Raw genomic sequence first — 56,453 nt, 5'->3', positions numbered from 1 at the left:
CCTCGTCCTTTCTCGCCGTCGCTGTCACCTGGTTGCTTCTTGGATCGGATCCCCATCCGCGCCTATCGTCCTGCCCGCCTGGCTCCGGGGAAGGTGAGCCAGGTTGGCCGGCTGATGGGCCGGCTGGAGATCCCAACCAAGAAACTGTCCGCTGCCCTTCCGGTCACAAAATGCCCGGAATTGGGTCATCGGTTTCAGAGAAGGCAGTTTCCTTCTCTGCGAGGTATTCATTCCAGGCCTGGGCGTCCCAGATCTCGGCGCGGGTTCCGGCGCCGATGACGGCCAGTTCCCTCCCGAGTCCTGCGTACTCCCGGAGCGCCGGCGGAATAGTCACGCGCCCCTGCTTGTCAGGTACCTCGTCCGAGGCTCCAGAGAGAAAGACGCGGATATAGTCCCGCGCCTGTTTTGAGGAGATTGGCGCCTCCCGCATTTGCTCGTGGACCCGGGCAAATTCCTTCTCGCTGAAGACGTAGATGCAACGCTCCTGGCCCCTGGTAAGGACCAGTCCGCTGGCAAGTTCCTCCCGGAACTTCGCTGGGAGAATGATCCGCCCCTTTTCATCCAGACGTGGCGAATGCGTGCCCAGAAACACTGGCCCACCGCCTGTCCGATGTCAGGAACTGCACATCCCCTATGTTGCAACCACCCTCTTATGTCCTCCACATTACTCCACTTTCCCCCACAGTCAACGCGGATCCCGCTCTGCGGCCCTCAATATTTGGGAAAGGAGGCCCGAAATGGCGCGGAAATGTGCCGGTGGTGGGAAGTGGAGGACTTTCCCTGCATCAGCTCCTGGAATGAGCCAAGGGCACCCTTGTATTCGGGACTGATTTTCCGCAGGCACCAGGTTTGGCCATTAAACGAGGCCTTAAACGCAAAAAGACCCGCCGAAGCGGGTCGATTTGGTGCTGTCCCCCACGCGGGGGAGCAAAGTGGAGAACGAGGTGGTGGCTCCGGCTTCGCCGGGTGAGCGGCCTAGGGTTCGCCCCTTCGCCTCTCGTCCCAACGTTCCTCAAGGCTGCTCATAAACGAACTGCGCTGCTTACCGCCCTTGCCTGTTCCTGACTTCGCGCCCTTGGCGCCCGAACTGCTGCGCATGGTGGCGAAGTACACGCCTCCGCCCATGACAACAAAGCCGAGGACACCGACGAAGATGTTCTGGAGGGTGACGCCGACGAGTAACAGGAAGACGCCGGCCAGGGCGCAGAGCACGCCGATCACGACGTGTCTCGTCGACCACGAACGCCCGGGGTCCGACCCCATGGAATTCGCGAACTTTGGATCATCCTCGTGAAGCTGCTTCTCCAGCTGCTCAAGCAGCTTCTGTTCGTGCTCCGACAGCGGCATCACGACCTCCTTTTGTAGGCCAACGTCCGGGCTGGTCCCAGCCACTACTTCTGTTCCAAATAACGTCTGGTATGCCCTGGTGGTTCCCGTACCCGCCGGCTGTGGCGGTAAACGTAAACCAAGGCACGCAGACCCGGAGCGGGAGCATGTCCAAGAGAGCCCGGCGGTAAGTCCAGTCACTCAAAAACTTTGTATTTATAAGGATAGTTTGTTGAGGGCCGTTCTGAAAGACGGCAATGACTTTCGCGGGCCCTCCGGAGGGCCCAATTTGGGGCATCCAGCGGCCCTTTGGCCAGCCCCCTAGTCACTGCCGCTGCCCGGCTCGAGAAGCCGGGCAGGAAGCACGGATTTAGTGCCGAATTTGCGCGCCACCTGGTCCAGGGCCTGCTCGGCCGCCCGCCAGTTGTCGTCACGCCGGTCGATGCTGAGCTGAAGGGACGTGGTGGCGGCGTCTTCGAGCTGTTCGGCGCGCACGCCCACCAGCCGGACCGTCATTGGCCGGTCCACTGACTCCAGGAGCTGCAGCGCAACCCCATAGATGAGCTGGGCACTGTCCACGGGCGTCTGGACCGTCCGGCTGCGGGTAATCGTGGAGAAATCAGCAAAGCGCAGCTTCAAGGCGATGGTACGGGCCACCATTCCTGCACTCCGCAGGCGCCCGGCCGTCCGGTGCGAGAGGCGGAGCAGTTCCCGGTGGAGGAGGTCGTCGTCGGCTGTATCAACGGCAAACGTTTCCTCGGCACCGATGCTCTTTTCAAGCCGGACCGGCGTTACGGGACGCGGATCCTGCCCCCAGGCGAGCTGGTGCACGTGGACACCTGTGGCTCCCAGCATCTTCCGGAGCGAGGAAACGGGCGTGGCGGCCACATCCGCGACGGTCCTGATGCCCATCCTTGCCAGGACCTCCGCCGTCTTGGCGCCGATGCCCCAGAGTGCTCCAACCGGCAGGCTGTGAAGGTAGGGCACCGTCTCGTCGGGCCCGATGAGCAGCAGCCCGTCCGGCTTGCAGCGGGTGGAGGCGATTTTAGCCACAAACTTCGTCTCGGCGATCCCCACCGACGCGGTAATGCCCAGCTCCGCCGCAACCCTGCTGCGGATGAGTTCACCAATGCCCCGGGGCGGACCCAGCCGGCGAATGGCACCGGTCACATCCAGGAATGCCTCGTCCACGCTGAGCGGCTCCACGAGTTCAGTCACGGATTCGAAGATCGCCATCAGCTGTGCGGAGACTTCGTAGTAGACCTTGTGGCGCGGCTCGATGATGACCGACTGGGGGCACATCCGGCGTGCCACAGCCATGGGCATGGCTGATTTCACGCCAAATGCCCTCGCCTCATAGGAGGCCGACAAGACCACTGAGCGTTCCGCTGGAAAGCCGACGATGACGGGCTTACCCTGAAGTTCGGGCCGGGTGCGCAGTTCCACGGAGACGAAAAAGGCGTCCATATCCACATGCATGATGCACTTGCGCCTGCGGGCCTGGAAGCCCGCTGCGGCCGGCTCATTCGTCCCAACAGGTCCCACGGCTGCAATCCTATCGCTTTGTACTGTCTAAACTGGAGGCTGAATCCGGCATCAACACCAGGAGGAAAGTCCCTGTGACGGTCATTGGAAACCTCAAGCCAGCAGCCCTGGCCGCTTTCGCTGCCGCGGCAGTATTGGCCCTCGCTGGCTGCAGCCCAACACCGTCAGGAACTCCTGGTCCTACCGCTTCCGCTTCCGCCCCGGAAACGGCGCAATCACCCGTCACAGCCTCCCCCAGCCCCTCCGCTTCGCCCAACACGTCGGCCACGGTAGGGGCCGTCGTCGAAGGTTTCCCGAACCAGCTCCTGCCCCTCATGCCAGGCGCAAGCGTGGTATCGAGCAGCTTCGACAAGGCCTCAACGCCTGCCACCGCCGCCCTGGTAGCCACCGTTACCTCCCCCACTGCCTCAGTCCTTGATTTCTACACCAAGGAGCTGGAAGCACGGGGATTCAAAGCGGTTCCAGGTGAGGCCGTGGGGGCTGTGGCTTCCAAGGATTTTGTCCGGGGAGACAACGAGACGGTCAACCTGTCCGCGGTGGAAGCAGCGGGCGTTGTCACTTTCACCATCGGCGCCAACGTGGCAGCTGAGTCAGCCAAGTGACGGACGCGGAGCAGCTAAGGAACGAACAGGCTGCCTTTGTGGCGGCCGTAGCCGGTGAACTGACAGAATTCCTTACCTCCCGGCAAGCCATCATGTCCGCCATCTCCCCGGACATCGAACCCATCATGGGTTCCATCTCCAACCTGGTCACGGGAGGCAAGCGCCTGAGGGCACTGATGTGCTATTGGGGCTGGCGCGGCGCCGGGGGCGGGTCCGGCGCACAGCAGGTGGTGACCGCGGGAGCCGCCCTGGAACTGTTCCAGGCGGCGGCGCTGATCCACGACGACATCATCGACCGCTCCGACACCCGGAGGGGCGGCCCCAGCGTCCACCGCCGCTTCAGTGAGCTGCACGGTATACACGGCTGGGCGCTGGACAGTGAGCGCTTCGGGCAGGCGGCGGCAATCCTCGCGGGAGACCTCTGCCTGTCGTTCAGTGAGGAGGCGTTCACGGACATCGGCGAACGTGCCGCAGCGGGCAGCCGCGCACGGCTGATCTTCAACCTCATGCGCGCCGAGGTCATGGCAGGGCAATACCTGGACATACTGGAAGAGGTTGCAGGGCCGGTCCGGGACCGTGCCGGCGCGGTCAGCAGGGCCCAGTCCATCATCAGATTCAAGTCCGCCAAGTACTCCACCGAGCACCCGCTGGCGTTGGGCGGCGCCCTCGCCGGAGCCTCAAACGAACTGCTCCGCGGCTATTCGGCGTTTGCCCTGCCCCTGGGCGAAGCCTTCCAGCTCCGCGACGACGTGCTGGGCGTCTTCGGTGACCCGCTCACAACCGGCAAACCTGCCGGCGACGACCTGAGGGAGGGCAAGCGCACTGTATTGGTGGCGCTGGCCCTGGACCAGGCATCGGCGACCGAATCCACTTTCATCGACGCCCGCCTTGGCAGCCCGGACCTCACGGATGAGGACATTCATGAGATCCGCCGGATTATCCAGGATTCAGGCGCACTGCAGGCCACCGAGGTCCTGATCAGCGAATTCGGCGAGGCGGCATTCGACGCCCTGGAGACCCTTCCCCTGGATGACCTGCCTAAAACCGCGCTGCGGAGGCTGGCCGAGGCGACCGTCAGCCGGGCCTCCTGATTCCGGGCCTCTTGATTCCGGGTCCGGACTCCCGGTCCGGACCCGGCAGTTACCAGGCCAGGGTTTGCGCCCTGCGCCTGATTTCGGTTTTGCGGCCTTCCCGCAAAGCGTCGATGGGACGTCCCCGCAGTGATTCGTCCGGTGTGAAAAGCCAAACGATGAGGTCTTCGTCGGAATAGCCTGCGTCCGCGAGGACAACAATGGTGCCTTTGAGGCTGTCCACTACCTGGCCGTCCTGAATGAATGCAGCCGGGACCGAACGGATCTTTCGCTCCCCCACGCGCAAAGCCGCAAGCGCCCGGTCTTCAAGGAGGCTGTGGACTCTGGTGATGGAAACGTCCAATAAACGGGCGACGTCGGGCAGGGGCAACCATTCGCCCACGAGGGTTTCAACACTATTCACGCATCAAGGTTGCCACGGCGCCTGCCGTGGCGCCTAGTCGGCAAAAAGGCCGGTCGCTTCTGACCTGCGGACACTCCGGAAAAACAGCTATCCCGGAAATGCAGCGATTCTTGTGCTAATTGCAAATTCGTGAGAGATTCACATACATCACATTCGTAACAGGAATAACAGCAGTAACAGTAGTATCGGAATGAGCGGCACCCCCGTCCGCGCCCGCAGTTGAGAAGAGGATTCCTTCCCATGACGATGTCCCGCTCGCCAAAGCAGCCCCCGAAGCCGAGCCTGCCCATGATCGCCGCCACCACGGCGGCGCTGCCAGCGGTTGTATTGTCGTCCCTAGCCCTCGCACAGCCTGCCGAGGCCCAGCAGCCGGCTCGTGCCGTCCCGGCCACCCTGGCAGCGGCGATGAAGGCCCAGGCAGCGCAGGCGACGGCAGCCGTCATACCGGCGTCGTCGGTTTCCACCACTATCCCTTCCGCCTTCAAACCTGCACAGCCGGCCCCTCCGGCCGAGTACACCGTTGCCAGGGGTGACACCATCAGTGCCATCGCGGGCAGGTTCGGGCTGAACACGGGCGAGATCCTGAAGCTGAACAACCTCCAGGCCAACACGCTCATTTACCCCGGACAGAAGATCAAGCTCTCGGGTTCCGCGGCGGCTCCCGCTGCCGAGCCGGCTCCTGCCGCCCCGTCGAGTGCCGGCGCGGGCGCAACGTACACCGTGAAGCCCGGCGACACCCTGGGGGCTATCGCGGCAAAGCATAATGTGAGCCTCTCGGACGTGTTCGCCTGGAACAACCTGTCCATGCGTTCCATCATCTACCCCGGACAGAAAGTCAAAGTTGGCGCAGGCGACGCTGCTCCTGCTGCTCCGGCTCCGGCTGCGCCGGCCCAGGCGCTGGCCAACGCCTCTGCCGCCCCTGCCAGCCCCGCCGCCCCGGCGCCGGCTTCGGGTTCCTACACTGTCAAGGCCGGTGACACCCTGTCCGCCATCGCTTCCCGCCACGGTGTGAAGCTTTCGGAGCTCCTGTCCGCCAACCAGCTCAGCCTCACCTCGGTGATCTACCCGGGCAACAAGCTGGCTATCCCGGGCGCTGCGGGCCAGGCGGCACCGCAACCGGCGGCATCCGTAACGCCATTGGTTCCCAGTTCCTTCCTCGGGTTCAGCTACCCGGCAGCCGTGGTGAGCTCGGCCAACGAAAACAAGGCGCTCCTGAATGCCTCCCCCGTCCCCACGCGGGAACAGATGCGAGCCATTGTGGCGGACACTGCGCGGGCCATGGGGGTGGAACCCTCACTTGCCCTTGCCTTCGCACAGCAGGAATCAGGGTTCAACCAGCGCGCGGTTTCCCCCGCCAACGCGATCGGAACCATGCAGGTCATTCCCAGTTCCGGCCAGTGGGCCTCGGACCTGGTGGGCCGCAAGCTTAACCTCCTGGACCCCAACGACAATGCAACCGCCGGTGTGGCGATCATCCGCCAGCTCCTGGCCACCAGCAAAGACCGGGACACGGCCATCGCCGGTTACTACCAGGGCCAGTACTCGGTGAGCAAGTACGGCATGTACGACGACACCAAAGCGTACGTCGAGGCCATCAAGGCACACCAGAAGAACTTCGGCTAGGCCCCACGGCCGCCCGCTGCGAATCCGGGCGCGAGGGGGGACGTGCACGGGTCCGGACCGATTTTGGTTCGGACCCGTTTCATTGCTGGATTACGATCGTAGGGTGCAGGAACACGTGTCAGACCCGCTGGTAGGAACCCTGGTGGACAACCGGTACGCCGTCCGGTCCAGGCTGGCCCGCGGCGGGATGTCCACTGTTTACGTGGCCACGGACCAGCGCCTGGAGCGGGACGTGGCCCTCAAAGTGCTGCACCCGCATCTGTCCGCGGACGAAAGCTTCCTGGGCAGGCTGGGCCGTGAAGCGAAGGCCGCAGCCAGGCTCTCACACCCGCACGTTGTGGGAGTGCTGGACCAGGGCACGGACAACCACACCGCGTACCTGGTGATGGAGTACATCAAGGGCCACACACTGCGGGACGTCATCCGCGCCAAAGGTGCACTTCCGCCCAGGCTTGCGCTGGCGCTGATCGATCCGGTGGTGGAAGGCCTCGGCGCGGCCCACGCCGCCGGGTTCATCCATCGTGACGTCAAACCCGAAAATGTCCTGATAGCGGACGACGGCAGGATCAAGATCGGCGACTTCGGACTCGCGCGGGCGGTCACGACGTCCACCAGCACCGGTACACTGCTCGGAACCGTCGCCTACCTTTCCCCCGAACTTGTCCTGGGTAAGCCCGCCGACGCGCGCAGTGATGTGTACTCAGTGGGCATCATGCTGTATGAAATGCTCACCGGCCAGCAGCCGTTCGTAGGCGACGTCCCCATCCAGGTGGCTTATCAGCACGTCAACGCGACAGTCGGCCCGCCATCGGCCCTGGTGCCCGGCCTCGCGGCGGAAGTGGACGAACTGGTGCAATGGTGCACCGCCAATGATCCCGAGAACCGGCCGATCGACGGGAACGCCCTGCTTCAGGAACTGCGGCATATCAGGACCAACCTCAGTGACCGGGAACTTGACGTGCTGCCGCCGGCGGCCGCAGGAACGGAATCCCAAAACCACACAGAAGTCATAGCCCGCACGAACAATCCCACGAGCGTTATGCCTTTTGGACGCCCCCCGGCACCCCCTTCCAGTCCCCGTCCTGGCGACGGCCTCCCGGCGGGTCCCGCAGCCGCTGGCACACGGCACAACCTCACCCCCCGGGACGCTGACGAGGACCAAGTGTGGGCTCCGCCGCCGGTGCCGCTGAGCAAACGGGCGCAGCGGAAGGCCGGGAAGGAAGACGAGAAAGCCCGCGCCCGGGCCGCCGCCGTCCCGGCACGGAGTCTCCGCGAGGGCAGCGCACGGCGCCGCGGAGTCCTGTGGGTGGTGGTCCTGGTTATTGCCGCGCTCCTGGCCACCGGCGCCGGCTGGTTCTTTGGCATGGGTCCCGGATCTGCCGCGACCATCCCCGCGGTTGCCAATAAGACAGTGGCGGAGGCGCAGGAACTCCTCAGCAAAGCGGGGTTCCAGTCCGCGCCCAGCGATGTCTTCGACGATGACGTGCCCAGTGGCCTCGTAGTCGGTACAGAGCCGCCGGCCGGTTCGGAAATCAGGAAATTCCAGCCAGTCTCCGTCATTGTCTCCAAGGGACCGCAACTGTTCCCCCTGCCGGACCTGGCCGGAGGGACCCTGGACGAAGCCAAGACCGGCCTTAACGCAGCAGAGATGGCGTTGGGGAACCTCACGGAGCAGTTCAGCGAAACGGCGGCGGCAGGCGTGGTCCTTTCCCAGGATCCCGCTCCCGGAACGCCCGCGCGGCACGGCACACCTGTCAACCTCGTGGTGTCCAAAGGGCCCGAGCCCATCCCCGTACCCAACGTTGTAGGCCGGGATGAGGACGAAGCCGTGAACGCCATCAAGGCAGCCGGGCTCAAGGCTGAGGTGGCGCGCGAGGAGGTCTTCGACAAGAACGTTCCCAAGGGCGCGGTGGTAAGCCAGTCGCCCGCGAGCGGGACCCTCACGCGCGGGGCCACCGTAACCCTGACCATCTCAAAGGGCCCTCGGATGGTGAAAGTGCCGAGCTTCATCGGCAAACAGGCGGCCGATGCCAGGAAGTCCCTCGAAAGCCTTGGCTTCCAGGTCAAGGTGAACAACATCCTGGGTGGCTTCTTCGGCACAGTACGGGACCAGGATCCCGTAAATACTGAGGTACCTGAAGGCTCCGTTATTACCCTGACGGTGGTGTAGGCGGGACCAGCCGCCCACACCACTGCTCGGTACTTCAGTGCTTGGCGAGGGCTCCCGCCACCAGGAAAGCCATCTCCAGGGATTGCATGTGGTTCAGGCGCGGATCGCAGACTGACTCGTAGCGGTCCAGGAAAGCTTCCTGGTCGATCGGGTCAGCGCCGCCGAGGCATTCAGCAACGTCATCACCCGTCATTTCGACGTGCAGGCCGCCCGGAACCGTGCCGAGGGAGTGGTGCACCTCGAAGAAGCCGCGGACTTCGTCGATGACGTCATCGAAGTTGCGGGTCTTGTAGCCGTTGGGGGACGTGACGGTGTTGCCGTGCATGGGATCGGTAACCCAGAGCACCTGGGCACCGGAGGCTGTGACCTTCTCGACCACGGCGGGCAGCTTCTCGCGGATGTTGCCGGCACCCATGCGCGTGATGAAGGTCAGGCGGCCCGGCTCGCGCTCGGGGTCCAGCCTGTCGATCAGGCGGAGGGCGTCGTCTCCGGTGGTTGACGGGCCAAGCTTCACACCGATCGGGTTCCGGACGCGTGACAGGAAATCGACGTGGGCGTGGTCCAGTTCCCGGGTCCGCTCCCCGATCCAGAGGAAGTGCGCCGATGTGTCGTACGGGAAGCCGGTGCGGGAATCGATACGGGTGAGGGCACGCTCGTAGTCCAGCAGCAAGGCCTCGTGGCTGGCGAAGAATTCAACGCGCTTGAGGGCTTCGAAGTCGGCGCCGCAGGAGTCCATGAACTTGATGGCCCTGTCGATGTCCCGTGCCAGGGATTCGTAGCGCGCGTGTGCCGGATTCTCCGTGAAGCCCTTGTTCCACTGGTGTACCGAGCGCAGGTCCGCGAAGCCGCCCTGGGTGAAAGCCCGGATGAGGTTGAGGGTGGAAGCTGACGTGTGGTAGGCCCGGAGCATGCGGGCGGCGTCATGGCCGCGGGACTCGGGGGTGAAGTCGTACCCGTTGACGATGTCGCCGCGGTAGGCGGGAAGCGTCACGCCATCACGGGTTTCATCATTGGACGAGCGCGGCTTGGCGAACTGCCCGGCCATCCGGCCCATCTTGATGACGGGCATCGCGGCGCCGTAGGTCAGGACCACGGCCATCTGGAGGATGGTTTTGACGCGGGCGCTGATCTTGTCCGCGGTGGCCGCTTCGAAGGTCTCGGCGCAGTCCCCGCCCTGGAGCAGGAAGGCCTTCCCCTGGGCAGCTGCGGCCAGCCGTTCGCGCAGCACATCCACTTCACCGGCGAACACCAGCGGCGGGAGGACGGAGAGTTCCTTCACCGAGGCATCAAACACGTCCTGGTCCTGCCAGCTGGGTTGCTGGGAAATGGGAAGGTCCCGCCAGTCATCGAGTCCGGGATAGTTGGCCGCTCCGCTCTGGGCGGTACTGGACAGCGAGAAGGCAGGTTTTGCAGATAGCTCAGTCACCCTCTAAGACTAACGGCAGCGAGGGGCGGCGGGACACCGCAGCGTCACGCGTGCTGGGCAGGCCGTCACAGACATCCGGCCGTGGTCAGCCCGCCGCGGCAGCACCGCCGTCGTCCTGCTGCTCAGTGGTGTTCCGGCCTGGTTCGAGGCCTCCATCATGAGGCAGCCCGTCCTGGGCCCCCTCAAAGGGCAGCGGGGATGCGGGCGGTTCAGCGGCTGCACCAGGGCCGGCGGGCTTCCCCGCCAGCCGGAGCTTCACCACGGCAGCGTATTCGTCCACGTACTCCTGCCCCGAGAGGCGCATCAGCTGGAACATGATCTCGTCCGTGACCTGCCTCTGCACCATCCGGTCCTCTGCCTGGTCCCGGTACCTGGTGAAGTCCAGCGGTTCACCGAAGATCATGCCGATCCTGCGGATATTCGGCAGCCGTTTTCCAATCGGCTGCACTTTGTCGGTTCCGATCATTGCCACCGGAATCACTGGTACCCCGGCCTTCAGGGCAAGCCTGGCAACGCCCACCTTTCCCCGGTAAAGGCGCGAATCCGGGCTCCTGGTGCCCTCCGGGTAGATGCCCAGCAACCCGCCGTGGGAGAGGACCTCCATCCCGGCACTCAGTGATGCCTCCGACGCCGCGCCCCCGGACCGGTCCATGGGCAGCTGGTTGGTGAGCCGGAAGAACATCGCAGTCAACCTGCCCTTGATCCCGGTGCCGGTGAAGTACTCGGACTTGGCCAGGAAGACCACAGGGCGCCGGACCATCAACGGCATAAAGATCGAGTCGGAAAACGAGAGGTGGTTGGAAGCGATGATCGCCGCGCCCTCGGCGGGAATGTTATCCAGTCCCTTGACCCAAGGACGGAAAAGCGTCTTCAACACCGGACCGAGGAAGATCCTTTTCATGACCCAATAAAACACGTGCGAAACCTCTCCCGACGGCGGCCTGCACGCACGGCATGGGGCCTGGCGGGCAGTTCACTGCAACCCTACTCTAGTGAGATTTGACTGGAACAGTGACACGATGGAGGCATGAGCGAAAGCAGCATTCCGTCCCCTCCTGCCGCTTTCAGCTATCCCGGCCACGGAGCGAACGCGCGGATCGGCGTGGCCATCTGCCATGGGTTTACCGGCAGCCCGCTGAGCGTATTGCCCTGGGCGCAGGACCTGGCCTCCCAGGGGTATGCGGTGACCGTGCCCCTGCTGCCCGGCCACGGCACAGACTGGCGCCAGCTTGCCCGGACCCGCTGGGACGATTGGTACGGCAGCTTCGAAGAAAGCTACCTCGACCTTGCCGGACGCACCGAAACCAGTTTTGTTGCCGGGCTGTCCATGGGCGGAGCCATCGCGCTGCTGGCTGCCTCCCGGCATCCCGTGGCTGGCGTCTGCGTGGTCAACCCCGGCCTCAGCTTCTATGACCGGCGCATACGGGTGATCGGCGTGCTCAAGTATTTCCAGAAAACCACCATGCCCATCCAGGAGGAGCAGGCTACGGCAGCGGTTACTGAGGATGGGGACTATTCACGGACTCCCCTTTCTGCCGTGCACGAACTGAAGAAACTCTTCGGCGCAGCCATCCGGGGCCTTCCCCGCATTACAGCTCCGGTCCAGGTGTTCAAGTCGCGTACGGACGACGTAGTTCCGCCCACCTCGCTGGCCATGCTCCGAAACCGCCTGGGCGCGCGCCTTACCGAGGTGGTCACTCTCGCCAGCAGCGGCCATGTAGCTACCCTGGACGTGGACGCGCCGGAGATCTTCGCCAGGTCCAGCGCCTTTTTCCACACCTATGCCCGTCAAACCACGTCAATGGAGACCCCATGACCTCCAGCCCGGACCACAGTCCCTTCAGCAGTCCGTCCAGCAGCGATGGGCCCCGGATCGGCGTGGTCCTCTCGCATGGATTTACCGGGAGCCCCCACGGACTGCGTTCGTGGGCCCAAGCCTTGGCTGACGCGGGTTTTGCTGTCCGGATGCCCCTGTTGCCCGGGCACGGCACCAGCTGGCAGGACCTCGCACGGACCCGCTGGCAGCAATGGCACGGCGCCCTTGACGATGCGTACCGTGAGCTGGACGTGGACTGCGACCACGTCTTCTCCGCCGGGCTGAGCATGGGCGGGGCACTCGCCCTGCGGGTCGCCGCAACCCGCCCGGTAGCCGGAGTGGTGCTCGTGAACCCCGCGCTGGTGGTTGACGATCCCCGCGCACCGCTCGCCGGGATCCTGAAGCTGGTGATGAAAAGCACCCCGGCCATTGCCAACGACATCCTCAAGGAAGGCATGGACGAGGGAGCTTATCCCCGTACCCCCGTGGCCGCCGCCCACGAGCTGAACAAGATGTTCAAGGACACCATCCGGATCCTGCCCAAAGTCACGGCGCCCGTCCAGGTCTATCGGTCCACGATCGATCACGTGGTATCCGATTCCAGCATTGCGGCCCTTCGCCGCGGGCTGACGCACGCTCCCCTGGAGCTCGTCCGGCTCGAGAACAGCTACCACGTGGCCACCATGGACAACGACGCTGAACAGATCTTCCACGGTTCGGTTGACTTTATCCGCGGCCTCGTCTCCGCTGCCGGTACTGCATCATCCGGTTCTCCCGTACCATCCGGCCAGGAGGCTTCCCATGAACAGGCCTGACCCCGGTTCACCGGACCAGGGCGCCAACCAGGATGACGCCGTCTGGCTTGACCTCGTGGCCCGGCTCGAGGGGAATTCCCCCGCCGGACCCGGCGAAGGGGCAACCGGCCCGTTGCCCGACGCATCTGGTGGTACGCCTGCCGCGCCGGGACGGGCGGCAACTTTCCGGGACTTCGACCCCCTGGGCCTTGCCGGAGCTGCCCCCAGCGAGCTGTCGGCCGCGGAACGCCAGCAAGCCTCCGCAGCGGGCCCGAATGCCGCCGCCGGCCGGGATGCCGATCCCGCTGCCGAAGCCGGGCACCCCGCGGGGCCGCGCGATTATGAGGCGCCGGAGGACGGGGGCGAGTTTATCCCGGAGGAACCGCCCAGCCTCGCCGGGACTGATCCGCTCACCATGCTGGCGTGGCTTGCGGCAGTGGGCGGACCCATAGCCCTGCTGTTGTCCGCCATGTTCTGGCGCTCTGCGCCGCTGCTGGCCGTAGTGGGAATTGTGGCCGTGTTTGTCCTCGGGGCGGTCTATCTGATCATGAAGCTTCCGCAGGAAAAAGATGATAACGACGACGGCGCGCGGGTTTAGCGCGGTCGTCGTTCTTCGGTTCAGCCCCGCAGCCTGCTGCTGACCCGCGAGAGGTCCGCCGCGCCGATCAGGCCGGCGTTCGGTCCCAGTGCGGCCAATTCGATGCCGGCGGCCGGCCGGAAGCCACGGCCGGTCAGGTTGCGCGCAAACGCCTTCCGGGCAGGCTCCACCAAGAGGTCCCCGGCGGAACAGAGTCCGCCGCCGATGACGAACAGGCCGGGGTCGAGCGCCGCCGCGAGGTTGGCAAGCCCCAGCCCGAGCCACTCGCCCACCTCGTCCAGAAGTTCACGTGAGGCTGCATCGCCGGCCAGGGCCAGTTCGGTGACGACCGCGCCGGTGATCGTCTCGGAATGCCCGCCGACGGCTGCCAGCAGCTCCTGGGCCACCGGCGAGTTTGCCCGCGCCAGGATGCGCGCTTCCCTTCCCAGCGCGTTACCCGAGGCGTACTGCTCCCAGCACCCCCGGTTGCCGCACTCGCACCGGTGTCCGCCGGGCATGATGATCTGGTGGCCGAACTCACCGGCGACGCCAAACCTGCCGCGCTCCACCCGGCCGTCCATCACCATGGCCCCGCCGATTCCCGTGCCCAGGGTGATGCACACCAGCCGGTCCTCGCCCTGCCCGGCACCGAACCGCCATTCCGCCCAGGCTGCCGCGTCGGCGTCGTTCGCCAGCAGGACGGGACGACGCAGTAGTTTTTGCAGGTTTTCCCGCAGGGGCTCGTTCCGCCAGGCCAGGTGCGGGCTGAAAAGCACTGTGCCGCCGTCGAGGTCCATCCACCCGGCTGCACCAATCCCCACGGACCAGATCCGGTGCCCGCGGCCCAGCTCTTCGACGAGTTCGACGATGACCTGTTCCACTGCACGCGGGTCGGTCCCGGGCGTTGAACGGCGGGCCTCGCTGAGGATCCTGCCCTCGGCGTCCACCACGCCTGCAGCGACCTTGGTTCCGCCGATGTCGATGCCGATGGCCAGGCCCCTGCGCCCCAGGCGCAGGTGCTCGCGGAAGCTTTCGCCGTGCCGCATCCGTGCCTGGCCGGTGGTGGGCCGCCGCCTCCATGGGGCTGGTCGTCGCAGGGGGCCGGCCTGTTCGCCGGGAGGCGGTGCATACATAGTCAACCATTCTAGGCGGGCGCCTTACAGGCAGGCGGCTGCGGGGCCAGCATGTCCCCGCCACCGGCATTGACGGCTAAGTTACCGGCCAGTAGGTTTAGTTACTGCACGGCCCGGTACAGGCGTACTAGTCTTTAGGCATACCCCGCCCCGGGTCTTCGGATATCAAAGGAGCTATAGTGCGCGAATTCAGTGTTCCGCCTCTTGTTGTTGTCCCGCCGGAAACCAACATCACGGACCTGGTACTGCGGCAGGCCGCCAAGCCCAGCAACCCCTCACTGTTTTCGCGACTGGACTCCGCCGGATCCTGGCAGGACGTTTCCGCCACGGATTTCCTCGCCGATGTCAGGGCCCTCGCCAAGGGGTTGATGGCCAGCGGCGTGGCCGCGGGCGACCGCGTGGGGATCATGTCCCGGACCCGTTACGAATGGGCCCTGGTGGACTTTGCCATCTGGTTTGCCGGAGCGGTGTCGGTTCCCATCTACGAGACGTCCTCCCCTTCCCAGGTGGCCTGGAACCTCGGGGATTCCGGCGCAGTGGCAGCGTTCGGTGAATCCGCCCACCACGAGAACGTGATCCGCCAGGCGGTGAATGCCGAGGACCTCACCGCCCTGCAGCATGTTTGGCAGCTCGAAGGCCAGGGGCTGGATGCCCTCCGCGAAACCGGCCGCGGTGTGGGGGACGCCGAACTGGAGGCACGGCGCAGCTCAGCCAGCCTGGACGATATCGCCACCATCATCTACACCTCCGGCACCACGGGACGGCCCAAGGGCTGCGAGCTCACGCATGGAAACTTCGTCGAACTCTCGGAGAACGCCCTAGCCATCATCGGCGAGATCGTCCACGAGAACGCCAAGACCATCATGTTCCTGCCGTTGGCCCACGTTTTCGCGCGTTTCATCTCCGTCCTGGCCATGGCCGCCGGGACCACCGTGGCCCACACGCCGGACATCAAGAACCTGCTCTCCGATCTGCAGAGCTACGAGCCCACCTTCATCCTCGCAGTGCCCCGGGTGTTCGAAAAGGTCTACAACTCGGCACTGACCAAGGCCGAGGACGGCGGCAAGGGAGCCATCTTCCACCGCGCCGCCGATACCGCCATCGCCTTCTCAAAAGCACGCCAGAACGGGCGGGTGGGCCTGGGGCTGAAGCTGCGCCACGCCGTCTTCGACAAACTCGTGTATGGCAAGCTGCGGGCTGCGATGGGCGGCCACGTTGCCCACGCGGTTTCCGGCGGGGGGCCGCTGGGTGAACGACTGGGACACTTCTTCCAGGGCATCGGCCTGCAGGTTCTGGAGGGTTACGGCCTTACCGAGACCACGGCCCCCATTTCGGTCAACACCCCATCGCTGATCAAGATCGGGTCCGTGGGCAAACCGCTGCCGGGCAACGCGGTCAGGATCGCCGGGGACGGCGAGATCCTGGCCAAGGGAATCTGCGTAATGCGGGGCTACTACAAGCGCGAAGACCTCACCAGTGAGACGTTCGACGACGGCTGGTTCCGTACCGGCGACGTCGGCCGCATCGACGAGGACGGCTTCGTCTGGATCACCGGCCGCAAGAAGGAGATCATTGTCACCGCCGGCGGCAAGAACGTGATCCCCGCGCTGCTGGAGGACCAGATCCGCGCCGACGCGCTGGTCTCCCAGGTGCTGGTGGTGGGAGACAACAGGCCCTTTATCGGAGCCCTCGTCACCCTGGACCAGGAAGCCCTGCCCGGCTGGCTGCAGCGCCACGGCCTGCCCGCCACCACGTCCTTGGACGAGGCGGCCAACAATTCCCTGGTCAAGGCAGCGGTGCAGGACCTGATCACCGCGGCCAACACGTCAGTGTCGCAAGCAGAAGCGATCAAGTCGTTCCGGATCGTGCCGGCCGACTTTACCGAAGCATCCGGGCACCTGACCCCGTCCATGAAGGTCAAGCGCGCCCAGGTCATGAAGGACTTCGAAAACGTCATCGAGGAGATGTACTCAGCACCCCGCTCGTAACGCCCGCGGGCGAGGCGGTCCAGCGGCAACACCTTCGAAGCCAAGCACCAATATCAGGCAGGCCTGGTCCGGCAGCGTGTCGGCCTCCCCGTGTGGGACAGGCACCGGTCCGGCAGCGTGCGTAAAAGGGGCCCCGTGCCCCTGCTCGCCGCGAAGCGGCCTTAGCAGGGCGCGGGGAATAGCACGCAGAGGACTGGGGCCTGTCCCTGCCGAAGCCCGATTTATAAGGCGACACCGAAAGGGCCCTCCCGCTGAACTTCAGCGGGAGGGCCCTTTCGTTTTCGTGACGGCTGGTTACTGCTCCACTACCAGCAGCAGGTCACCACCCTGGACCTGCTCTACCGCGGAGATGGCGAGCCGGGAAACCTTGCCGGCTACCGGCGTCGTGATGGACGCCTCCATCTTCATCGCCTCGATGGTTGCTACGGTGTCGCCCGCCTTGACCTCGTCGCCGGGCTTGGCGGTGACCGTGACGGCACCAGCGAACGGGGCTGCCACGTGACCGGGCTGGGCTGGATCCGCCTTTTCGGCTGCCTTGACGTTGCTGACCACGGAACGGTCACGGACCACCACCGGGCGGGACTGCCCGTTCAAGGTGCACATGACGGTGCGCATGCCCTTTTCGTCCGGCTCGGACACGGCTTCGAGGGACGCGATCAGCCGCACACCCTTCTCCAGCTGGATTTCGTGCTCCTGGCCGCGCTGGAGGCCGTAGAGGTAGTCACGCGTGTCCAGGACCGAAATGTTGCCGTAGGTCTCCACGCTCTTCAGGTAGTCCTTGGTGGGGCCGTCGAAGAGCAGCCTGTTCAGCGTGTGCTGGCGGGTCTTGGAATCGGACTTCAGCGCAGCGCTGTCTTCCGCGCTGAGCTCCACGTCCCGGACCTTCACGCTCCGGCCCTGGAGGGCCTTGGTGCGGAAAGGCTCGGGCCAGCCGCCCGGAGGATCGCCGAGTTCGCCGGACAGGAATCCGATGACCGAGTCCGGGATGTCGTAGTTCTGCGGGTTCTCGTTGAAGTCCGCCGGGTCTGCGTTCAGGCCTACCAGGTGCAGGGCGAGGTCTCCCACCACCTTCGAGGACGGAGTGACCTTGACCAGGTGGCCCAGGATCCGGTCCGCGGCGGTGTACATGTCCTCGATCGCTTCGAAACGCTCCCCCAGGCCCAGGGCCATTGCCTGCTGGCGGAGGTTCGAGAGCTGGCCGCCAGGGATCTCGTGCTGGTACACGCGGCCTGTGGGGCCCGGAAGGCCTGACTCAAACGGCGCGTAGACGCGGCGTACAGCTTCCCAGTACGGCTCCAGCGAGCTCACGGCTTCAAGGCTGAGGCCGGTCTCCCGCGGGGTGTGTGCCAGTGCCGCCACCAGGGCCGAGGCGGACGGCTGGCTGGTTGTTCCGGCCAGCGACGCCGAGGCGACATCCACGGCGTCGACACCGGCATCCACGGCAGCCAGCAGGGTGGCCAGCTGGCCTCCCGCCGTGTCATGGGTGTGCAGGTGAACCGGTAGGTCGAAGCGTTCCCGCAGCGCCGAGACGAGTTTCGCCGCCGCAGCCGGGCGGAGCAGGCCGGCCATGTCCTTGATCGCCAGGATGTGGGCTCCGGCGTCAACGATCCTCTGTGCGAGCTCCAGGTAGTAGTCCAGGGTGTAGAGCTTCTCGTTGGGGTCCAGCATGTCGCCGGTGTAGCAGAGCGCCACCTCCGCGACGGCGGTGCCGGTTGCCCGGACAGCACGGATGGCGGGCGCCATCTGGCTGACATCGTTCAAGGCGTCGAAGATCCGGAAGATATCGATGCCCGTCGCGGCGGCCTCGTTAACGAAGGCCTCGGTGACCTCTTCGGGGTAAGGGGTGTATCCCACCGTGTTGCGGCCGCGCAGGAGCATCTGCAGGCAGACGTTCGGAAGCGCCTGGCGCAGCGCAGCGAGCCGGTCCCACGGATCCTCGCCCAGGAACCGCAGGGCAACGTCATAGGTAGCCCCGCCCCAGGCCTCAACGGACAGCAGTTCCGGCAGGAGGGCGGTGACGGCGGGGCCGGCCGCCACAAGGTCCCGGGTGCGGACGCGGGTGGCCAGCAGCGACTGGTGTGCGTCGCGGAAAGTGGTGTCCGTGACGGCCACCGCATTCTGCTCACGCAGCGCTCTTGCGAAGCCTTCCGGTCCCAGCTCCAGGAGTTTCTGCCGGGAGCCCGGCACCGGCTGCTTGTCCTTGACGGACGGGAGCTTGGCGGCTGGGTTCGAGTGGACGGTCAGCTCGCCGTTGGGCTTGTTGACGGTGACATCCGCCAGCCAGGTGAGGAGCTTGGTGCCACGGTCGGCAGAGACGCGGGCCTTAAGCAGTTCGGGGCGCTCGTCGATGAAGGACGTGGCCACATCACCGGCGATGAAGTCGGGATCGTCGAGCACGGCCTGCAGGAAGGAGATGTTGGTGGAAACGCCGCGGATACGGAATTCCGCCAGGGCGCGGCGTGCGCGGGCGACGGCGGCCGGGTAGTCCCTGCCGCGGCAGGTGAGCTTGACCAGCATGGAGTCGAAGTGCGGGCTGATTTCGGCACCCGAGTAGACAGTGCCGCCGTCGAGCCGTACCCCGGCACCGCCGGCCGAGCGGTAGCCGGTGATCTTTCCGACGTCGGGGCGGAAGCCGTTGGCCGGGTCTTCCGTGGTGATGCGGCTCTGCAGGGCGGCGCCGCGCAGCCTCACGGTGTCCTGGGACAGGCCAAGATCCGCCAGGGTCTCCCCGGCGGCGATGCGCATCTGCGCCTGGACGAGGTCAACGTCGGTGACTTCCTCCGTAACGGTGTGTTCCACCTGGATGCGGGGGTTCATTTCGATGAAGACGTGCTGGCCGGCGCGCTCCCCAACGGTGTCCACCAGGAACTCAACCGTACCGGCGTTGACGTAGTTCAATGCCTTGGCAAACTTGACGGCGTCTCGGTAGAGCGCCTGCCTGATGCCCTCGTCCAGGTTGGGCGCGGGAGCAATCTCGATGACTTTCTGGTGGCGCCGCTGGATGGAGCAGTCCCGTTCGAAGAGGTGCATGACGTTGCCCTGCGCATCGGCCAGGATCTGGACCTCGATGTGCCGGGGGCGCAGAACTGCCTGCTCCAGGAACATAGTGGGATCGCCGAAGGCGGCGTCGGCCTCGCGCATGGCGGACTGCAAGGCCTCGGGCAGGGCTTCGCGGGTGTCCACCCGGCGCATGCCGCGTCCGCCGCCGCCGGCAACGGCCTTGGCAAAAATGGGGAAGCCGATTTCATCGGCAGCCGCAATGAGCTCGTCCAGGTCCTTCGACGGCTCACTGGACTTAAGGACCGGCACTCCGGCGTCCCGGGCTGCCTTCAGTGCCGCCACTTTGTTGCCTGCGAGTTCCAGCACTTCGGCCGGGGGGCCAACAAAGGTGATGCCCGCGTCCTTGGCCGCGCGGGCCAGGTCCGGGTTTTCGGAGAGGAACCCGTAGCCGGGGTAGATGGCGTCCGCACCGGACTCCTTGGCAACCCGCACTACTTCGGCAACGTCCAGGTAGGCACGGACGGGATGGCCCTCTTCGCCAATCAGGTAGGCCTCGTCCGCCTTTTGGCGGTGGATCGAGTTCCTGTCCTCTTGGGGGAAAACGGCAACCGTCTTTGCGCCCAGCTCGTAGCCGGCGCGGAAGGCCCTGATCGCGATTTCGCCGCGGTTGGCCACCAGAACTTTGGAAAACATACTTCTCCTGCATCATTGCGGGTGGATCGGTGAGTGGTCACAGTGTCTAGGACCTACAAGGACAAACACAAATCTTTGTGGCCACCATCACAGATTTCACCGTCATGTCCCGCACCCTTTCGCCGGCCTGGGCGGAAACCGCCCGGGCAGCACAGTCGGTGCCATGCCGACGCCCGATAAAGCAGGATTCGCCGACGCATCCACTTATGATGAGTAGGGCGGCAGGACCGTCCGGCTTCGGCGCTGCCGGAGCAAACATTACCCCCAACACGGCATCCGGCGTTAGGTTTTGGTCTCTCAAGTGCAAGTAGTCAGCATCAGCAGCCTCAAGGGTGGAGTCGGCAAGACTTCCGTCACCACAGGATTGGCCTCTGCCGCCCTTGCCGCAGGCGTCCGCACGCTGGTGGTGGATCTTGATCCGCACGCCGACGCGACCACTGCCCTGGGCGTCCAGCCCGGCGACCAGCTGGACATCGGCAGGATGCTCAAGAGCCCCCGCCGCGCCAAGCTGGCAGAAAACGTGGTGGGCAGCAGCTGGACGGCGCGCGCACACTCCAACGGCTCCGGCCCCGCCGTCCTGGACGTGGCAATCGGCTCGGCCTACACCGGAATCTACGACCGGCCGGACCTCAGCCGCCGCGACCTCCGCCGGCTCTCTGCAGTACTGGCCGGCGCGGATGACTACCAGCTGGTCCTGATCGACTGCCCGCCGTCCCTTAATGGCCTCACCCGCATGGCCTGGTCAGCGAGCGACAAGGTGGCCCTGGTTGCCGAGCCGGGTTTGTTCTCGGTGGCCGGTACCGAGCGGACCATGCGGGCCATCCAGCTGTTCCGGCAGGAGTTCGCACCCAACCTTTCGCCTGCGGGCATCATCGCCAACCGTGTGCGGTCAGGCTCCTCCGAGCACAGCTACCGGCTGGCCGAAATGGAATCGATGTTCGGTGAACTCCTGCTGAGCCCGAGGATTCCGGAGCAGGCGAACTGGCAGCAGATCCAGGGCGCCGCCCACCCCGTGCACCACTGGCCGGGAGACTCGGCGAAGTCCGCTGCCGCCCTGTTTGATGAGCTGCTGGCAAACCTCATGGCCGTGGGAAGCACCCTGCGCAGCCGGGCCCGCTAGGCGGCTGCCAGGAGCGGCACGCACCGCAGGCAGCAAAAAGGCCGCCTTCCCACGGGGAGGGCGTCCTTTTTAGTTGGTCAGCTGATCTTGCGGGCAGCGCGGCGCTTGCTCAGTTCGTCGTCGGGAAAGGACTGCTCTGCAGCGTGCTCACTGGGAAGCGACGCCAGGCTGCCTTCCACTTCCCGCCAGACGCGGCCCACCGCGATGCCGAAAACACCCTGGCCGCCCTGCACCAAATCAATGACCTCGTCTGCAGAAGTGCATTCGTACACGCTGGCGCCGTCGCTCATCAACGTGATCTGGGCGAGGTCTTCCACGCCGCGCTCACGCAGGTGCTCTACGGCCGTGCGGATCTGCTGCAGCGAGACGCCGGTGTCCAGCAGGCGTTTGACTACCTTCAGTACCAGGATGTCGCGGAAACCGTAAAGGCGCTGGGAGCCTGAGCCGGCGGCGCCGCGAACGGCGGGTTCAACCAATCCGGTGCGGGCCCAGTAATCCAACTGGCGGTAGGTAATGCCTGCAGCCTTGCAGGCGGTGGGGCCGCGGTATCCGGCGTCCTCGTCCAGGACGGGAAGGTCTTCGGTGAACAGGAGGCCCTGGGCACCGCTCGCCGGCACAGCAACACCAGCCGTGGGCTGCTTCAGCCCGCCTGCTTCGCCTTTGGGACTCACCTGGATCCTCCTTGTCATAAGTCCCCCGTCATTAACTGCAGCGGCAGGAACAGGTACGAAGACCATGCCTGTAATTTCCGCGGGACGCACCTTCCAGTGTGACTTGCGCGGCTGCCGTAAGCAATGGGAACTTGATACTTCGACGTTAGGCCTGCGGGGACTCAAGGTCAAAGACGTTGGCACGTTCGCAGAGGCGTGTCGAAAGATTCATCCTCAACTTTAACCTTAACGTGACCTTAGCCGTCGAAATCCTCGGGCTCAACGTCGTCCAGGAACTCGCGGAAACGGCGCAGTTCGCGCTCTTCGTCAACGGTGGGACCGGGCTCTGCGTCCTCCCCCTCGTCGTGCTCCGTGATCCTGACGCCGGCTTCATCCATGACCGAGTCCGCGCACCAGATGCGGCATTTGGCGCGCAGGGCGATGGCCAGTGCATCCGAGGCGCGCGAGCTGACGGTTGTGCCGTTCTCAAACTGCAGCTGGCCGTAGAAAATGTTGTCCTCCACCGCCACGATGTTCACGCTGACCACGGAATGGCCCAGCGATTCAACGACGTCCACCAGGAGGTCGTGGGTCATGGGCCGGGGCGGGACCACGCCCTGCTGGGCAAGGGCGATGGCGCTTGCTTCCGGGGTGCCGATCCAGATGGGCACGTGCCGTTCACCGTGCATCTCCCGCAGGAGGACCAGCGGCTGGTTGGAGGGCAGTTCGATCCGAACGCCTACGATCTCGACTTCAATCATCAGATGTCCATGCGTGAGATGTGGTCCTGCACCAGAGCCCGGTGCAGGGTGAGGCAGAGGTCGCTGATCTCGCGGGCAGCCTCCGCCGCGCGGGCCTGGGACGCGGCGTCCTTGCGCGAAGCAAGCGGCGCCACAGCACGTTCCACCAGCCCGAACTCCCGTTCGGCAGCGGCCTGGAAAGGACGCAGGTGGCGCGGCTCAAGCCCGTGGCTTTCCAGCTGCACGCATGCCCGGGCCACCTGCAGTGCGTGCTCATCAAACTGTCCATTGGTGTGGCTGATCAGGCCAAAGCTCAACAGGGCCTGGAGCAGCGGGACACTGGCGCCGGATTCCGTGCGCAGCTGCTCCTCAGTGAGCTTTCGCCCCCGGCTCTGCAGTTCGGCCGCCAGTTCGTCGGACACGATTCGAGGGGAAACCACGACGCCGGGCGGCAGGTTTTCCGGACGTTCTCCCCTGTCAATGGCATCGAGGTAGTCCTTGATGACTTTCAGGGGCAGGTACTGGTCCCGCTGCAACGCCAGGACAAAGCGCAGCCGTTCCACGTCGCCGTCGGAATACTGCCGGTACCCCGCAGGTGTGCGCCGGGGATTAATCAGCCCCTTTTCCTCAAGGAACCGGATCTTCGACGCGGTCATACCCGGGAAGTCACCGCTGAGCTGGGCGAGGACTTCGCCGATGTTCAGGACCTGGGGTCCCCGACGTTCCGGTTGTGCCATTGCCACAGGCAGCGGTCCCCGGATCAGCCGCGGCCTGCAGCGCTGGCAGGGCTCAGGTAGAAGGTGAGGCGGAACTTGCCGATCTGGACTTCGCTGCCGGACTTGAGCTCCACGCTGTCCACACGGTCATGGTTGACGTACGTGCCGTTCAGGCTGTTCTTGTCCACCACTTCAAAGCTCCGGGCAGTGCGCCGGAACTCCACATGGCGGCGGGAAACGGTGACGTCGTCGAGGAAGATGTCGGCGTCGGGGTGGCGGCCGGCGGTGGTGACGTCCGAGTCGAGCAGGAAGCGGGCACCGGCGTTCGGGCCGCTGTGCGCAACGAGGAGCGCAGACCCCGGAGGCAGTGCCTCCACTGAGTTGCGCTCTTCGGACGACAGCTTGGGCGCGATGGTGGGTTCATCGGTTACCGGGGTGAGATGGATCGAGGTGGTCTCCGACGCCCTAGCCGCACCATTGCCGTATTCCCCATCGGCAGGGTTGTGTGTGTGGCCAGCCATGGACTCCTCCTCTTCGACGATCCGGCCCTCGGGCCGGCATTCAACGTTTGCCTTCCGGCCTGCCCTGCAGGTCCGGAACCGGACTCCCGATCCGGCCGCTGACGTGCGGAGACGTTCCGCCTGCGCATCCGGCCGAACCGGATGTACCGGTTAGCTTTTAGCCTACCTGTTGTTCGTACTCCGATGCACTGAGCAAAGACTCGACGGCATCCGGTTCGGCCAGTTTGACTTCGATAAGCCAGCCGTCGCCGTAAGGATCGGTGTTGATCAGGGCTGAATCAGTGTCCAGGGAGTCGTTGCGGCCCACCACTTCGCCGCTGACCGGGGCGTAGATGTCGCTGACGCTCTTGGTGGACTCCACTTCGCCCACCACTTCGTTCGCCGTAATCTTTGTGCCTACTTCTGGCATCTGGGCGTAGACAACATCCCCTAGCGCGTCCTGGGCGAAGTCGGTGATGCCCACGCGCACCACGCCGTCGGCATTGGGAGCAGAAACCCACTCGTGTTCGGCGGTGTAGGACAGCTCTTCGGGAATGTTGCTCATCAGGGGCCTTTCATCGGGTCGAACACCAATGTCAACGGGGCCCAAACAGGCCGCCGCTGAAAGTATAGGCATAAGTGCCGGGGCGTTCGCGGGCGGTTCTGACAAGATGGGACGCATGAGCGCACGCACTGTTCCCCCGCCCCGGGAAGCCGCAGGGTAAGCCATGCCCGAACTCCCCGAGGTGGCCGGCCTGGCTGACTTTCTTGACGAGCATCTGCAGGGAACCTCGGTGACCAAGGTGCAGATCGTTTCCTTCGCCGTGCTCAAGACTGCTGATCCGCCATTCAACGCCCTTGAGGGCCGGACGGTGACGGGCGTCCGGCGGTTCGGCAAGTTTGTCAGCATCGACACGGGCGGGATTTCCCTGGTGTTCCACCTGGCCCGGGCGGGGTGGGTGCGCTTTACGGATTCCCCCACCGATGCCCAGCTGCGGATGGGTAAAGGCCACATCGCGGCGCGCTTCACTTTCCAGGGCGCTGACGGCCCGCGCGGCATGGACCTTACAGAAGCCGGAACCAAAAAGAGCCTGGCCGTCTACGTGGTGCGCGATCCGCAGGACGTTCCCGGCATCGCCACCCTGGGTCCGGATCCCTTCACTGAAGCGTTCGACGCCGACATGCTGGCCGAGATCCTCGGCGCCAGTTCGCAGCAGATCAAGGGGCTCCTGAGGAGCCAGAGCGTGATCGCCGGCATCGGGAACGCCTACAGTGACGAGATCCTGCATGCTGCGCGGATTTCGCCCTTCGCCACGGCCAAGTCGCTGGACCGGGAAACCGTCCAGGTGCTTTATGACTGCATCCACAGCGTCCTGGGCGATGCCCTTGCGGAGGCGCGGGGCAAGCCCCCAAAGGACCTGAAGGACGTTAAGCGCAGCCACATGCGGGTCCACGCCCGGACCGGCCTGGCGTGTCCAGTGTGCGGAGACACCGTGCGGGAGGTTTCCTTCGCCGATACCGCACTGCAGTACTGCCCCACGTGCCAGACGAAGGGCAAGATCCTGGCGGACCGCAGGACCTCGAAGTTCCTCAAATGATGGCTCGTTCCCCCAAAGACACCCCCGTCCGGACAAAGCACCCGCGAACGCCAGGGTGTTATGGCCGGAACAGGGGGCGAAGCCAGGACTGACCAAAAGGACCAACAAAAAAAGTGGAAGCACCGGATTTCTCCGGTGCTTCCACTTCTTTGGTCGGGCTGACAGGATTTGAACCTGCGACCCCTTGACCCCCAGTCAAGTGCGCTACCAAGCTGCGCTACAGCCCGTCAGTTCCGCCGTTCTCCGCTGCGCTTCATCCGGGGGCTAACCCCGCGATTTCCACCAGCAGTCCGGCCGAACCACCTAGAAGAGCTTACACGATTCCGGAGGGTGCCAGTGACACTTTCCGGGGTTCGGCCCCTCGGTGTGTCGGAATTAACGCTTCTTGCCGCGCTTTTCCCGGACACGCATGCTGACCTCGATGGGCGTGCCCTCGAAGCCAAACGTTTCCCGCAGCCGGCGGGTGATGAAGCGCCGGTATCCCGGATCCAGGAAGCCGGTGGTGAAGAGCACAAACTTCGGCGGCCGGCTGGAGGCCTGGGTGCCGAAGAGGATGCGCGGCTGCTTGCCGCCCCGGACGGGGTGCGGGTGGGCTGCCACCAGCTCGCCCAGGAAGGCATTCAACCGGCCGGTGGCAATGCGCTTGTCCCAGCTTTCCAGCGCTACGTCCAGGGCAGGAACCAGACGGTCCTTGTGCCACCCGGTTTTCGCCGAGATATTGACCCGCGGAGCCCAGTTCACATGGGCAAGGTCCTGTTCGATTTCACGCTCAAGGTAGCGGCGGCGTTCGTCGTCGAGCAGGTCCCACTTGTTGAACGCGAGCACCAGGGCGCGGCCCGATTCGATGGCGAGCTGCAGGATCCGGACGTCCTGCTCGCTGAGGACCTCGTCCACGGCGAGGAGTACGACGGCGACCTCCGCCTTTTCGAGCGCGCTCTGCGTGCGCAAGGAGGCGTAGAAATCCGCGCCCTGCGCCATGTGCTGGCGGCGGCGGATGCCTGCCGTGTCAACGAACCGCCAGGTCCGGCCGCCCAGTTCGATGAATTCGTCCACGGGGTCACGGGTGGTCCCGGCAGTGTTGTCCACCACTACCCGCTCGGTACCGGCGAGCTTGTTCAGCAGCGAGGACTTGCCCACGTTGGGGCGGCCGATGAGCGCGATGCGGCGGGGGCCGCCGGAGCGCTCCAGGCCTTCGATGGTGGAGAACTCCGGAAGCACATCCATGACATGGTCCAGCAGGTCGGCCACACCGCGGCCGTGCAGGGCGGACACCGGGTAGGGTTCGCCGAAACCGAGGCCCCAGAGCGCAGCGGAGTCGGCTTCCTGTGCGAAGTCGTCAACCTTGTTGGCCACCATGATGACGGGCTTCTTGCTGCGGCGCAGCATCTTCATCACGCCCTCATCGGTGGCGGTGGCGCCTACGGCCGAATCAACGACGAAGAGGACGGCGTCCGCGAGCTCCACGGCCATTTCTGCCTGCTCGGCTACCCGGGCGTGGATGCCGCGGGCGTCGTGTTCCCAGCCGCCGGTGTCCACCAGGGTGAAGTTGCGGCCGTTCCAGTGGGCGGAGTACATCACGCGGTCGCGGGTGACGCCGGGGGTGTCTTCCACCACTGCTTCGCGGCGGCCCAGGATGCGGTTCACCAGGGTGGACTTGCCCACGTTGGGCCGGCCGATGATGGCCAGGACGGGGTCAAGCTTGACCGGGCCGTCATAGTCCTCGTCGCCGAATTCGCCGCTGAGCAGCGCGGCGTCGTCCTCGTCAAGGTCGTAGTCCTCAAGGCCGGCCCGGAGTGACGCCGCGCGGAGCTCCGCTTCGTCGTCGTCGATGGCCGCCAGCCGCTCCGCGACCTGGTCGGTGCCCGTGGGGGTGTATTCGTCGTCGCCGGCGCCTGGGTGGCCGGAGGTTTGGGTGGTGTCGCTCATTGAACTGTCCTTAGTGGTCATCTGCCGGCGTCCCGGCTACTGCTTGAAGTCTTTGTGAATTGGGGTCCGCCGGCAGCGGCTGCCCGGTGAGTTGGATGGAATCCTGCACATGCCCTGACAGTGCGTCCCGGATCTCCAGCGCCGCCCTGTCCATTGAAGCACGGCCGCTTTCCCCGGCCCTGCGGCCCAGGGTCAGCGCGTTCCCGAAGCTGACGTGGAACCGCCTGCCCGGCCGCGGTACGGAATCAAGGTGCTCATCTCCCCTGCGGGTGCCGAGGATCGCAACCGGCACCACCGGAGCCCCGGAGTTCAGCGCCAGCCAGGCAACGCCGCCGTTGATGTCTTCTGCTGCCCCGCTCCCCCGCGTTCCTTCAGGAAGAATCCCCACGCAACGGCCGGCGTCGAGCACTTTCCTGCAAAGCTGCAGGGCTGCGCGGTCTCCCCTGCGGTCCACCGGCACCTGCCCGGAAGCTGTGAGGACCCGGCCCAGGAAACCCTTGAACATTTCCTGCTTGACCAGGATGTGCATGGGCCTCGGCGAGGCACCGAACATGACCGGTCCGTCCAGGAAACTGATGTGGTTGGCGGCAAAAATGACCGGACCACCGGTGGGAACATTCTCCCGTCCGGTGACTGAGGTCCGGTAGACCAGGTGGTTCAGGGCCCAGCCCACCGGCCTGCTCCAGGCCATCGTCCAGCCGGAAGGGAGGTCCGGCCCGGCGCCGGGCACGGCCCGCTCAGTCACGGCCCGCTCAGTCACTGCCGGTTCAGTCACGGTTCAGGACCTTGGTCACTATCACCAGGGCGGCCGCAACGGTCTGGTCGAAGTCGAGGTCCGAGGAGTCCAGGGTGACCACGCCGGAGGCGGCCTGCGTGAAGTTGACCACCGTTGAATCCTTGGCATCGCGGTGGGTCACCTGCGCGGCCAGCTGTTCGGCGTTCTGTGTTCCGCCAAGCTGGATGCCGCGGCGGCGGAGCCGGGCTTCCTCGCTGGCGGTCAGCAGCATCCGGACCTCTGCACCGGGCGCGACGACGGTGGTGATGTCCCTGCCTTCCACCACCATGCGGCGGTGGTGCTTTTCAATCAGGGCCCGCTGCCGCCGGATCAGCTCCGTCCTGGCCCCCAAGGTAGTGGCCACGGCACTGACTGCCGAGGAGATGGCGGGTTCGCGGATGGCGTCGGTCACGTCCACCCCGTCCACCCGGACGTACTCCTCATTGGGGCTGGTGCTCAGTTCCAGGACAAGGTCGCGGGAGGCCTGCTCCACGGATGCGGCGTCTTCGAGGTCAATGCCGTTGGTGACGCAATACCAGGTGAGGGCCCGGTACATGGCACCCGTATCCAGGTAGGCGAGGCGGAGCCGGCGCGCCACTTCCTTGCTGACGCTGGACTTGCCGGAACCGGACGGCCCGTCAATGGCAACCACCAGCGGCCTGCCGACGCGGAGCGCCGGCAGGGTGTCAAGAAGTTCCTGTGTCATTACTGAAGTACCCGCCATCCGCGGTCGTTTAATGCTTCGATCAGGTGGTCATGCTTGTTGGGCAACACAGACAATTCCACCATGCCCACGTTCTGGCCGGATGAATGGTCCAGCCGCAGGTCCTCAACGTTGACCCCAATTTCACCGATTTCGGTGAGGAGCTGGGCGATCTGGCCCGGTTTGTCATCCACCAGGACCGTGAGCCACGAATACGCCTGCGGGGGGCCGCCGTGCTTGCCCGGGATCCTGGCCTGGCCCGCGTTGCCCTCGCTGATCAGCTGTGCGAGATCCAGCCGGGCCCCTGGCGCAGCCGGCTGTTCCAGTGTCCCGATCAACCGGTTGAGGTCCTCGCGCACGCCATAGAGGATTTCCACCACCTTCGCCGCGTTCCCCCCAAGGATCTGCACCCACAGGGTAGGATCGCTGGCCGCAATGCGGGTGACGTCCCGCAGCCCGTTGCCTGCCAGGGACAACGCATGCAGGGGCGTGCCCTGCAGCCGGCTGGCCAACAGCGACGACATCACCTGGGGCAGGTGCGAAACCAAAGCCACGGCTTCATCATGTTCATCAGCCGTGAACTGTGAAACGACTGCCCCCAGGTCTGACGCCAGCGAGCGGGCCACCTGGAGGGCGGCACCGGAAGTCTCATCCGACGGGCAGACCACCCAGGGCATCGACGTGAACAGCTCGCCGCGGGCAGCAACCGGCCCGGACTTCTCCCGTCCCGCCATGGGATGGGTACCCACGTAGCGCGAGAGGTCAACGCCACGGCTGCTCAAGGCCGCAAGGATCCCTGCCTTAACGCTGGCAATGTCCACCACCACTGATTCGGGGTAGTCAGCCAGCGCCTTCGCCACAACATCAGCTGTGACATCCGGCGGGGCGGCAACTACCACCAGCTGGGGCACGGCACCGGCAAGCGCAGCCAGCGGCTGGCCTGCCCCGATGTCCACGGCGACAGCCTGGTTGGTGGGCGACGGATCAGAGAGGTACACCGGCACGCCGCGCCCGCGCAGGCCCAGGCCGATGCTGGTCCCGAGCAGCCCGGTGCCGATGACCACCACCGGACCGTCCAGGTGCCCGCGGCCCTGGCTCTGGAAAGCGGACATGGTCAGAGCCCTACGGATGCCAGCAGATGGCCGACTTCCTGCTTGCCGAGGTTACGGATGCTTCCCTGGCGCTGGTCGCCCAGGCCGATAGGTCCCACTTTGACGCGCACCAGCCGCAGGACCGGGAATCCGACGGCGTCGAACAGGCGGCGCACGATGCGGTTCTTGCCGGAGTGCAGCACAACCTCGATCAGCACGTGCCCCGGTGTGGAGTCCACCAGCCGGAAGGAATCCACGGACGCAAAACCGTCCTCCAGCTCCACCCCCTGCTTCAGCTGGGCACCGATACCCTGCGGGAACGGGCCGCGGACCTGCACCAGGTACGTCTTGGGCACCTCGTAGGAGGGATGGGTCAGGCGGTTGGCAAGCTCGCCGTCGTTGGTCAGCAGGAGCAGCCCCTCGGTGGCCACGTCGAGCCGGCCAACGTGGAAGAGGCGTTCGCCGTGCTGGTTCCGGAGGAAGTCGCTGATGCAGGGCCGGCCCTCGGGATCCTCCATGGTGGAGACAACACCCTTGGGCTTGTTGAACACCATGTAGACCATGTTTTCGTCCAGCTGGATCCGGATGCCGTCCACATGGATGACGGCGGTCTTGGGATCGACGCGGACGCCGAGTTCGGTGACCACCTGGCCGTCCACTTCCACCCGGCCTTCTGCAATCATCTCTTCGCAGACGCGCCGCGAGGCCACCCCGGCGGACGCCATCACCTTTTGCAGGCGCACGCCGTCGGCATCGTGGAGTTCGGACTGGGGGACGTCGCCGCGCGGACCCTTCTTGCGTGACGGCTTGCGGATCGGCCCGAGGTTCTGGCCGAAACGCTCACTGCCGAAAGCCCGGGAAGCGGCCGCTCCCGGAGCTCCGGTACGCGGCTTCTGCTTGGGTGCCCCGGGAGTTCCGGGCGCTTTCTTGGCCCCCGGCTTTCGCACTGCGGGCTTCCGCGAAGAAGGCTTGGCGGACCGTGCTTCCGCCGCCCCGCCGGTCCTGGCCTCCGGAACCTGGTCCGGATCGATAAAACGCTCTTCGCGCGGCTTCGGGGCACGGTGCGGCCGGTCACTGCCGAACCCGCCGGCGCGCTTGGCCGGACCGCCGCGGAAGCCACCGCTGGAATTGCCGCCCTGGGAGGTGTTGCGTCCCGGCGTGTTGTTGTGTCCGGAGCTGTTGCGTCCCGAACTGTTACGTGGTGAACCCTGGCGTCCCGCCTGTGTCATGACCCGTCCTTCGATATATTGACCGGCAAGGTGTCCAAGGACAACCCTAGCCAGCCGTGCAGAAATAATCTGCCCTTGTAGGTACTCGTGCCGCAGCCAGGGCTGGTTCCCTGCCTACGTTCTTTCGGCGTCGTAGAACTCCGCGATCCCGTCCAGTCCTGGAAGATGCGGGGACAGCTGCGGCAGCTCGGCCACTGAACTGATTCCCATCCGTTCCAGGAAGTACGAGGTGGTCCGGTAAAGGATGGCCCCCGATTCGGGATCAGTTCCCGAGTCTTCGATAAGCCCGCGCTGGGCGAGTGTCCGTACGACGGAGTCCACATTGACTCCCCTGATTGCGGACACCCTGGCCCTGGAGACCGGCTGGCGGTAAGCGATCACCGCGAGCGTTTCCAGGGCAGCGTGGGTGAGCCTGGCCGTCTGACCCTCCAGCACATATTTGCCCACGAAGGGGGCGAATTCAGCGCGTGAGTAGATCCGCCAGCCACCGGCGACATTCCGCAATTCAAAACCCCGGGGGCTGGAGCCAAAACCAGCTGGGCTGGCTGAATCCATATCCGGGGCGTTAACAGTATAGCCGTTATACTCCTGCTGAAGTTCAGCCAGCAGGGCGCCGACAACATCCACGGTCAGCTCAAGGCCAGCAGCGAGCTCCTCCTCCGTGGCCGGCTGGTCGATAATCATCAGGACTGCCTCAAGGGCGGCTTTGGCTCCGCCGGGCAGGCTTGCGACGTCCGGCTCCCCCAGGCCTGCGCCATCGGTTGCATGTTCATTCACAGCTGCTCCTCAAATTCCTCGCTCAGGTTCTCCGCGGACCAGGCCCCGCTCCCGGCCGTCCAGTGCACGGCCAGATCCCCCAGCGGCGACAGCTGGTCAAAGGAGACTGCCTTGTCCCGGAACAGTTCCAGCAGGGCAAGGAACCGGGCCACCACCACCAGGGTGGAATCAGCGTCGGCTATCAGGGTCCGGAACGTCAGCGGCGATTCGAGCTGAAGCCGCAGGCCCACGATTTCCGCCTGCTCCTTCACGCTGACCGTCCCGCCGTGAAGGTGGGCGAGGCCCACCTCCGTTGGCTGCGGGGTCTTCGGCCGCAGGGCGGCCTCCGCGAGGCGGGCAAACTGTTCCGGCGTATGTTTCCAGACGAGTTCGGGAAGCATCGCCGCAAAGTGCTCCTCGAGCGCCACCTGCCGCGGGAAGCGCAGGGCTTCCTGGTGAAGGGTCCCGCCCAACAGGCCGGCCACCTGCTTGAAGGCTTTGTACTGAAGCAACCGGGCAAAGAGCAGGTCCCTGGCCTCCAGCAGCGCGATATCCTCGTCATCTTCGACGTCTCCGGCCGGCAGGAGCCGGGCCGCCTTGAGATCCAGCAGAGTTGCAGCGATCACCAGGAACTCGCTGGCTTCATCCAGGGCCCATTCTTCGCCCAGTTTCTGCAGCTTCCGGATGTACTTGATGAACTCATCGGTGACGGTGGCGATGGCCACCTCGGTGATGTCCAGCTGGTGTTTGGCGATCAGCCCCAGGAGGAGGTCGAACGGACCCGTGAAGTTGGCCAGCCGCACCTCGAAGCCGGGCTTGGTTTCGGCCACGGCGTGGCTAGGGTGCGCCGCCGCGCGAAATCAGTTCCTTGGCCAGCCTGCGGTAGGCATCCGCCCCCACATGGTTCGCGGCGTAGCTGGTGATGGGTTCGGCGGCCACGGTGGCGTCGGCGAACTTGATGGAGCGCTTGATGACGGTTTCGAAGACTTTGTCCCCGAAGGCTTCCACCAGGCGGGCGATGACTTCGCGGCTGTGCAGAGTGCGGGCGTCGTACATGGTGGCCAGCACGCCGTCCACCTGCAGGCGGGGGTTGAGCCGGTCCTGGACCTTGTCGATGGTTTCCACCAGCAGGGCCACGGCACGCAGGGCAAAGAACTCGCAGATCAGCGGGATGATGACGCCGTGCGCGGCGGTCAGGGCGTTGACGGTGAGGAGGCCGAGGGAAGGCTGGCAGTCGATGAGGACGACGTCGTAGTCGTCTTCGACTTTCTTGAGCGCCCGGTCCAGCACCTGCTCGCGCGCCACCTCGTTGACCAACTGCACTTCGGCAGCCGAGAGGTCGATGTTGGCGGGCAGCAAATCGACGTTTTCCACGCCCGTCCGGTGGATGGCGTCCCGGATGTCGACTTTGCGGTCCATCAGGACGTTGTAGACAGTAAGGTCCAGTTCGTGGGGGTTGACGCCCAAACCTGCAGACAGGGCGCCCTGGGGATCAAAGTCCACCAGGAGCACCCGGCGGCCGTATTCGGCGAGCGCGGCTGCGAGGTTGATCGTGGAAGTGGTCTTTCCAACGCCGCCTTTTTGGTTAACCATGGCTATGACGCGGGCCGGACCGTGGGAGGACAGCGGCGCGGGTTCCGGGAACTCGCGGTATGGGCGCCCGGTGGGCCCCATCACCGCGTCTTCCAGATCGAATTCCGTGCCCTCCAGAGTTGCTGAACCCTGTTCGCTGCTCACGTATCTATCCACACTTTCGATGACGGTGATTTCCTGCCGCTGGGATGGCCAGCAACGCTCCTGCTTCTTCCCAAGGTTACAGCGCTCGACACGGTATTCGAGGCAACTTGACTTTCCGCGGATGTTGAGCCTTTACCCTCTAGCTGAGGTCGAAGGTTTAGGTTCTGGCAACGTACAGAACCGCCCCCGGCCGGTGCCGGAGGCGGTTCTGAAGGGTACCGAGGACAAGGATCAGGCGGTGGCCGAGACGGCCTTGGCGCCCTCTTCCTTTGGTGCCATTTCGCCGTGGTGGTGGGCCATCATGGTTGCCTCATCGAACGGTTCCTCGCCGGAGAGCACCCGGCCCACCTGTTCGCCGTCAATTTCCTTGACCCAAGTGCCGATCAGGACGGTTGCCACTGCGTTGCCGGTGAAGTTGGTCAGGGCGCGGGCCTCGGACATAAACCGGTCGATGCCCACGATCATGCCCACCCCGCCGAGCAGTTCGGGCTTGTGTGCCTGCAGGCCGGCAGCGAGGGTAGCCAGGCCGGCGCCGGTGACGCCGGCAGCACCCTTGGAAGCGATGATCATGAAGATCAGCAGGGAGATCTGGGCACCGAGGTCCAGCGGAGTGCCCATGGCGTTCGCGACGAACAGGGACGCCATGGTCAGGTAGATCGCCGTGCCGTCGAGGTTGAAGGAGTAGCCGGTAGGAACCGTGACACCGACCACCGGCTTGGAGACGCCGAGGTGTTCCATCTTCGCGATCAGTCGGGGCAGTGCTGCCTCGGAGGATGAGGTGGAGAAGATGAGGAGGTATTCGCGGGCCAGGTACCGCATCAGCTTGAAGATGTTGACTCCGGACACCACCTGGAGCAGGCCGCCGAGAATCACCACGATGAACAGTGCACAAGTGATGTAGAAGGCAAGCATCAGGGTGAACATGCTCACGATGGCCTGGAAGCCGGTGGCGCCGACGACGGCGGCAATGGCACCGAAGGCGCCCACGGGTGCAAGCCACATGATCATGATCAGGATACGGAAGACGAGGGCCTGGCCGTAGCCGATGGCCTTGAGGATCGGGGCACCCTGCGGGCCCATCTTCTGCAGCGCGAAGCCGACGAGGATGGCCGCGAGCAGGGTGGGCAGGACGGGGACGTCACCGGGGATGATTCCGAGCAGGAAGTCAACCGTGCTGTCAGTAGCCGCCTTCTTGTTGGGATCGTAGGGGGCGAGCTTCAGGCCCTCACCGGGGTGGATCAGGTTGCCCACCACCAGGCCGATGGCTAGGGCGAAAGTGGACATAACGATGAAGTAGCCAAGCGCGAGGCCGCCCACCTTGCCCACGGTTGCGGCCTTGGCGATGGAGCCGATGCCGAGGACGATGGTGCAGAAGATGACGGGGGCGATCATCATCTTGATGAGCTTGATGAACCCGTCGCCAAGCGGCTTGAGGGATTTGCCCACCTCGGGGAAGAGCAGGCCGACGACGGCGCCCAGGATGACGGCGGCGATGACGGCGATGTAGAGGTAATGGGATTTATCCAGTCCCTTGCGCGGCGCCTTCACGCTGTCGAGCGACTCTCCTCGTTGAGAAGCCATGATGTGTCTCCTTTGGATAATGTGATAGACGCTGCGGCACATTCTCTGGGCTCAACACGTCCTCCGGTGTGATATCCATCATTGGGCAGGTGGTGACCCAGCTCACCGTTGCGTTCATATTGGTCGCGGCGGAGTTGGTACCGGGTGCAGTTACAGGTCGGGAAGGTACAGATGATCCACCGTTGGAGTATCGCCCGCCGGCTTTTTGTGGCGAACCTGCTGATTGTGGTGGCGTTTATTGCGATCGTGGGCACTGCCACGTTCATCGACGCACGGGACCGCACCTACGAGGAAGCCGGCCGCAGGATGACTGGCGTCGCTGCCGCCATCGCCGTCAATCCCCTGGTCCTCCAGGCTGCGGATACCAGCAATCCATCGGCCCTGCTGCAGCCCTACGCCCTTGACGTCATGGCGGGCTCGGGAGCCGACTTCGTGACCATCATGGCGCCGGACCGGACGCGCTGGACACATCCTCGAAACGAGGAACTGGGCCGGCCCTACATCGGATCCATTGATGCCGCGCTTCGCGGTGAAATGTTCACCGAAGTCACTGCGGGAACCCTGGGGCCCTCTGTACGCACCATTGCCCCCGTGAAGGACGCAGCAGGGAATGTGAAGGCGCTGGTGGCCGCGGGCGTCACCGTCCGCAGCGTGGATGTTGCCCTGTCCGGGCGGCTCCCTGCCCTCGTGGCCATCGGCCTAGCCTTGCTGGTGGGCGGTTCACTGGCTTCATGGCTGTTGGGCCGGTACCTCCGGCGCGTCACCCGGGGCTGGGGTCCGGAACAGCTCGCCCAACTGTTCGCCTATTACGAGTCGGTGCTGCATTCGGTGCGGGAGGGACTGGTCCTGATCGACACCAAGGGCCGTGTGGTGATGTACAACGACCAGGCGGCCGAGCTGCTGGGCCTGGAAGGACCCGGCAGCAAGGACCCCACCCGGCCGCCGTCGCTGTCCGAGCTGCCACTGGATGAGGGGCTCCGGAGCCTGTTCGAGTCCGGCCGCAGCACCAACGACGAGATCGTCCTCACCGGTTCGCGCATCCTGGTAGTCAACCAGGGTCCTGCCAAGGGGCCCGAGGTGTCCGGCAGCCGTGGAAAGTCCCCCGTGTACGGCACGGTGGCGACCCTTCGGGACCGGACGGAGATCGAGGCCCTCGGCAGCGAGCTGGAAACCATGCGTACGCTCTCTGACGCCCTCCGGGCACAGACCCACGAGCACGCCAACCGGCTGCACACCATGGTTTCGCTGCTGGAGCTTGGCCGCACGCAGGAAGCCCTCGCATTCGCCACCAAGGACTTGGAACTCAGCCAGCAGCTCACGGATGACGTGGTCAGTTCAGTGGACGAGCCCGTACTTGGCGCCCTGATTGTGGGCAAGGTGGCTGAAGCCCACGAGCGCGGGGTGCAGCTGGACGTCACAGCCCTGGGCTCGGCAAGCGTGGCGGGGATTGCGGTGCAGGACCTGGTGACCATCCTTGGCAACCTCCTTGACAATGCCATGGATGCAGCTGCGGACGGACCGCCGCCGCGGAAAGTGGAGCTTACGGTCGAGGCCGATGAGGAAGGCCTGGACATCACCGTGCACGATTCCGGCCCGGCCATTGATCCTGCCGCCGCCGAGAACCTGCTCCGGCATGGGTTCAGTACCAAACCGGCGGGACCGGGCGGCCGGGGCATCGGCCTGGCGCTGGTGCGGCAGGCTGTGCGGCGCCTGGGAGGTACGCTGACAATTAACGGCCGGCGCGGTGCCAAGTTCGACGTGTTCCTCCCCGCAGCGGTGTCGGCAGGGAAGGAGCACAAACCGTGAGCAACATCCGGGTCCTCGTGGTGGAGGATGAGGCGATAGCAGCCGCCGCGCACGCGGCCTATGTGGGGCGGCTGGCGGGCTTCGAGCTCGCCGGAACGGCCCCGGACGGCCAGTCCGCCCTGCGCCTGCTCAGCGAGTTCGCGGCGGCGGGAAACCCGGTGGAACTTGTCCTGCTGGACATGAACCTTCCGGACCTGCACGGCCTGGACATCGCCCGCCGCATGCGCGCTTCCGGAATCCTGGCGGACATCATCGCCATCACGGCCGTCCGCGAACTGGCCATCGTGCGCAGTGCGGTGGCCATCGGCGTGGTCCAGTACCTGATCAAGCCGTTCACCTACGCGACCTTCGCGGACAAACTCGAAAGCTACCGCCAGTTCCGGCAGCAGCTGGCCGGTCCGCCGGGGGGTTCCGGAAAGGCGGGAGCTTCCCAGACGGACGTGGACCAGGCGTTCGCCAGCCTGCGTGCACCCTCCGAATTGCCGCTACCGAAAGGCCTCTCGGTGTCCACGCTCACCTCCGTGCAGGAGTTTATGAAAGCGCAGGAGGGTGCCGTGTCCGCCACGGAAGTGATGGACGCACTGGGCATGTCCCGCGTTACCGCCCGCCGCTACCTGGAATACCTGGCGGACGCCGGGACGGTGTCCAGGACGGCCCGCTACGGCACTCCCGGCCGGCCTGAGAACGAATACCGCTGGGCAGCGCGGTGATTGGGCCCGTACCGCCCGGTGATTGAGCCTGTTGCCATCTTAGTTGGGCCCAACTGTATACAAATAGCCCTGTTTCAGTCGATGTTTTTTCCTCCTGCTGCTTTTTCTGCTCGTTGTGTATACACTGGCTGGACCAACGAAGGGACTGCCAGTGCGAGCCAGCGACCGTGCCTATGCTGCACTCCGCGATGACATCGTCCAGTGGCGGCTCCAGCCCGGGGCCCTGCTTGCCGAGGTGGAACAGTCGGAGCGCCTCGGCGTTTCGCGCACGCCGCTGCGGGAGGCGCTGGGCCGGTTGACAGCAGAAGGGCTGACGACGGCGGCAGGCGGCCGCGGCGTCGTCGTCACCGACATCTCGCTGGAGGACATCGACGAACTGTTCGAACTGCGCGAGACACTCGAAGGCAAGGCTGCGGCACTGGCGGCCGAACGCGGCGAAGCCGCGATATTCCGGACCCTTGAGGCGGATTTCCGGGCGGCTCCTGCGCTGATCAGCAGCAGCACGCCCGCGTTGGAGGACTATTACCTGCTGGTGGAACGGCTGGACACTGCCATCGACGGTGCCATCTCGAATTCATACCTGGTACAGGCCATGCGCGGCCTCCGGGTCCACCTGGTCCGCATCCGCCGTTTGGCTGCAGATGACGCCGCCCGGCTGACAGCCGCTGCAGGCGAGCACGCTGCCATCGCTGAAGCCATTGCAGCAGGCAATCCGCGCCTGGCGCATGCGGCCACCACCGTGCATCTGCACCGCAGCCTCTCCCACATCAAAGCAACGCACACCCCCCGCTAAAAGGAGCCCCATGGTCAAGGAACACCACGTCCGCGTCTATAAGAGCGAAGAAAACCTGCCCCGTGAGGAGCAGTTGGCGCACAAGATCGCCAGGGTTGCCGCGGATCCCGTAGAGGTACCGGCAGAAGTGACTGAGATGGTGATCAACCGGGTCATCGACAACGCATCAGTGGCCATCGCCTCGCTGAACCGGGCGCCGATTGTTGCCGCCCGCGCCCAGGCACTGTCCCACGGGCCGAGCACCGGCGGGAAGGGCGCGAAGGTCTTCGGCATCGGCGAACGCGTCTCGCCGGAGTGGGCCGCGTGGGCCAACGGCGTGGCCGTGCGCGAGCTGGATTACCACGACACGTTCCTGGCAGCGGACTACTCCCACCCCGGCGACAACATTCCCCCGATCCTTGCCGTGGCCCAGCACGTGGGTTCCAACGGCCGCGACCTGGTGCGCGCCATCGCCACCGGCTACGAGATCCAGGTCAACCTGGTCAAGGCCATCTGCCTGCACAAGCACAAGATCGATCACGTAGCCCACCTCGGCCCCTCGGCCGCTGCGGGCATCGGCACCCTGCTGGGCCTGGACGTTGAGACGATCTTCCAGTCCGTGGGACAGGCGCTGCACACCACCACCGCCACCCGCCAGTCCCGCAAAGGTGAGATCTCCACCTGGAAGGCCCACGCTCCCGCCTTCGCCGGCAAAATGGCGGTGGAGTCCGCGGACCGGGCGATGCGCGGGCAGACTTCCCCGGTCCCGATTTACGAAGGTGAAGACGGGGTGATCGCGTGGCTGCTGGACGGCCCGGACGCCTCCTACCAGGTCCCTCTGCCGGAGGCAGGCGAGGCCAAGCGGGCCATCCTGGACACCTACACCAAGGAACACTCCGCCGAGTACCAGGCCCAGGCCTGGATCGACCTCGCCCGCAAGCTGCACCGCGAACACCCCGAAGCCACCGACCCCGGCAACGTGAAGTCCGTGCTGATCAAGACCAGCCACCACACCCACTACGTCATCGGCTCGGGTGCCAACGACCCCCAGAAGTACTCCCCCACCGCCTCCCGGGAGACCCTGGACCACTCCATCCCGTACATCTTCACCGTCGCGTTGCAGGACGGTGCCTGGCACCACGTCGACTCCTACTCCCCCGACCGCGCCGCCCGCCCGGACACCGTGGACCTGTGGCAGAAGGTCTCCACCGAGGAAGACCCGGAATGGACCCGCCGCTACCACTCCCTGGACATCAAGGAAAAGGCCTTCGGCGGGTCCGTGGAAATCACCCTCACCGACGGCACAGTCATCACCGATGAGATCGCCGTCGCCGACGCCCACCCCCTCGGCGCCCGGCCCTTCGCCCGGGACCAGTACGTCCACAAGTTCCGCACCCTGGCTGCCGGGCTGGTGGAGGAGGCTGAAATCGAACGGTTCCTCACCGCCGTCGAACGCCTCCCCGAACTCGGCCCCGGGGAACTGGACCAGCTGAACATCACCGCCGCCCCTGGCGTCATCGACCTCAATAACGCACCCAAGGGACTCTTCTGATGCTGTACTCAAAAGTCACCCCGGAGCAGAAACGGATCCGGTTCCGGGAACTGCTCGTGGCCGGCACCATCGCGCGGTTCCCCGGTGCGTTCAACCCGCTCTCGGCCCGGCTCATCGAGGAGAAAGGCTTCGAGGGGGTCTACATCTCCGGCGCCGTCCTGGCCAACGACCTGGGGCTGCCGGACATCGGCCTGACCACCCTCACCGAAGTGGCAACCCGCGCCGGGCAGATCGCCCGGATGACCGACCTGCCGGCCATCGTCGACGCCGACACCGGCTTCGGCGAACCCATGAACGTGGCCCGAACTGTCCAGGAAATCGAAAACGCCGGCCTGGCCGGGCTGCACATCGAGGACCAGTTCAACCCCAAACGCTGCGGCCACCTCGACGGTAAAAACGTGGTGGACCTGGAGACCGCCACCAAACGGATCCGCGCCGCCGCCGACGCACGCCGCGACCCGAACTTCCTCATCATGGCCCGCACCGACATCCGGGCCGTCGACGGACTGCAGGCCGCCCAGGACCGGGCCCGTGCGCTCGTGGACGCCGGCGCGGACGCGATCTTCCCCGAAGCCATGAAGGACCTCACCGAATTCCAGGCCATCCGCGACGCCGTGGACGTGCCCATCCTGGCCAACATGACCGAATTCGGCAAAAGCGACCTCTTCACCACCGAACAGCTCCAGGGCGTCGGCGTGAACATGGTGATCTATCCGGTAACCCTTCTCCGTAGTGCCATGGGCGCTGCCGAGCGTACGCTGGAATCGATTAAGGCTGAGGGCACGCAGGAGGCGCAGGTTGGCAGCATGCTGACCCGCGCACGCTTATACGATCTCGTTGACTACGAAAGCTACAACCGCTTCGACAGCGGAGTGTTCAATTTCCGGGTCCCCGGGGAGTAGGGAAAACCGCGCCGGTACCGCCGGTACCACAGGCGACAGGAACGAAGGAGTTTCAGCATGGCTGAAGAGGACATCAAAAAGGGGCTTGACGGCGTCGTAGTGGACTACACATCCGTCTCGAAGGTCAACCCGGACACCAATTCCCTGCTGTACAGGGGCTACCCCGTCCAGGAACTGGCGGCACGGTGCAGCTTCGAGGAAGTCGCCTACCTGCTCTGGAACGGTGAACTGCCGAGCCAGGAGCAGTTGGCCGGGTTCACTGCGCGTGAGCGTGGCGGCCGCGCCCTGGATCCGGTGGTCAAGCAAGTCATCGATGCGCTGCCCGAAACGTCCCATCCCATGGATGTATGCCGGACGGCCGCCTCCGTGATGGGCGCCAGGCACCCCCTGGCCGAAGATTCTTCGCGCGAGGCCAACATGGCCAAAGCCATCGACCTGTTCGCGGCCATGCCGGCCGTGGTGGCGTACGACCAGCGCCGCCGGCACGGCCAGGATGTCATCGAGCCACGCGATGACCTCGGCTACTCGGCCAATTTCCTCTGGATGACGTTCGGGGAGGAACAGGTACCGGAGGTGGTGGAGGCATTCAACGTCTCGATGATCCTTTATGCCGAACACTCCTTTAACGCCTCCACCTTCACCGCACGCGTCATCACCTCCACCCTCTCGGATCTCCACTCCGCGGTGACCGGCGCGATCGGCGCCTTGAAGGGGCCGCTGCACGGCGGAGCCAACGAGGCCGTGATGCACACCTTCGACGAAATCGGAATCCGCCCGCAGGAATCCCTCGAGGAAGCCGCTGCCCGGGCCAAGTCGTGGATGGAAAACGCGCTGGCCCAGAAGAAGAAAGTCATGGGGTTCGGCCACCGCGTCTACAAGCACGGCGATTCCCGCGTGCCCACCATGAAGGCGGCCCTGGACAAGATGATCGCCCACTATGGCCGGCCCGAGCTCCTCGGACTGTACAACGGCCTCGAACAAGCCATGGACGAGGCCAAGGCCATCAAGCCCAATCTTGACTACCCTGCCGGCCCCACCTACCACCTGATGGGGTTCGACACCGCCACGTTCACACCCCTGTTTGTGGCCAGCCGCATCACCGGATGGACCGCCCATATCATGGAACAGCTGGACGCCAACTCGCTGATCCGCCCGCTGAGCAAATACGTCGGCCCGGAGGAACGGCACGTTTCCTAGGGCAGGTTTTTGGCTGAGACCCGGATTTGCTGAGGGCACGACGGCGGCCGGTCACCACTTCAGGGACCGGCCGCGACGCGGTTACTGCCCCATATGGATCTTCAGAGAGGTGATCATGCGCTTGGCGTTGATGTACTCGGGCGTCAACATGTAAGCACGCGCCTCATCCAGGGTACGGAAGACCTTGATGCCTTCAGTAAGCGTGTCTCCGCGTGAGACCTGGAAGATGTCCGAAAAGGAGTACAACGGGGACTCCGTCGGGCCGTTTACCACGTTGTAGAACATGCAGCTGGTCCCGTCCTTTCCGGCTGCGCTGCTCGTGATCCCGTACGACGCTGTGACCCTGTCCCCGTCGAGCAACGCACGGAAGGCGAACCGTGGAGTGATGATGTTGGGAAAGGAAGAGTTGTAGGGCAAGTCGAGTTCCACGGAATCGAGAACCTTATACGGCACAGGCTCCATGCAGCTTCCACCGATGGTTCCGGAGGCTCCAAAGCGGAAGGAAGCCAAGCGTTTTCCTGCCTGATCCTGCACATTGAGCGCGATGGCCGGAAATTCCGGGTTGTACGGCTCGGCCAGCACGGTCCACTCGCGGAGGTATTCAAAGGAAATTTTGCCGTCGGCGCTTGTGTAACGCTGCCATTCACCCGCAGGCGGTTCAGCAGGTTCGGTTGTGACCGGCGGGACGGCGATGGAGCTGGGCCTCGGCGCCGGGGTGGATGGCGGACTGGCGCTTGAATCAGGCGAAGGATTGGTACTGTAGGTGGCTGCGGGGGCGGGTCCCTCCAGTTTCGGGCCAAGGTTCGTAGAGAGCAGGACACCTGCCGTTACAGCCGCCGCTGCGACTGCAAGGAGTCCAGCGATCTTGCCGCGGCGTTGCCGCCGTTCTGCGAGCGTTGGCACGTGAACGCGTATCCGATCCGTAAAGGCTTCCGGACGGGAAAGTACGTTCTGCAGGATTTTTTCGTTGTTGGGAACGTCGGCGTCCCTTCCGACCGGGTCAGCACCTGAAACGAGGTACTTGATGGCATCCATGATTAGGCCCCCACTTTTTGGTCGATCGAGTCACAAAGACTCGGCAAAAGTCTGCGGAATGCTTCTCTGGCCCTGTAAAGGCGAACCTTTGCCGCAGACTGCGAACATTGGAGAACCGTGGCGATCTCAGTGATGGACAGTCCATCCCAGTAAGCCAGTTGAAGAACGTCGCGGTCCTTTTCACGCAGCGCTATCAGGGCCGACTCCACCAGAAAGTTTTCACTGTCCTGAGCGTTTCCCTCAGATGCGGACGCCTCCAGTTTCCTCTGAAGTTCGCGCTGCCGATCCCGTCCACGGTAAGCATTGCCAATGAGATTGCGGGCAACACCGAATAACCAGGCAGTGTCCGTTTCAAGCAAGCCGTCCCATTTCTGCCAGGCTATGCGGAAAACGTCGGCACTGAGCTCCTGGGCAAGCTCCGGATCGTCAACCCGCCGTTGCACAAACCTGTGGATCCTCGGATAGCTGTCCTTGTACAAGGCGATAAACGCCAACTCGCGCTCTGAAAGCACGGATTCCCCCCGATAATGCGTAGTGTCCTGACTGGCAGGCTAACCGTATTGTTTCCGGTAGCCCTCTTATGGTTACGCCTGTCCGATAAATTCTTCGTCGGGCGCTTCCGGCTCTTGCGACGGAGATGGCTTTAGCTACAGTCTTACGGCAGGAGGCTCACCGTGGAGGCAACGGTTTCGTTGTCGCTGTTCAGGGTAACCACCACGTTGACCCTGCCGCCTTCCAGCACCACGGGCAGCCAATGGTCGGCGTCCTGCCACATGCGCTCCACCGGCAGGGCATCGATCCGAAACCACTCCGGCATGATCTCCTCGCTGTCCGCCGGCTCCCCCACCCATTGCCTGGCAGTGAAGAGCCGCGTGTGCATGTCCCACGCCGGACGGGCAGGGAAGACAAACTGCACCACCCCGGCGTCCGTGAGGTCTTCCTGGCTGATTGTCACGCCGGTTTCCTCTTCCACTTCCCGGACTACGGCTTCGGCGTCGCTCTCCCCCGGTTCGACGTGCCCGCCGATGCCCACGATCTTTCCTGTTCCAAAGCCCGTCCGTTTGAGGCCCAGCAGTACTTCCGCACCGTGGTCTCCGTCGCGGAGCAGGAAGCAGAGGGTAACCCGTGCTGCAGTCATGCGCTCCAGCCTATGGTGTACGCGGGCTGCCCGCGAGGAAGCGCCGCGGCCAGGGAAATATGCCAAGCTCTACGTGTGACTCCCGAAACCGCACCCGGGATACGCCCGGCCCGCATCTCTTCCCTTGACGCGCGCCTGCCGGAGTGGCTGGTGCGCAACCCCTTGTACTGGGGCTGGGCCTGGAGCTGTTTCTGGATGATCCTGATTGTGGTGGATGAGTTCGCCGACCTGGCCGGCTGGACCTGGTACCTGCTGGTGGCCGCGGCCGCCCTGCCCACGATGCTCAGCACCCTGGCTGTACTGCACGTGACGCCCCGGCAGCAGGTGGAGGCTGCCCGGGAATCAGTCCTGGGCCTGTTCTTCGTGCGTTTCCTGGCGCTTATCGCGGCGTTTATGGTGTGGGCCATTTCGGTGGTGCTGAGCGCCTCGATCTCCACCACCATCCAGGCGCTGGCGGGTGATTCCGAGCGGGAGGTGACGGCTCTTGGGTTCAATCTCATGGCGGCCCTGGTTCCGCTGGTGGTCTGGGTCCTCTGGCTGGCCTTCGTAGCCCGGTGCGCCTGGTTCCTGCGGCGCCTGCGCGGCTGGCGGCAGGTTCCGATGGTGTCACGTGTGCCCAAACCGTTCCTGCGTGGCCGCCCGAGGCTTCGCCGTGTGGTGATCGGGCTGGCGCATCCGGGGCTGATGCTGGTGGCGGCGATGGGCACATCGGTACTGGCTTTGCTGCTGGGGCCGGTGGAACTGACTATCGAGGCCCTGCCCTAGCCACTACGCGGGCTGCCGCGCGCAGGTTCAGCCAAGCGCCCGGGGATGCGCTGCTGCGTAGATTTCGCGCAGCGTGTCCGCGGTGACCAGCGTGTACACCTGGGTGGTGGTCACCGAGGCGTGCCCCAGCAGTTCCTGCACAACCCGGACGTCCGCGCCGCCTTCGAGCAGGTGGGTGGCGAAGGAGTGCCGGAGGGTGTGCGGCGAGACGTCCTTGGTGATGTTGGCCTTGTCGGCGGCAGCCTTCAGGATGGTCCACGCACTCTGGCGGCTGATCCGGCCGCCGCGGGCGTTCAGGAACAAGGCCGGCGTCCCTTTGCCTTTGGCCGCCAGGAGCGGACGGCCGCGGACCAGGTAGGCGTCAAGGGCCCGGGCTCCATATGACCCCAGCGGCACCAGCCGTTCCTTGGAGCCCTTGCCGAACAGGCGCACGATCGCCGGCCCGCTTTCTGCCTCCTCGAGGGAGATGTCGTCCACGTCCAGGCCCACCGCTTCGCTGATGCGGGCACCGGTGGAATAGAGGAACTCGAGCAAGGCGCGGTCCCGCAGCCCGGTGGCGGTATCGGTGCCGGCCGCTTCCAGGATCCTGGTGACCTCGTCCACGCTGATGGCCTTTGGGAGCCGTTTGCCTGGCATCGGAGGGTGGACGTCGCTGGCAGGGTCAGTGGGCGTGAAACCTTCCAGGGCCCAAAACTTGTGCAGGCCGCGCACGGCCACCACCGTCCTCGCCGCGGAGCGCACAACCAAGGCGGTACCGCCGTCGGACCCGTCCGCCAAGGCACGGACGTAGCCTGTGACATGCTGCCGGGTGATGTCCTCGGGGCGCGCACAGCCGGCGGCGGCAAGGTAACGGGAATACCGGGCAAGGTCCCTGCGGTACGCCGCGAGTGTATTGGCAGCCAGGCCCCGTTCCACCCCCATGTGCTGGAGGTAGTCGGTGATGCCGCGCTCTATGGCCGTGGGGGGTGCCGGAGGAGAGTACACGGCCTTGGCGGGGAGTGCCGCTTCAGCCGTAGGGCCAGGGGCCATCAGCGCTGGCTGGGGTGCTCGGGCCACGGCGCGTCCGCCGGCCGGAGCCCGGCAAACCCGTCAGCGCGGGCGGCAGCGGCGGCGAGGATCCCGACGACGGCGGACGGGTTGTGCAGGCGGCCGGCCAGCACGGACTCCACGGCGTCGTCCAGGTTGATCCAGTGGAACTCGATCTCGGCCTCTTCGTCCGTCCGCTCGTGGCGCTCGTGGTGCGGAACCTCGGTCAGGTCGCGGGCCAGGTAGATCCTGATGGCCTCACTGGAGGAACCGGGCGAGTTGAAGACGTCGGCCAGGACGTTCCACGTGCCGGCGGCGAGGTCTGCCTCTTCCGCGAGTTCCCGGGCCGCGCCCACCTGGAACTCCTCGCCCTCGACGTCCAGCAGTCCGGCCGGGATCTCCCACAGGTCCATGCCAACGGGGTGCCGGTACTGCCTCAGGAGGAGGATCTCGCCGTCGTTGTTCATCGGCAGGACGGCGACGGCTCCGGGGTGGTCAATGTAGTCCCGGGTGAGGGCCTCGCCGGTATCCTGCAGCTGGAACGTATCGCTGACCACGTCCCAGATCCGGCCTTCGTAGACCTTCTCGGTGGACAAAAGACGGCGCGGACTCGGTGCATCCGAAACCTTCGCTACGTGGGTGGCTTCGTGTGTACCGGGCATCGCGCCGTCCTTTATGTTCGCGGAACTACTTAGCGGCTACCGTACCGGACGGTGCGGCCCCGGCAGCAGCGGCGCCCGGGGCAACGGCCGTGTCGGTGCCCTCCTGGTGGTCCAGTGCCGCCTTCACCAGGCCCGAGAACAGCGGGTGCGGGCGGGTGGGGCGGGAGCTCAGCTCAGGGTGCGCCTGGGTGGCCACGTAGTACGGGTGGACGTCCGCGGGCAGTTCCACGAACTCCACGAGCTTGCCGTCCGGGGACGTGCCGGAGAAGACGAGCCCTTCGGCAGCGATCTGGTCGCGGTACTTGTTGTTCACCTCGTAGCGGTGGCGGTGGCGTTCGCTGACGGTGGTCTTGCCATAGGTTTCGGCGATGACTGAACCGGCGTCGAGCTTGGCTTCGTACAGGCCCAGGCGCATGGTTCCGCCGAGGTCGCCGCGGCCTTCAACGAACTCCAGCTGCTCTTCCATGGTGGCAATGACCGGGTACTTGGAATCGGGCTCGAATTCGCTGGAGGACGCGCCTTCCATCCCCACCACGTTGCGGGCGTATTCGATCACCATGCACTGCAGGCCCAGGCACAGCCCCAGGACCGGGAGCTTGGTTTCGCGGGCGAACTTCAGGGCGCCGAGTTTTCCTTCGAGCCCGCGGATGCCGAAGCCGCCCGGGACACAGATGGCGTTGACGCCGTCCAGGGCCTTGATGGCGCCTTCGCGGGTTTCGCATTCGTCGGACGGGACCCAGCGGATCTTGACCTTGGCGTCGTTAGCGAAACCGCCGGCGCGCAGGGCCTCCGTAACAGACAGGTAGGCGTCGGGCAGGTCGATGTATTTGCCGACGAGCGCGATTTCCACGTGGTGCTTGGGGTTGTGCACTGCTTCGAGGAGCTTGTCCCAGCTGGTCCAGTCCACGTCCTTGAAGGGGAGGTCAAGGGCGCGCACGATGTAGGAGTCCAGCCCCTGGGTGTGCAGGGTTTTGGGGATGTCGTAGATGCTGGGGGCATCGGCGGCGTTCACCACGGCGTCGATGTCGACGTCGCACATGCGGCCAATCTTTTCGCGCATGGCGTCCGGCACTTCGCGGTCCGAACGGATCACGATCGCTTCGGGCTGGATGCCGATGGAGCGCAGTGCGGCAACGGAGTGCTGCGTGGGCTTGGTCTTGAGTTCCTGGGACGGTCCGATGTACGGCACCAGCGAAACGTGCAGGAAGAAAACGTTGGTCCGGCCGATATCCTGCCGTACCTGGCGGGCGGACTCGAGGAATGGCTGCGACTCGATATCGCCCACCGTGCCGCCGATTTCGGTGATGATGACGTCCGGGGCGTTTTTGCCTTCGGCGGGCAGGCGCATGCGGCGCTTGATCTCATCAGTGATGTGCGGGATGACCTGTACGGTATCGCCCAGGTATTCACCGCGGCGTTCCTTGGCAATGACGGTGGAGTACACCTGGCCGGTAGTCACGTTGGCCGAACCCTCGAGGTTTTCGTCGAGGAAGCGCTCGTAGTGTCCGATGTCCAGGTCAGTCTCGGCGCCGTCGTCGGTGACGAAGACTTCACCGTGCTGGAAGGGGTTCATCGTGCCCGGATCCACGTTGAGGTAGGGATCGAGCTTCTGCATTGTTACAGACAGGCCGCGTGCCCGCAGCAGATGACCGAGGCTTGATGCCGTCAGTCCCTTACCGAGCGAGGACGCCACACCACCGGTTACGAAGATGTGTTTGGTCGTCTTGGACGAGCCCGGGAACCGGGAATTTACACGGGAATTTGATCGCTGCACCACGGAATTCGAGCCTATCATCAAATGAGCCTTCCACGGGTCCGGAAACTGTTTCCCCAAATGATCCAGTCTGCGGGTTGGGCCGTCCGGGAAGCAAGGGGTGGCCATGCTTCCCGCATGCCTCAGCACGCCCCGTCAGGCCCGCTGCGGCAGCAGTTTCGCGTCGTCCAGCAGCTCCTGCGCGTGCGCCTGCGCCGACTCCGAGTCCTCCTGGCCGGCCAGCATGCGGGCCAATTCGCGGACCCGTTCCGGGCCGTCGAGGAGGCGGACATCACTTGAGGTGAATCCAGTGGCGGTTTTGCCGTCGGCTCCCCGGACGGACGTCTTGGTGACGGTGATGTGCTGGTCCGCGAAAGCGGCCACCTGCGGCAGGTGCGTGACCACCAGCACCTGCACGTGCCGTGCCAGCATGGCCAGCCGGCGGCCGATCTCGACGGCGGCCCGTCCGCCCACGCCGGCGTCCACCTCGTCGAAGACGAACGTAGGAACGGGGTCGACGGCGGCCAGCACCACCTCGATGGCCAGCATCACCCGGGAAAGTTCACCACCGGAGGCCCCCTTGCCCAGGGGCCGGGCCGGAGCGCCGGAGTGCGGCTGCAGCAGGAAGCTGATCTCGTCCGCGCCGTGCGGCCCCAACTGGCCACTGGGCTCGAGGTTGATCACCAAGGTAGCGTCGGCCATGGCCAGGGCCTTCAGCTCCGCACTGACCCGGGCCGAAAGGTCCTTGGCGGCCTTGGCCCTGATCTTGCTGATGGCAGCCGCCTGCTTTTGCAGGTCCGCCTCTGCCCGGACCACTTCCGCATCCAGGGTTTCGATCCGGGTGGAATCGTCCTGCAGCTCGTCGAAGCGGACGCGGGCCTTTTCCGCCCACTCAAGCACTTCGTCGATGGACGGGGCATACTTGCGGATCAGCTTGGCCAGGACGGCCCGCCGGTCCTCGATTTCCGCAAGCCGCTCCGGTCCCTCGGTGTCCAGGCTGGCCTGGTAGCTGGCGAGGTCGGTGGCGATATCGTTCAGCAGGAAGCCCACTTCGGCAAGGCGGGCTGCCGCGGAGCCGAGTTCGGCGTCGTGCTCAGCCACATGTTCCAGCGTCCGTTTGGCGGCGTCCACCAGCGTGGTGGCGTCACCTGCTTCGCCGAAGTCCTCGGCAATGAGGGCCTGGTGGGCGGTACTCGCGGCGATCCGGAGTTCCTCCACGTTGGCCAGTTTGACTGCTTCTGCCTTGAGGATCTCGTCCTCCCCGGGCTGCGGATCCACCTCGTCGATTTCGGCGAGGGCGGCCTCCAGGGACTCCGCTTCCCGCAGCCGGTCCCGGGCAGCGCTGCGCAGGCTGTCCAGCTCGGCCTGGCTGGACTTCCAGTGGTGGTACAGCTCCTGGTAACCCGCCAGTGGGCCGGCAAGGGCATCACCGGCGAACTTGTCCAGCGCCCCGCGCTGCGCCACTGTGCCCTTGAGCCTGATCTGGTCCGACTGGCCATGGACCACCACCAGCGTCTCGCCGATCTCGGCGAGGACGCCCACAGGGGCCGCCCTGCCGCCCAGGAAAGCGCGGCTGCGGCCGTCCGCACCCAGCCGGCGGGCCAGGATCAGCTCCGCACCGCCGTCGAACTCTTCCGCCTCCGCACCTGCCTCCAGGGCGCGTTCAATGGCGGGGTGGCCGGCGTCGAGCTTGAGCACAGCCTCGGCAGTTGCGCTTTTGGCACCGCTCCGGACGGCACCGGCGTCGGAGCGCGCACCCAGGAGGAGGCCGACGGCGGTGACCACCATGGTCTTGCCGGCGCCGGTCTCGCCGGTGACCACGCTCAGGCCGGGGCCCAGCGGCAAGGTTGCGTCGGTGATGACGCCCAGATCGCGGATTCTCAGTTCTTCAAGCATGGTTCACTTTGCGGTTGAGGGATCGGGGTCGGTGTCCTGCTGCCCGCTGCCGGGCACTTGGAGGGGCGGCATGGGCCGGGGCGTGCGGACGATGGGGATGGGGCCGGTATGGATCGCCTCCGACTTGGGCACAGGGCCGCGCCAGCCGTGGATTGGCAGTTCGAACTTCCGCACCAGGCGGGCCGAGAACGGAGTCTGGTGGGTGCGGGCGAGCCGTACGGGAGTGGCTGATTTGGTGACCTCCACGCGCGCGCCCGGCGGCAGGTCCACGGAGCGCCGGCCGTCGCACCAGAGGACGCCCTGGGCGTCGGTCCGGCCCAGGACCTCGACGGCGAGGCGTGAGCGGGGCGAAACCACCAGCGGCTTGGCGAAGAGCGCGTGGGCGCTGATGGGGACGATGACCAGCGCCTCCACCTCGGGCCAGACCACGGGGCCGCCGGCGGAAAACGCGTAAGCGGTGGAGCCGGTAGGGGTTGCCAGCACAATGCCGTCGCAGCCAAAGGAGGTCAGCGGGCGTTGGTCCACCTCGGTGACCACTTCGAGCATGCGCTCCCGGTTGGCTTTCTCGATGGCCGCCTCGTTCAGCGCCCAGGTGTGCCAGATCTTCTGCCCGCGGACCCAGACCTGGACGTCGATGGTCATGCGCTCTTCCACCGTGTAGTCCCGGCTGGCAATCCATTCAACGGTCTGGGCCAGGTCAGCCCGTTCACTCTCGGCAAGGAAACCCACATGGCCCAGGTTCACGCCCAGCAGGGGCACATCGACTTCCCGGACCAGCTCCGCCGCGCGGAGAATGGTGCCGTCCCCGCCCAGGACCATGACGAGTTCCACGTCGGGGAGCTGGACGTGGTCGTGGAGGACTTCCACAGGCTGGGCAAGATGGCCAAAGAAACGCTCCATGTCACCCAGTTCGGATTCCTGCATCACCGGGACAATGCCGGAAGCCTGCAGTTGGGCGCAGGCCTCCCAGGCGGCCTTCAGTGATTCCTCGCGGCCAGTGTGGGCGAGGACCAATACGCGCCTGCTCATCAGGTTCCGCTCTCTAGTGGTTGTGCCAGATTGTTCCGAGCAAGGCAACGGTAGCCGCGTCTCGCTCTTCGATCTTAGGCAACTCTTGGCTCATCCTGCGCTCTATCCACAGGAAGTATTCGACGTTTCCGTCCTGGCCGGGCAGCGGGCTCTGCGCCAGGCCGCGCAGGTCCAGGCCGGCGTCGAGGGCCGCACGGGCCACTTTTTCCACCGCCATCCGCCGTTCCCGCTCCGACGTCACCACTCCGGTGCGTCCCAGCCGGTCCTTGCCGATCTCGAATTGCGGCTTAACCATCAGCACCAGGTCACCGCCGGGTTCCGTGCATTCCGCCAGGGGACGGACCACCAGGACCAGCGAAATGAAGGAGAGGTCAGCCACGGTCAGTGCTGCCGGGCCGCCGATGTCCGCGGGCGACATGTATCGCACGTTGAGTCCCTCATGGACTTCCACGCGCGGATCGTCCCGCAGCTGCGGCACCAGCTGGCCGTGCCCGACGTCGACCGCCACCACGTGTGCGGCACCACGGCGGAGCAGGACATCAGTGAAGCCGCCGGTGGAGGCGCCGGCGTCGAGGCACCTTTTTCCGGCGGGCAGCACCTCGGGGAAGGCATCCAGGGCGCCCGCGAGTTTGTGCCCGGCCCGGCTCACGTAGGTGTCCAACTCGTTCTGCTGTACTGCGAGGTCCCTGTCCTCGGCGACCTGGAGTGACGCCTTGCCGAGCACCTGGCCTGCCGAGCTGACTTTTCCTTCGGCAATAAGCGAGGCGGCATGGGTGCGGGACCTGGCAAGGCCGCGGGCAACCAAGGCCTGGTCGAGCCGCAGCGGCATCAGGCGCCTCCGTCCGAAGGGTGCGTAATTGCGGCAGCTGTGCTTGAAGGGTCCACGGTAGAGGGATTCACAGTTGACGGGTCCACGGTTGACGGGTCCACGGTTGACGGGTCGGCGTCCAGGGCCGCCCGCAGTTCGTCATGGAGTGCGTTGTAGACCGCCTCATGCTCTGCCACCGGTACCCCAGGCAAGGTATCCAGGGGTGCCAGGGCACGATGCACCAGCTGGTCGGTCACCCCGGTTTGGCTGTCCAGGGGCCAGTCCGGGGAGGGCTGGGCTGGCGTGGATTCGTCAGGAGGGCTCAGCTCAGTCATTCGACCAGTCTAGTGATCCAGCCAGGCCAGTTGCGGTGCCTGGGCTGTGGCCGCGTCCGGTGTGGCCGCCCACCAGGCTGCACAGGCTGCCCGCCAGGAATCGAGGTTGTCCTTGCTGCCAATGATGCCCACGGCTCCGTTGGCCACACGCGCCGTTGCTTCGCCGCAAACGTAAGTGCCGTCGTCGTGCGTGACCTCGGGATAAGGGCTGTGCAGGTCCGTCAGGGAACTGATGATGTAGTCGGGCCGTTCGGCGGCGCGGGCGGCAAGGATGGTGTTCCGGGTGTCGACGCCGGTCAGCACGGCTACGGTTGCGAAGCCCGCGTTGTTGCCGCCCAGGATGTCCGTGTCCAGCCTGTCGCCGACCACCAGCGGGCGCTCTGCTCCGAGGCGTTTGGCGGCAGAATGGAAGAGCGGGGCTTCGGGTTTGCCTGCCACCCGGGGCGTCTTGCCCGTGGCGGCCGTGACTGCGGCCACCAGGGTTCCGTTGCCGGGCGCGATGCCGCGGGCCTGTGGGATGGACATGTCCGTGTTGGTGGCCACCCAGAGGGTTCCGGCCGCTACAACGTACGCGGCCTCGGCCAGTTCTTGCCAGCCGATGGCCGGGTTGAAGCCCTGGACTACAGCCACAGGCTTCTCGTCCTGGCTGTACACCGGAACCAGGCCCACCAGCTCAATTTCCTGGGCCAGCGCCGGGCTTCCGGTGATGAGGACCCGCGAGCCGGGGGGCAGCTCGGAGGCTAGCAGCTCCGCCGCTGCCTGCGACGAGCTGACCACCTGGTTATCGGCGGCCGGTGCGCCCAAGTCGCGGAGGTGGGCAGCGACCTGCGCCGGGGTCCGGGACGCATTGTTGGTTACGTAGCCCAGGCCGACCCCGAGGCCTTCCAGCTGCCGGAGTGATTCCACCGCACCGGGGATCGCCTGCGGGCCGGCGTAGACCACACCGTCAAGATCCGCGAGCAGTGCATCGAACCGGGAGATCAGGGTGGCTTCAGTCATTCGCTGAGTCTTCCCGGCGGTCCTGGTCCTCAGGAGCATCGCCGTGGGGCAAGTCCTCTCCGCTGTGCTCCAGCTCGTCGGCTTCCACCGAGTCCTCGTCGGACTCGGCGTCGTCAGAAACAAAGTAGTCCGGTTCCTGGTCGTCGATGCTGGCGTCCACGGCTTCTTCGGCAGCAGGGGCTTCCACTTCCTGGGTGGCGGCCGCCGTGGATGTGGCGTCAGCGCCAACGGATGAGGTTGGGGTTGCAGCTGATGCGCTGGATGCGCGGTCCAGGAGGCGGCGGCGCTCGGCTTCCTCGCGGGCTTCTTCTTCCTCGTCCCAGCCCAGGTCAATGATGTCGGGTTCTTCGTCGACGCCCAGGCCCAGCGCGTTTTCAGCCACCACGGCCTGTTTCTGCCATTTCTCCGCCTCCGATGTCCGGCCTACGGCGGCGAGTGCGTCGGCGTAGGCGCGGAAGAGGCGGGGGCTGTAGGAGAAGGCGCGGTTGAGGTCCAACTGCGGGATTTCCAGCTCTGCAACGGCGGCGTCCAGCTGGCCAAGGTCGGCACGGGCCCCTGCTGCGACGATGGCCAGTTCAACCTTGCCGGGGGCGTCCAGGTCCTGGGCTTCCTCGGACCGGACCACATCGAGGGCGCGGTCCGGGCGGCCGAGCCCGCGTTCGCAGTCAGCCATGACGGGCAGGTGCACGTTGGAGCCGCTGATCCGGCGGTAGGTCCGGAATTCCCGGAGTGCCTCGCCGTAGTGTCCGGCAGCGTAAGCGGTGAGGCCTACAGCTTCCCGGACAGCAGCAAGCCTGCCGCCGCGCCGGCTGGCGGCCAAGGCGTGCTGGAAGGCCAGTTCGGGCTCGTCGTCGATGAGGCGGCCGGCCATCACGAGGTGGCGGGCCACCCACTCGGCACTGTTGGCTTCGAGCGTCTTGATCTGGTGTTGCGTAGCGCGGTCCAGCTCCTTGCCGGTGACATCCTCATCGATCTGAGGGGACCGTTCGCGGTCCGGGCGGTTGGCGCTGCGGAGGTCGCGCACGTTCGGAACGCGGGCCGGACGCTCTTCAGGACGGTCGCGACCGAAGGTGCGGGGGCCTGCATCACCGCGGCTTTCGCCTCGGCCGGGGCCTCGATCGAAGTTTCGGGGTGCGCGGCGTTCTTCCTGGCGGTCTCCGCGGCCGGGACGGTCACCGAAGGGCTTGCGGTTTTCACCGCCACTAAAACCACGGCGGTCACCTTCGCCATCACGGCGCGGACGGTCACCAAAGGACCGGTTGTCCCGGACACCATAAGGCTTACGGTCCCGGTCACCGAACGGCTTCCGCTCTCCCCCGGCAAAACCACGGCGTTCTCCCTCGCCGTCACGGCGGGGACGGTCACCAAAGGACCGATTGTCCCGGTCACCATAAGGCTTACGGTCCCGGTCACCGAACGGCTTCCGCTCTCCGCCACCGAAACTACGCCGGTCGCCTTCGCCGTCACGGCGCGGACGGTCACCAAACGGCTTCTTGTCACGGTCGCCGAACGGTTTACGCTCTCCGCCGGCAAAACCACGGCGGTCACCTTCGCCATCACGGCGCGGACGGTCACCGAAGGACCGGTTGTCCCGGTCACCATATGGCTTACGGTCCCGGTCACCGAACGGCTTCCGCTCTCCCCCGCCGAAACCGCGACGATCACCCTCGCCCTCGCGACGGGGACGGTCACCAAACGGTTTCTTGTCACGGTCGCCAAAGGGCTTCCGCTCTCCGCCGCCGGCAGCACGGTTGGAGGAATCCGGGTTGTCCCGGTTGGTGCGGGCACGGAATCCGCGGGGCTCTCCCCCGGAGTTGTTGTGTCCGCGGAACCCGCCGCGGTCATTTCCGCCGCGGTTGCCGCCGTTGTGCTCAGCCATGTGGATTCCTCCTGTTGTGAGCCGACCACTGGCGCAACTGCAGCCGCTCGTATCCGTGTTTCGTTTTCCTACGCAACCCGAAATCACGCGCTTCGAAGTCCGTACATCTTCATCAATTCTAGTGGAGCCGCTTCCCTGGGCAGGACAGTGGAATGACCTGCCGGCAGCATCGTGGCGATCTTCACACACCAACGCCCCATCACGTCCCGCAGCTTTTCTTGCAACGCGCCGTCACGTCCTGCGGCGTTCGACGGCGGTGCTGCCGCTGGCGTTTGCGGGAGGGTTCCGGTTTCGATGCGGGGAGGTGATGGGGCGTTCCCTCCTGGGGTGCGGGAGGTGGTGGGGCTTCGGGTGCCCGGTGCTGCCGTGTGCGGTGGGCTGGTGTCTTCGGTGTCCGGGGTTTGGTTGTTAAATGTGGGAGGCCCCAACCTGTGCTGGTTGGGGCCTCGACCTAATGGTTGTCCGGCGGTGACCTACTCTCCCACACCCTCCCGGGTGCAGTACCATCGGCGCTGTGGGTCTTAGCTTCCGGGTTCGGAATGGGACCGGGCGTTTCCCCCACGCTATGACCGCCGTAACCCTTGCTCCGCGCACCCCTGGTGTGGGGGTGGGGGAAATCTTTGTGGTTACAACATTGTGTGGTGTTGTTATTCAGTTGTGTGTTCCCTTGGGCAACGAACCGGTTTGGTTTGTTGTTTGGGAACCACATAGTGGACGCAAGCAGTCTTGTTTATCTTTTTACCAGCCCCGTGGTGCAAACGCTTTTGAATCCGTTTGCGGGGTGGTGTGTGGTGTAAGTTATCGGCCTATTAGTACCGGTCAGCTTCACGAGTCGTTAGTCCTCGCTTCCACATCCGGCCTATCAACCCAGTGGTCTGGC

The 56,453-nt window shown here is 65.4% G+C and carries 52 protein-coding genes, 1 tRNA gene and 1 rRNA gene; 18 read left to right on the top strand and 36 right to left on the bottom strand.

Translation table 11 applies throughout. The annotated features are described in order from the left end of the window. Nucleotides 1-163 precede the first annotated feature (163 nt). From mraZ to dinB, 3 genes are all read right to left on the bottom strand, one after another. Nucleotides 164-592 carry a division/cell wall cluster transcriptional repressor MraZ gene (mraZ, locus tag AC5RVY_RS08780; RefSeq protein WP_018763545.1) on the bottom strand — a complete coding sequence of 143 codons (429 nt, stop codon included), beginning with the start codon at nucleotides 590-592 and terminating at the stop codon, nucleotides 164-166. A 383-nt stretch (nucleotides 593-975) separates the two neighbouring features. Then, a complete protein-coding gene (locus AC5RVY_RS08775) occupies nucleotides 976-1,347 on the bottom strand; it encodes an SCO2097 family morphological protein (protein ID WP_493954333.1) in 372 nt (123 codons plus the stop codon). 300 nt (nucleotides 1,348-1,647) lie between these two features. Next, nucleotides 1,648-2,871 carry a DNA polymerase IV gene (dinB, locus tag AC5RVY_RS08770; protein ID WP_493954332.1) on the bottom strand — a complete coding sequence of 408 codons (1,224 nt, stop codon included), beginning with the start codon at nucleotides 2,869-2,871 and terminating at the stop codon, nucleotides 1,648-1,650. 74 nt (nucleotides 2,872-2,945) lie between these two features. On the opposite strand from dinB, the gene AC5RVY_RS08765 reads away from it, so the two are divergent. Beyond that, nucleotides 2,946-3,473, top strand: a complete 528-nt coding sequence (locus AC5RVY_RS08765; RefSeq protein ID WP_493954331.1) for a hypothetical protein — start codon at nucleotides 2,946-2,948, stop codon at nucleotides 3,471-3,473. Further along, the gene (locus AC5RVY_RS08760) at nucleotides 3,470-4,564 is read left to right on the top strand and encodes a polyprenyl synthetase family protein (protein WP_493954330.1); all 1,095 of its coding nucleotides are present in this window, start codon (nucleotides 3,470-3,472) and stop codon (nucleotides 4,562-4,564) included. Before AC5RVY_RS08765 ends, AC5RVY_RS08760 begins: the two co-directional genes overlap by 4 nt. Nucleotides 4,565-4,613: 49 nt before the next feature. Here AC5RVY_RS08760 and AC5RVY_RS08755 read toward each other — a convergent pair whose 3' ends face one another. Further along, nucleotides 4,614-4,967 carry an Rv2175c family DNA-binding protein gene (locus AC5RVY_RS08755; protein WP_493954329.1) on the bottom strand — a complete coding sequence of 118 codons (354 nt, stop codon included), beginning with the start codon at nucleotides 4,965-4,967 and terminating at the stop codon, nucleotides 4,614-4,616. Nucleotides 4,968-5,207: 240 nt separating this feature from the next. Here AC5RVY_RS08755 and AC5RVY_RS08750 point away from each other — a divergent pair, with 240 nt between their 5' ends. Together AC5RVY_RS08750 and pknB are read left to right on the top strand one after the other, a co-directional pair. Beyond that, complete coding sequence (locus AC5RVY_RS08750; protein ID WP_493954328.1) at nucleotides 5,208-6,590, top strand: lytic transglycosylase; 1,383 nt, start codon at nucleotides 5,208-5,210, stop codon at nucleotides 6,588-6,590. Between the two features lie 103 nt (nucleotides 6,591-6,693). After that, complete coding sequence (pknB, locus tag AC5RVY_RS08745; protein ID WP_493954327.1) at nucleotides 6,694-8,760, top strand: Stk1 family PASTA domain-containing Ser/Thr kinase; 2,067 nt, start codon at nucleotides 6,694-6,696, stop codon at nucleotides 8,758-8,760. Nucleotides 8,761-8,794: 34 nt separating this feature from the next. Here pknB and AC5RVY_RS08740 read toward each other — a convergent pair whose 3' ends face one another. Both AC5RVY_RS08740 and AC5RVY_RS08735 read right to left on the bottom strand, forming a co-directional pair. Then, nucleotides 8,795-10,186, bottom strand: a complete 1,392-nt coding sequence (locus AC5RVY_RS08740; RefSeq protein WP_493954326.1) for a class II 3-deoxy-7-phosphoheptulonate synthase — start codon at nucleotides 10,184-10,186, stop codon at nucleotides 8,795-8,797. 85 nt (nucleotides 10,187-10,271) lie between these two features. Next, on the bottom strand, nucleotides 10,272-11,102 hold the full coding sequence (locus AC5RVY_RS08735; protein WP_493954325.1) for a lysophospholipid acyltransferase family protein: 831 nt from the start codon (nucleotides 11,100-11,102) through the stop codon (nucleotides 10,272-10,274). 111 nt (nucleotides 11,103-11,213) lie between these two features. On the opposite strand from AC5RVY_RS08735, the gene AC5RVY_RS08730 reads away from it, so the two are divergent. From AC5RVY_RS08730 to AC5RVY_RS08720, 3 genes are read left to right on the top strand one after another with little or no spacing between them, the layout of a single operon-like run. Next, the gene (locus AC5RVY_RS08730) at nucleotides 11,214-12,002 is read left to right on the top strand and encodes an alpha/beta hydrolase (protein WP_493954324.1); all 789 of its coding nucleotides are present in this window, start codon (nucleotides 11,214-11,216) and stop codon (nucleotides 12,000-12,002) included. Continuing rightward, entirely contained in the window at nucleotides 11,999-12,817 is an 819-nt protein-coding gene (locus AC5RVY_RS08725) for an alpha/beta hydrolase (RefSeq protein ID WP_493954323.1), read from the top strand. The genes AC5RVY_RS08730 and AC5RVY_RS08725 overlap by 4 nt, the downstream gene beginning before the upstream one ends. Next, nucleotides 12,804-13,394, top strand: a complete 591-nt coding sequence (locus AC5RVY_RS08720; RefSeq protein ID WP_493954322.1) for a hypothetical protein — start codon at nucleotides 12,804-12,806, stop codon at nucleotides 13,392-13,394. The genes AC5RVY_RS08725 and AC5RVY_RS08720 overlap by 14 nt, the downstream gene beginning before the upstream one ends. 20 nt (nucleotides 13,395-13,414) lie before the next feature. Here the strand turns inward: AC5RVY_RS08720 and AC5RVY_RS08715 are convergent, their stop codons facing one another. After that, on the bottom strand, nucleotides 13,415-14,419 hold the full coding sequence (locus AC5RVY_RS08715; RefSeq protein WP_493954693.1) for an ROK family glucokinase: 1,005 nt from the start codon (nucleotides 14,417-14,419) through the stop codon (nucleotides 13,415-13,417). Nucleotides 14,420-14,685: 266 nt separating this feature from the next. Between AC5RVY_RS08715 and AC5RVY_RS08710 the strand changes: the two genes are divergently transcribed. Beyond that, nucleotides 14,686-16,494, top strand: coding sequence for an AMP-dependent synthetase/ligase (locus AC5RVY_RS08710; RefSeq protein ID WP_493954321.1), 1,809 nt, complete (start codon nucleotides 14,686-14,688; stop codon nucleotides 16,492-16,494). Nucleotides 16,495-16,788: 294 nt separating this feature from the next. On the opposite strand, the gene AC5RVY_RS08705 is transcribed toward AC5RVY_RS08710, so the two are convergent. Then, nucleotides 16,789-20,187 (bottom strand): pyruvate carboxylase, encoded by a 3,399-nt coding sequence (locus tag AC5RVY_RS08705; protein WP_493954320.1) that lies wholly within the window; start codon nucleotides 20,185-20,187, stop codon nucleotides 16,789-16,791. A gap of 301 nt (nucleotides 20,188-20,488) precedes the next feature. Between AC5RVY_RS08705 and AC5RVY_RS08700 the strand changes: the two genes are divergently transcribed. Further along, entirely contained in the window at nucleotides 20,489-21,307 is an 819-nt protein-coding gene (locus AC5RVY_RS08700; protein WP_493954319.1) for a ParA family protein, read from the top strand. Nucleotides 21,308-21,384: 77 nt separating this feature from the next. On the opposite strand, the gene AC5RVY_RS08695 is transcribed toward AC5RVY_RS08700, so the two are convergent. The 5 genes from AC5RVY_RS08695 to gcvH form a co-directional block, all read right to left on the bottom strand. Beyond that, nucleotides 21,385-21,978 carry a MerR family transcriptional regulator gene (locus AC5RVY_RS08695; RefSeq protein WP_009358601.1) on the bottom strand — a complete coding sequence of 198 codons (594 nt, stop codon included), beginning with the start codon at nucleotides 21,976-21,978 and terminating at the stop codon, nucleotides 21,385-21,387. Between the two features lie 236 nt (nucleotides 21,979-22,214). Continuing rightward, entirely contained in the window at nucleotides 22,215-22,718 is a 504-nt protein-coding gene (locus tag AC5RVY_RS08690) for a bifunctional nuclease family protein (protein ID WP_190988956.1), read from the bottom strand. Next, nucleotides 22,718-23,434, bottom strand: coding sequence for a transcriptional regulator FtsR (gene ftsR, locus AC5RVY_RS08685; RefSeq protein WP_050055550.1), 717 nt, complete (start codon nucleotides 23,432-23,434; stop codon nucleotides 22,718-22,720). Before ftsR ends, AC5RVY_RS08690 begins: the two co-directional genes overlap by 1 nt. 23 nt (nucleotides 23,435-23,457) lie before the next feature. Next, nucleotides 23,458-23,934: an FHA domain-containing protein gene (locus tag AC5RVY_RS08680; protein WP_493954318.1), complete on the bottom strand. Its 477-nt coding sequence runs from the start codon at nucleotides 23,932-23,934 to the stop codon at nucleotides 23,458-23,460. Nucleotides 23,935-24,091: 157 nt separating this feature from the next. After that, nucleotides 24,092-24,478 carry a glycine cleavage system protein GcvH gene (gcvH, locus tag AC5RVY_RS08675; protein WP_493954317.1) on the bottom strand — a complete coding sequence of 129 codons (387 nt, stop codon included), beginning with the start codon at nucleotides 24,476-24,478 and terminating at the stop codon, nucleotides 24,092-24,094. Nucleotides 24,479-24,641: 163 nt separating this feature from the next. Between gcvH and AC5RVY_RS08670 the strand changes: the two genes are divergently transcribed. Further along, nucleotides 24,642-25,511, top strand: coding sequence for an Fpg/Nei family DNA glycosylase (locus AC5RVY_RS08670; protein WP_493954316.1), 870 nt, complete (start codon nucleotides 24,642-24,644; stop codon nucleotides 25,509-25,511). Nucleotides 25,512-25,661: 150 nt separating this feature from the next. Here AC5RVY_RS08670 and AC5RVY_RS08665 read toward each other — a convergent pair. The 10 genes from AC5RVY_RS08665 to AC5RVY_RS08620 form a co-directional block, all read right to left on the bottom strand. Then, a tRNA-Pro gene (locus tag AC5RVY_RS08665) sits at nucleotides 25,662-25,738 on the bottom strand. Nucleotides 25,739-25,886: 148 nt separating this feature from the next. Further along, nucleotides 25,887-27,437, bottom strand: coding sequence for a ribosome biogenesis GTPase Der (der, locus tag AC5RVY_RS08660; RefSeq protein WP_493954315.1), 1,551 nt, complete (start codon nucleotides 27,435-27,437; stop codon nucleotides 25,887-25,889). Nucleotides 27,438-27,447: 10 nt separating this feature from the next. Next, nucleotides 27,448-28,128 (bottom strand): lysophospholipid acyltransferase family protein, encoded by a 681-nt coding sequence (locus AC5RVY_RS08655; protein ID WP_493954692.1) that lies wholly within the window; start codon nucleotides 28,126-28,128, stop codon nucleotides 27,448-27,450. A 76-nt stretch (nucleotides 28,129-28,204) separates the two neighbouring features. After that, the gene (gene cmk / locus AC5RVY_RS08650; RefSeq protein WP_493954314.1) at nucleotides 28,205-28,918 is read right to left on the bottom strand and encodes a (d)CMP kinase; all 714 of its coding nucleotides are present in this window, start codon (nucleotides 28,916-28,918) and stop codon (nucleotides 28,205-28,207) included. Beyond that, nucleotides 28,918-30,027: a prephenate dehydrogenase gene (locus AC5RVY_RS08645; protein ID WP_493954313.1), complete on the bottom strand. Its 1,110-nt coding sequence runs from the start codon at nucleotides 30,025-30,027 to the stop codon at nucleotides 28,918-28,920. Before AC5RVY_RS08645 ends, cmk begins: the two co-directional genes overlap by 1 nt. A gap of 2 nt (nucleotides 30,028-30,029) precedes the next feature. Then, nucleotides 30,030-31,235, bottom strand: coding sequence for a pseudouridine synthase (locus AC5RVY_RS08640; RefSeq protein ID WP_493954312.1), 1,206 nt, complete (start codon nucleotides 31,233-31,235; stop codon nucleotides 30,030-30,032). Nucleotides 31,236-31,349: 114 nt separating this feature from the next. Next, nucleotides 31,350-32,012 (bottom strand): SMC-Scp complex subunit ScpB, encoded by a 663-nt coding sequence (scpB, locus tag AC5RVY_RS08635; protein WP_493954311.1) that lies wholly within the window; start codon nucleotides 32,010-32,012, stop codon nucleotides 31,350-31,352. Beyond that, on the bottom strand, nucleotides 32,009-32,821 hold the full coding sequence (locus AC5RVY_RS08630; RefSeq protein ID WP_493954310.1) for a segregation and condensation protein A: 813 nt from the start codon (nucleotides 32,819-32,821) through the stop codon (nucleotides 32,009-32,011). The genes scpB and AC5RVY_RS08630 overlap by 4 nt, the downstream gene beginning before the upstream one ends. 7 nt (nucleotides 32,822-32,828) lie before the next feature. Then, nucleotides 32,829-33,728, bottom strand: a complete 900-nt coding sequence (locus tag AC5RVY_RS08625; protein ID WP_493954309.1) for a ParA family protein — start codon at nucleotides 33,726-33,728, stop codon at nucleotides 32,829-32,831. A 231-nt stretch (nucleotides 33,729-33,959) separates the two neighbouring features. After that, complete coding sequence (locus tag AC5RVY_RS08620; protein ID WP_493954308.1) at nucleotides 33,960-35,309, bottom strand: cation:dicarboxylate symporter family transporter; 1,350 nt, start codon at nucleotides 35,307-35,309, stop codon at nucleotides 33,960-33,962. A gap of 171 nt (nucleotides 35,310-35,480) precedes the next feature. On the opposite strand from AC5RVY_RS08620, the gene AC5RVY_RS08615 reads away from it, so the two are divergent. The 6 genes from AC5RVY_RS08615 (at nucleotide 35,481) to AC5RVY_RS08590 (ending at nucleotide 42,248) form a co-directional block, all read left to right on the top strand. After that, nucleotides 35,481-37,115, top strand: coding sequence for a sensor histidine kinase (locus tag AC5RVY_RS08615; protein WP_493954307.1), 1,635 nt, complete (start codon nucleotides 35,481-35,483; stop codon nucleotides 37,113-37,115). Continuing rightward, nucleotides 37,112-37,825 (top strand): response regulator, encoded by a 714-nt coding sequence (locus AC5RVY_RS08610; RefSeq protein WP_493954306.1) that lies wholly within the window; start codon nucleotides 37,112-37,114, stop codon nucleotides 37,823-37,825. The genes AC5RVY_RS08615 and AC5RVY_RS08610 overlap by 4 nt, the downstream gene beginning before the upstream one ends. A 151-nt stretch (nucleotides 37,826-37,976) precedes the next feature. Beyond that, on the top strand, nucleotides 37,977-38,618 hold the full coding sequence (locus AC5RVY_RS08605) for a GntR family transcriptional regulator (protein ID WP_493954305.1): 642 nt from the start codon (nucleotides 37,977-37,979) through the stop codon (nucleotides 38,616-38,618). A 10-nt stretch (nucleotides 38,619-38,628) separates the two neighbouring features. Next, complete coding sequence (locus AC5RVY_RS08600) at nucleotides 38,629-40,149, top strand: MmgE/PrpD family protein (RefSeq protein ID WP_493954304.1); 1,521 nt, start codon at nucleotides 38,629-38,631, stop codon at nucleotides 40,147-40,149. After that, nucleotides 40,149-41,051: a methylisocitrate lyase gene (gene prpB / locus AC5RVY_RS08595; protein ID WP_493954303.1), complete on the top strand. Its 903-nt coding sequence runs from the start codon at nucleotides 40,149-40,151 to the stop codon at nucleotides 41,049-41,051. The genes AC5RVY_RS08600 and prpB overlap by 1 nt, the downstream gene beginning before the upstream one ends. Nucleotides 41,052-41,108: 57 nt before the next feature. Further along, nucleotides 41,109-42,248, top strand: a complete 1,140-nt coding sequence (locus tag AC5RVY_RS08590; protein ID WP_493954302.1) for a bifunctional 2-methylcitrate synthase/citrate synthase — start codon at nucleotides 41,109-41,111, stop codon at nucleotides 42,246-42,248. An 81-nt stretch (nucleotides 42,249-42,329) separates the two neighbouring features. On the opposite strand, the gene AC5RVY_RS08585 is transcribed toward AC5RVY_RS08590, so the two are convergent. From AC5RVY_RS08585 to AC5RVY_RS08575, 3 genes are all read right to left on the bottom strand, one after another. Further along, nucleotides 42,330-43,283 carry a hypothetical protein gene (locus tag AC5RVY_RS08585; protein WP_493954301.1) on the bottom strand — a complete coding sequence of 318 codons (954 nt, stop codon included), beginning with the start codon at nucleotides 43,281-43,283 and terminating at the stop codon, nucleotides 42,330-42,332. Nucleotides 43,284-43,285: 2 nt separating this feature from the next. Further along, nucleotides 43,286-43,795: an RNA polymerase sigma factor gene (locus AC5RVY_RS08580; protein ID WP_493954300.1), complete on the bottom strand. Its 510-nt coding sequence runs from the start codon at nucleotides 43,793-43,795 to the stop codon at nucleotides 43,286-43,288. 143 nt (nucleotides 43,796-43,938) lie between these two features. Further along, nucleotides 43,939-44,421 carry an 8-oxo-dGTP diphosphatase gene (locus tag AC5RVY_RS08575; RefSeq protein WP_493954299.1) on the bottom strand — a complete coding sequence of 161 codons (483 nt, stop codon included), beginning with the start codon at nucleotides 44,419-44,421 and terminating at the stop codon, nucleotides 43,939-43,941. 75 nt (nucleotides 44,422-44,496) lie between these two features. Here AC5RVY_RS08575 and AC5RVY_RS08570 point away from each other — a divergent pair, with 75 nt between their 5' ends. Then, nucleotides 44,497-45,186 carry a hypothetical protein gene (locus tag AC5RVY_RS08570; protein WP_493954298.1) on the top strand — a complete coding sequence of 230 codons (690 nt, stop codon included), beginning with the start codon at nucleotides 44,497-44,499 and terminating at the stop codon, nucleotides 45,184-45,186. A gap of 27 nt (nucleotides 45,187-45,213) precedes the next feature. Here the strand turns inward: AC5RVY_RS08570 and xerD are convergent, their stop codons facing one another. The 9 genes from xerD to AC5RVY_RS08525 all read right to left on the bottom strand — a co-directional run bounded on the left by xerD (nucleotide 45,214) and on the right by AC5RVY_RS08525 (nucleotide 54,583). Then, nucleotides 45,214-46,215, bottom strand: coding sequence for a site-specific tyrosine recombinase XerD (gene xerD, locus AC5RVY_RS08565; RefSeq protein ID WP_493954297.1), 1,002 nt, complete (start codon nucleotides 46,213-46,215; stop codon nucleotides 45,214-45,216). Beyond that, entirely contained in the window at nucleotides 46,215-46,874 is a 660-nt protein-coding gene (locus AC5RVY_RS08560; protein WP_493954296.1) for an NUDIX domain-containing protein, read from the bottom strand. The genes xerD and AC5RVY_RS08560 overlap by 1 nt, the downstream gene beginning before the upstream one ends. Nucleotides 46,875-46,899: 25 nt before the next feature. Then, complete coding sequence (gene pyrG, locus AC5RVY_RS08555) at nucleotides 46,900-48,669, bottom strand: CTP synthase (protein ID WP_493954295.1); 1,770 nt, start codon at nucleotides 48,667-48,669, stop codon at nucleotides 46,900-46,902. Between the two features lie 114 nt (nucleotides 48,670-48,783). Further along, complete coding sequence (gene recN / locus AC5RVY_RS08550; RefSeq protein WP_493954294.1) at nucleotides 48,784-50,523, bottom strand: DNA repair protein RecN; 1,740 nt, start codon at nucleotides 50,521-50,523, stop codon at nucleotides 48,784-48,786. A gap of 3 nt (nucleotides 50,524-50,526) precedes the next feature. Beyond that, on the bottom strand, nucleotides 50,527-51,552 hold the full coding sequence (locus AC5RVY_RS08545) for an NAD kinase (protein ID WP_493954293.1): 1,026 nt from the start codon (nucleotides 51,550-51,552) through the stop codon (nucleotides 50,527-50,529). Between the two features lie 13 nt (nucleotides 51,553-51,565). Continuing rightward, nucleotides 51,566-52,381, bottom strand: a complete 816-nt coding sequence (locus tag AC5RVY_RS08540) for a TlyA family RNA methyltransferase (RefSeq protein WP_493954292.1) — start codon at nucleotides 52,379-52,381, stop codon at nucleotides 51,566-51,568. Continuing rightward, a complete protein-coding gene (locus tag AC5RVY_RS08535; RefSeq protein ID WP_493954291.1) occupies nucleotides 52,381-52,695 on the bottom strand; it encodes a hypothetical protein in 315 nt (104 codons plus the stop codon). The genes AC5RVY_RS08540 and AC5RVY_RS08535 overlap by 1 nt, the downstream gene beginning before the upstream one ends. Before the next feature lie 9 nt (nucleotides 52,696-52,704). Then, nucleotides 52,705-53,694, bottom strand: coding sequence for an HAD-IIA family hydrolase (locus tag AC5RVY_RS08530; protein ID WP_493954290.1), 990 nt, complete (start codon nucleotides 53,692-53,694; stop codon nucleotides 52,705-52,707). Beyond that, entirely contained in the window at nucleotides 53,687-54,583 is an 897-nt protein-coding gene (locus tag AC5RVY_RS08525) for a hypothetical protein (RefSeq protein ID WP_493954289.1), read from the bottom strand. Before AC5RVY_RS08525 ends, AC5RVY_RS08530 begins: the two co-directional genes overlap by 8 nt. Nucleotides 54,584-54,619: 36 nt before the next feature. Here AC5RVY_RS08525 and AC5RVY_RS08520 point away from each other — a divergent pair, with 36 nt between their 5' ends. Next, nucleotides 54,620-55,729, top strand: a complete 1,110-nt coding sequence (locus AC5RVY_RS08520) for a hypothetical protein (protein WP_493954288.1) — start codon at nucleotides 54,620-54,622, stop codon at nucleotides 55,727-55,729. A gap of 304 nt (nucleotides 55,730-56,033) precedes the next feature. On the opposite strand, the gene rrf is transcribed toward AC5RVY_RS08520, so the two are convergent. After that, nucleotides 56,034-56,150 (bottom strand): 5S ribosomal RNA (gene rrf / locus AC5RVY_RS08515). Between the last annotated feature and the right edge of the window lie 303 nt (nucleotides 56,151-56,453).

The sequence above is a fragment of the Arthrobacter sp. Ha26 genome (genome assembly GCF_059091705.1).
Note: the sequence above shows the minus strand (reverse complement) of the source record. Positions and strands in the feature narration are given on the sequence as shown.

Excerpts from the sequence above, each read along its gene's own strand:
- AC5RVY_RS08590 (WP_493954302.1), top strand. The coding sequence starts at position 41,109 with ATGGCTGAAGAGGACATCAAAAAGGGGCTTGACGGCGTCGTAGTGGAC.
- AC5RVY_RS08545 (WP_493954293.1), bottom strand. The coding sequence starts at position 51,552 with ATGAGCAGGCGCGTATTGGTCCTCGCCCACACTGGCCGCGAGGAATCA.
- AC5RVY_RS08600 (WP_493954304.1), top strand. The coding sequence starts at position 38,629 with ATGGTCAAGGAACACCACGTCCGCGTCTATAAGAGCGAAGAAAACCTG.
- AC5RVY_RS08535 (WP_493954291.1), bottom strand. The coding sequence starts at position 52,695 with ATGACTGAGCTGAGCCCTCCTGACGAATCCACGCCAGCCCAGCCCTCC.
- recN (WP_493954294.1), bottom strand. The coding sequence starts at position 50,523 with ATGCTTGAAGAACTGAGAATCCGCGATCTGGGCGTCATCACCGACGCA.
- AC5RVY_RS08560 (WP_493954296.1), bottom strand. The coding sequence starts at position 46,874 with ATGCCCGGTACACACGAAGCCACCCACGTAGCGAAGGTTTCGGATGCA.
- AC5RVY_RS08680 (WP_493954318.1), bottom strand. The coding sequence starts at position 23,934 with ATGGCTGGCCACACACACAACCCTGCCGATGGGGAATACGGCAATGGT.
- AC5RVY_RS08705 (WP_493954320.1), bottom strand. The coding sequence starts at position 20,187 with ATGTTTTCCAAAGTTCTGGTGGCCAACCGCGGCGAAATCGCGATCAGG.
- AC5RVY_RS08540 (WP_493954292.1), bottom strand. The coding sequence starts at position 52,381 with ATGCCGCTGCGGCTCGACCAGGCCTTGGTTGCCCGCGGCCTTGCCAGG.
- AC5RVY_RS08585 (WP_493954301.1), bottom strand. The coding sequence starts at position 43,283 with ATGGATGCCATCAAGTACCTCGTTTCAGGTGCTGACCCGGTCGGAAGG.
- AC5RVY_RS08720 (WP_493954322.1), top strand. The coding sequence starts at position 12,804 with ATGAACAGGCCTGACCCCGGTTCACCGGACCAGGGCGCCAACCAGGAT.
- AC5RVY_RS08640 (WP_493954312.1), bottom strand. The coding sequence starts at position 31,235 with ATGACACAGGCGGGACGCCAGGGTTCACCACGTAACAGTTCGGGACGC.
- der (WP_493954315.1), bottom strand. The coding sequence starts at position 27,437 with ATGAGCGACACCACCCAAACCTCCGGCCACCCAGGCGCCGGCGACGAC.
- ftsR (WP_050055550.1), bottom strand. The coding sequence starts at position 23,434 with ATGGCACAACCGGAACGTCGGGGACCCCAGGTCCTGAACATCGGCGAA.
- gcvH (WP_493954317.1), bottom strand. The coding sequence starts at position 24,478 with ATGAGCAACATTCCCGAAGAGCTGTCCTACACCGCCGAACACGAGTGG.
- cmk (WP_493954314.1), bottom strand. The coding sequence starts at position 28,918 with ATGACACAGGAACTTCTTGACACCCTGCCGGCGCTCCGCGTCGGCAGG.
- AC5RVY_RS08575 (WP_493954299.1), bottom strand. The coding sequence starts at position 44,421 with ATGACTGCAGCACGGGTTACCCTCTGCTTCCTGCTCCGCGACGGAGAC.
- AC5RVY_RS08690 (WP_190988956.1), bottom strand. The coding sequence starts at position 22,718 with ATGATTGAAGTCGAGATCGTAGGCGTTCGGATCGAACTGCCCTCCAAC.
- AC5RVY_RS08670 (WP_493954316.1), top strand. The coding sequence starts at position 24,642 with ATGCCCGAACTCCCCGAGGTGGCCGGCCTGGCTGACTTTCTTGACGAG.
- AC5RVY_RS08725 (WP_493954323.1), top strand. The coding sequence starts at position 11,999 with ATGACCTCCAGCCCGGACCACAGTCCCTTCAGCAGTCCGTCCAGCAGC.
- AC5RVY_RS08775 (WP_493954333.1), bottom strand. The coding sequence starts at position 1,347 with ATGCCGCTGTCGGAGCACGAACAGAAGCTGCTTGAGCAGCTGGAGAAG.
- AC5RVY_RS08615 (WP_493954307.1), top strand. The coding sequence starts at position 35,481 with ATGATCCACCGTTGGAGTATCGCCCGCCGGCTTTTTGTGGCGAACCTG.
- AC5RVY_RS08645 (WP_493954313.1), bottom strand. The coding sequence starts at position 30,027 with ATGTCCGCTTTCCAGAGCCAGGGCCGCGGGCACCTGGACGGTCCGGTG.
- AC5RVY_RS08730 (WP_493954324.1), top strand. The coding sequence starts at position 11,214 with ATGAGCGAAAGCAGCATTCCGTCCCCTCCTGCCGCTTTCAGCTATCCC.
- AC5RVY_RS08620 (WP_493954308.1), bottom strand. The coding sequence starts at position 35,309 with ATGGCTTCTCAACGAGGAGAGTCGCTCGACAGCGTGAAGGCGCCGCGC.
- prpB (WP_493954303.1), top strand. The coding sequence starts at position 40,149 with ATGCTGTACTCAAAAGTCACCCCGGAGCAGAAACGGATCCGGTTCCGG.
- AC5RVY_RS08530 (WP_493954290.1), bottom strand. The coding sequence starts at position 53,694 with ATGACTGAAGCCACCCTGATCTCCCGGTTCGATGCACTGCTCGCGGAT.
- AC5RVY_RS08655 (WP_493954692.1), bottom strand. The coding sequence starts at position 28,128 with ATGGCCTGGAGCAGGCCGGTGGGCTGGGCCCTGAACCACCTGGTCTAC.
- pyrG (WP_493954295.1), bottom strand. The coding sequence starts at position 48,669 with ATGATAGGCTCGAATTCCGTGGTGCAGCGATCAAATTCCCGTGTAAAT.
- AC5RVY_RS08715 (WP_493954693.1), bottom strand. The coding sequence starts at position 14,419 with ATGCGGCACGGCGAAAGCTTCCGCGAGCACCTGCGCCTGGGGCGCAGG.
- xerD (WP_493954297.1), bottom strand. The coding sequence starts at position 46,215 with ATGGCCCCTGGCCCTACGGCTGAAGCGGCACTCCCCGCCAAGGCCGTG.
- AC5RVY_RS08750 (WP_493954328.1), top strand. The coding sequence starts at position 5,208 with ATGACGATGTCCCGCTCGCCAAAGCAGCCCCCGAAGCCGAGCCTGCCC.